At 55.7% G+C, this 57,671-nt stretch carries 44 protein-coding genes (1 of these 44 running past the window's edge); 39 read left to right on the top strand and 5 right to left on the bottom strand.

Annotated features, from left to right (window positions below):
- The 10 genes from KXG62_RS20095 to holA form a co-directional block, all read left to right on the top strand.
- Positions 1 to 4: the 3' portion of an ABC transporter substrate-binding protein gene (locus tag KXG62_RS20095; protein WP_218093796.1), read on the top strand. It extends 1,301 nt beyond the left edge of the window; only the last 4 of its 1,305 coding nucleotides appear in the window; the start codon falls outside the window, past its left edge; the stop codon is at positions 2 to 4.
- 131 nt (positions 5 to 135) lie between these two features.
- Positions 136 to 1,548, top strand: coding sequence for an endonuclease/exonuclease/phosphatase family protein (locus KXG62_RS20090; protein WP_218093795.1), 1,413 nt, complete (start codon positions 136 to 138; stop codon positions 1,546 to 1,548).
- A 186-nt stretch (positions 1,549 to 1,734) separates the two neighbouring features.
- Positions 1,735 to 3,027 carry a homocysteine synthase gene (locus KXG62_RS20085; protein ID WP_218093794.1) on the top strand — a complete coding sequence of 431 codons (1,293 nt, stop codon included), beginning with the start codon at positions 1,735 to 1,737 and terminating at the stop codon, positions 3,025 to 3,027.
- Between the two features lie 14 nt (positions 3,028 to 3,041).
- On the top strand, positions 3,042 to 3,554 hold the full coding sequence (locus tag KXG62_RS20080; protein WP_218093793.1) for a deoxycytidylate deaminase: 513 nt from the start codon (positions 3,042 to 3,044) through the stop codon (positions 3,552 to 3,554).
- Positions 3,555 to 3,640: 86 nt separating this feature from the next.
- Positions 3,641 to 6,427 carry a DNA internalization-related competence protein ComEC/Rec2 gene (locus tag KXG62_RS20075; RefSeq protein WP_246627546.1) on the top strand — a complete coding sequence of 929 codons (2,787 nt, stop codon included), beginning with the start codon at positions 3,641 to 3,643 and terminating at the stop codon, positions 6,425 to 6,427.
- Between the two features lie 435 nt (positions 6,428 to 6,862).
- A complete protein-coding gene (locus tag KXG62_RS20070) occupies positions 6,863 to 7,261 on the top strand; it encodes a hypothetical protein (protein WP_246627545.1) in 399 nt (132 codons plus the stop codon).
- A gap of 208 nt (positions 7,262 to 7,469) precedes the next feature.
- Positions 7,470 to 8,375, top strand: coding sequence for an EamA family transporter (locus KXG62_RS20065; RefSeq protein WP_218093792.1), 906 nt, complete (start codon positions 7,470 to 7,472; stop codon positions 8,373 to 8,375).
- Between the two features lie 240 nt (positions 8,376 to 8,615).
- On the top strand, positions 8,616 to 9,173 hold the full coding sequence (locus KXG62_RS20060) for an RNA polymerase sigma factor (RefSeq protein ID WP_218093791.1): 558 nt from the start codon (positions 8,616 to 8,618) through the stop codon (positions 9,171 to 9,173).
- 93 nt (positions 9,174 to 9,266) lie between these two features.
- Positions 9,267 to 10,562, top strand: a complete 1,296-nt coding sequence (locus tag KXG62_RS20055) for a zf-HC2 domain-containing protein (RefSeq protein ID WP_218093790.1) — start codon at positions 9,267 to 9,269, stop codon at positions 10,560 to 10,562.
- A gap of 293 nt (positions 10,563 to 10,855) precedes the next feature.
- On the top strand, positions 10,856 to 11,875 hold the full coding sequence (gene holA, locus KXG62_RS20050; RefSeq protein ID WP_218093789.1) for a DNA polymerase III subunit delta: 1,020 nt from the start codon (positions 10,856 to 10,858) through the stop codon (positions 11,873 to 11,875).
- A gap of 112 nt (positions 11,876 to 11,987) precedes the next feature.
- Here holA and rpsT read toward each other — a convergent pair whose 3' ends face one another.
- Complete coding sequence (gene rpsT, locus KXG62_RS20045; RefSeq protein ID WP_218093788.1) at positions 11,988 to 12,260, bottom strand: 30S ribosomal protein S20; 273 nt, start codon at positions 12,258 to 12,260, stop codon at positions 11,988 to 11,990.
- 185 nt (positions 12,261 to 12,445) lie between these two features.
- Between rpsT and gpr the strand changes: the two genes are divergently transcribed.
- The 20 genes from gpr (at position 12,446) to KXG62_RS19945 (ending at position 33,269) form a co-directional block, all read left to right on the top strand.
- Complete coding sequence (gene gpr, locus KXG62_RS20040) at positions 12,446 to 13,444, top strand: GPR endopeptidase (RefSeq protein ID WP_218093787.1); 999 nt, start codon at positions 12,446 to 12,448, stop codon at positions 13,442 to 13,444.
- 278 nt (positions 13,445 to 13,722) lie between these two features.
- Positions 13,723 to 14,976 (top strand): stage II sporulation protein P, encoded by a 1,254-nt coding sequence (gene spoIIP, locus KXG62_RS20035; protein WP_218093786.1) that lies wholly within the window; start codon positions 13,723 to 13,725, stop codon positions 14,974 to 14,976.
- A 26-nt stretch (positions 14,977 to 15,002) separates the two neighbouring features.
- A complete protein-coding gene (locus tag KXG62_RS20030) occupies positions 15,003 to 15,359 on the top strand; it encodes a hypothetical protein (RefSeq protein ID WP_218093785.1) in 357 nt (118 codons plus the stop codon).
- 100 nt (positions 15,360 to 15,459) lie between these two features.
- Entirely contained in the window at positions 15,460 to 17,271 is a 1,812-nt protein-coding gene (lepA, locus tag KXG62_RS20025; RefSeq protein WP_218093784.1) for a translation elongation factor 4, read from the top strand.
- Positions 17,272 to 17,364: 93 nt separating this feature from the next.
- Positions 17,365 to 18,534, top strand: a complete 1,170-nt coding sequence (gene hemW, locus KXG62_RS20020; protein ID WP_218093783.1) for a radical SAM family heme chaperone HemW — start codon at positions 17,365 to 17,367, stop codon at positions 18,532 to 18,534.
- Positions 18,535 to 18,613: 79 nt separating this feature from the next.
- The gene (locus tag KXG62_RS20015) at positions 18,614 to 19,075 is read left to right on the top strand and encodes an N-acetyltransferase (protein WP_218093782.1); all 462 of its coding nucleotides are present in this window, start codon (positions 18,614 to 18,616) and stop codon (positions 19,073 to 19,075) included.
- An 87-nt stretch (positions 19,076 to 19,162) separates the two neighbouring features.
- A complete protein-coding gene (gene hrcA, locus KXG62_RS20010) occupies positions 19,163 to 20,194 on the top strand; it encodes a heat-inducible transcriptional repressor HrcA (RefSeq protein ID WP_218093781.1) in 1,032 nt (343 codons plus the stop codon).
- Positions 20,191 to 21,732 carry a TCP-1/cpn60 chaperonin family protein gene (locus KXG62_RS20005; protein WP_218093780.1) on the top strand — a complete coding sequence of 514 codons (1,542 nt, stop codon included), beginning with the start codon at positions 20,191 to 20,193 and terminating at the stop codon, positions 21,730 to 21,732. Before hrcA ends, KXG62_RS20005 begins: the two co-directional genes overlap by 4 nt.
- A 151-nt stretch (positions 21,733 to 21,883) precedes the next feature.
- The gene (gene grpE / locus KXG62_RS20000) at positions 21,884 to 22,507 is read left to right on the top strand and encodes a nucleotide exchange factor GrpE (RefSeq protein WP_218093779.1); all 624 of its coding nucleotides are present in this window, start codon (positions 21,884 to 21,886) and stop codon (positions 22,505 to 22,507) included.
- Positions 22,508 to 22,563: 56 nt separating this feature from the next.
- On the top strand, positions 22,564 to 24,399 hold the full coding sequence (gene dnaK, locus KXG62_RS19995) for a molecular chaperone DnaK (protein ID WP_218093778.1): 1,836 nt from the start codon (positions 22,564 to 22,566) through the stop codon (positions 24,397 to 24,399).
- Between the two features lie 105 nt (positions 24,400 to 24,504).
- The gene (gene dnaJ, locus KXG62_RS19990; RefSeq protein ID WP_218093777.1) at positions 24,505 to 25,620 is read left to right on the top strand and encodes a molecular chaperone DnaJ; all 1,116 of its coding nucleotides are present in this window, start codon (positions 24,505 to 24,507) and stop codon (positions 25,618 to 25,620) included.
- Between the two features lie 191 nt (positions 25,621 to 25,811).
- Positions 25,812 to 25,970 (top strand): YfhD family protein, encoded by a 159-nt coding sequence (locus KXG62_RS19985; RefSeq protein ID WP_425517363.1) that lies wholly within the window; start codon positions 25,812 to 25,814, stop codon positions 25,968 to 25,970.
- A 14-nt stretch (positions 25,971 to 25,984) separates the two neighbouring features.
- Positions 25,985 to 26,371 carry a hypothetical protein gene (locus KXG62_RS19980; RefSeq protein ID WP_218093776.1) on the top strand — a complete coding sequence of 129 codons (387 nt, stop codon included), beginning with the start codon at positions 25,985 to 25,987 and terminating at the stop codon, positions 26,369 to 26,371.
- Between the two features lie 287 nt (positions 26,372 to 26,658).
- Positions 26,659 to 27,636 carry a 50S ribosomal protein L11 methyltransferase gene (prmA, locus tag KXG62_RS19975; RefSeq protein ID WP_218093775.1) on the top strand — a complete coding sequence of 326 codons (978 nt, stop codon included), beginning with the start codon at positions 26,659 to 26,661 and terminating at the stop codon, positions 27,634 to 27,636.
- Between the two features lie 12 nt (positions 27,637 to 27,648).
- Positions 27,649 to 28,338 (top strand): site-2 protease family protein, encoded by a 690-nt coding sequence (locus KXG62_RS19970; protein ID WP_218093774.1) that lies wholly within the window; start codon positions 27,649 to 27,651, stop codon positions 28,336 to 28,338.
- A 139-nt stretch (positions 28,339 to 28,477) separates the two neighbouring features.
- Entirely contained in the window at positions 28,478 to 29,260 is a 783-nt protein-coding gene (locus KXG62_RS19965; RefSeq protein ID WP_218093773.1) for a 16S rRNA (uracil(1498)-N(3))-methyltransferase, read from the top strand.
- Positions 29,248 to 30,660 (top strand): tRNA (N(6)-L-threonylcarbamoyladenosine(37)-C(2))-methylthiotransferase MtaB, encoded by a 1,413-nt coding sequence (gene mtaB, locus KXG62_RS19960; RefSeq protein ID WP_218093772.1) that lies wholly within the window; start codon positions 29,248 to 29,250, stop codon positions 30,658 to 30,660. Before KXG62_RS19965 ends, mtaB begins: the two co-directional genes overlap by 13 nt.
- Before the next feature lie 102 nt (positions 30,661 to 30,762).
- The gene (locus KXG62_RS19955) at positions 30,763 to 31,197 is read left to right on the top strand and encodes an NUDIX hydrolase (protein WP_218093771.1); all 435 of its coding nucleotides are present in this window, start codon (positions 30,763 to 30,765) and stop codon (positions 31,195 to 31,197) included.
- Positions 31,190 to 31,873, top strand: coding sequence for a deoxyribose-phosphate aldolase (gene deoC / locus KXG62_RS19950; protein WP_218093770.1), 684 nt, complete (start codon positions 31,190 to 31,192; stop codon positions 31,871 to 31,873). The genes KXG62_RS19955 and deoC overlap by 8 nt, the downstream gene beginning before the upstream one ends.
- Before the next feature lie 25 nt (positions 31,874 to 31,898).
- Positions 31,899 to 33,269 (top strand): class I SAM-dependent rRNA methyltransferase, encoded by a 1,371-nt coding sequence (locus tag KXG62_RS19945; RefSeq protein ID WP_218093840.1) that lies wholly within the window; start codon positions 31,899 to 31,901, stop codon positions 33,267 to 33,269.
- Here the strand turns inward: KXG62_RS19945 and KXG62_RS34400 are convergent.
- The gene (locus KXG62_RS34400) at positions 33,227 to 33,355 is read right to left on the bottom strand and encodes a hypothetical protein (RefSeq protein WP_281426911.1); all 129 of its coding nucleotides are present in this window, start codon (positions 33,353 to 33,355) and stop codon (positions 33,227 to 33,229) included. The two genes, KXG62_RS19945 and KXG62_RS34400, sit on opposite strands and share 43 nt — an antisense overlap.
- A gap of 181 nt (positions 33,356 to 33,536) precedes the next feature.
- Between KXG62_RS34400 and KXG62_RS19940 the strand changes: the two genes are divergently transcribed.
- On the top strand, positions 33,537 to 34,880 hold the full coding sequence (locus KXG62_RS19940) for an ABC transporter substrate-binding protein (RefSeq protein ID WP_218093769.1): 1,344 nt from the start codon (positions 33,537 to 33,539) through the stop codon (positions 34,878 to 34,880).
- 236 nt (positions 34,881 to 35,116) lie between these two features.
- Here KXG62_RS19940 and KXG62_RS19935 read toward each other — a convergent pair whose 3' ends face one another.
- A complete protein-coding gene (locus KXG62_RS19935; RefSeq protein ID WP_218093768.1) occupies positions 35,117 to 36,004 on the bottom strand; it encodes an AraC family transcriptional regulator in 888 nt (295 codons plus the stop codon).
- A gap of 129 nt (positions 36,005 to 36,133) precedes the next feature.
- Between KXG62_RS19935 and KXG62_RS19930 the strand changes: the two genes are divergently transcribed.
- Positions 36,134 to 36,937 carry a protein phosphatase 2C domain-containing protein gene (locus KXG62_RS19930; RefSeq protein ID WP_218093767.1) on the top strand — a complete coding sequence of 268 codons (804 nt, stop codon included), beginning with the start codon at positions 36,134 to 36,136 and terminating at the stop codon, positions 36,935 to 36,937.
- 140 nt (positions 36,938 to 37,077) lie between these two features.
- On the top strand, positions 37,078 to 37,665 hold the full coding sequence (locus KXG62_RS19925) for a nitroreductase family protein (RefSeq protein ID WP_218093766.1): 588 nt from the start codon (positions 37,078 to 37,080) through the stop codon (positions 37,663 to 37,665).
- Here KXG62_RS19925 and KXG62_RS19920 read toward each other — a convergent pair.
- Positions 37,655 to 38,149: a hypothetical protein gene (locus tag KXG62_RS19920; protein WP_246627544.1), complete on the bottom strand. Its 495-nt coding sequence runs from the start codon at positions 38,147 to 38,149 to the stop codon at positions 37,655 to 37,657. The two genes, KXG62_RS19925 and KXG62_RS19920, sit on opposite strands and share 11 nt — an antisense overlap.
- Positions 38,146 to 39,003, bottom strand: coding sequence for a hypothetical protein (locus KXG62_RS19915; RefSeq protein WP_218093765.1), 858 nt, complete (start codon positions 39,001 to 39,003; stop codon positions 38,146 to 38,148). The genes KXG62_RS19920 and KXG62_RS19915 overlap by 4 nt, the downstream gene beginning before the upstream one ends.
- Positions 39,004 to 39,193: 190 nt before the next feature.
- Between KXG62_RS19915 and addB the strand changes: the two genes are divergently transcribed.
- The 6 genes from addB (at position 39,194) to KXG62_RS19885 (ending at position 56,296) form a co-directional block, all read left to right on the top strand.
- The gene (addB, locus tag KXG62_RS19910; protein WP_218093838.1) at positions 39,194 to 42,934 is read left to right on the top strand and encodes a helicase-exonuclease AddAB subunit AddB; all 3,741 of its coding nucleotides are present in this window, start codon (positions 39,194 to 39,196) and stop codon (positions 42,932 to 42,934) included.
- Positions 42,931 to 46,884: a helicase-exonuclease AddAB subunit AddA gene (gene addA / locus KXG62_RS19905; RefSeq protein WP_218093764.1), complete on the top strand. Its 3,954-nt coding sequence runs from the start codon at positions 42,931 to 42,933 to the stop codon at positions 46,882 to 46,884. The genes addB and addA overlap by 4 nt, the downstream gene beginning before the upstream one ends.
- Positions 46,885 to 46,913: 29 nt before the next feature.
- Positions 46,914 to 48,089 (top strand): exonuclease SbcCD subunit D, encoded by a 1,176-nt coding sequence (locus tag KXG62_RS19900; RefSeq protein ID WP_218093763.1) that lies wholly within the window; start codon positions 46,914 to 46,916, stop codon positions 48,087 to 48,089.
- Between the two features lie 278 nt (positions 48,090 to 48,367).
- Positions 48,368 to 51,862 (top strand): AAA family ATPase, encoded by a 3,495-nt coding sequence (locus KXG62_RS19895; protein ID WP_218093762.1) that lies wholly within the window; start codon positions 48,368 to 48,370, stop codon positions 51,860 to 51,862.
- A 377-nt stretch (positions 51,863 to 52,239) separates the two neighbouring features.
- On the top strand, positions 52,240 to 53,364 hold the full coding sequence (locus KXG62_RS19890) for a tyrosine-type recombinase/integrase (protein WP_218093761.1): 1,125 nt from the start codon (positions 52,240 to 52,242) through the stop codon (positions 53,362 to 53,364).
- A gap of 2,494 nt (positions 53,365 to 55,858) precedes the next feature.
- A complete protein-coding gene (locus KXG62_RS19885) occupies positions 55,859 to 56,296 on the top strand; it encodes a DUF2569 family protein (RefSeq protein ID WP_218093760.1) in 438 nt (145 codons plus the stop codon).
- Positions 56,297 to 57,671 lie beyond the last annotated feature (1,375 nt).

The raw sequence follows: 57,671 nt of genomic DNA, 5'->3' as shown, positions 1-57,671 counted from the left end.
GTAACCCGGCAGCGGACATTGGAGAGCGTCGGCACACTCTTTTGCCGCTAATGCGTCCTGCGGTTCGCCTGGCGATTTGACCGAGGAAACTTAGTGGCGCGGGCTGCCGGGCTTGTCATCCCAAGGAGGACGAATATGAACAGGAAACGCATGATAGGTTATATGGCTGCGGCAGTACCGCTTGCCGGCTTGCTGGCCATCCTGGGCCCCATGGCTGCAGGGAACCGAACGGAGACGATTGAGGGCGACCGCGTGACCTTTGCTGTTAGCTTGTCGGGGGAACCGGTTGCGCCGGGCTCCCGGCTTGCTATGGAACTGGTTTGCGGCGAGAAGGCGGCAGCCGTTGCGGCATTTTCCGGTCACGAGCCCGTTGCGGCAACCCGCGCGCACACAGCTGCCGGACAGCGCTGCCATATTAAGCTGAGCGGAGACGGTGCGGCGAGGCTGGGCGGAGAAGTTGTCATTACGGTTGCCCATCAAGGTAAAGTGCTGGCTCGCCGCGTCCTCTATCCCGAAGGGGATGCGGCTCTATCGCCCGATTTTATCGCGCCGTCCGGGGAGCTGAGCGTGTCCGCCTCGGTGGAAATGACGGATCGGCCGCTCGGGACCCGGCTCCGCGTAATGGAATGGAATATATGGCAGGGCGGGCGCGCTGCGGGCGGCGACGGCAATGTTTCCGATTTGATCGAGCTTATTCGCGCGCAGCATGCAGACATTTTGTTTATTTTGGAGACGTACGGATCCGGTCAAAGCATATTGGACGGTCTCAATAAAGGGCTGCCCGAGGAGCGCCGTTACAACGGCACGCGAATTACGAATCGCCCGGGACAGCCGGAAGACCGGGATAATCTATGGATTTTCAGCCGGTTTCCGCTGGTAAAACAATATGCCCCCATTAACGAAAAGGGGCTCGACAGCTTTAACTTCGGAGGTATCAAAGTACGGCTCCCGGACGGACAAGAGCTTCATCTGTTCAATATATGGCTGTGGCATGCGCCCCAAGCGTGGGGCTTTACGAACAAGACGGCGGCCGAGATCAAGGGCAAACGGCCGCGTACCTACACGGACCGCGACATCGTTGCGACTGATGAAGAAAGACGGCTGGCCATGGCGAAGATCGCGCTTCGCACCCGCCTCCCCGGCTTTGTGGGTGACGATCCGTCGCCGGTCATCATCGCAGGCGACCTGAACACGATGTCCTATCACGACTGGAGCGCCGAATTTGCCGATGCGCCGAATCACGAAGGGCTTGTGCTGCCATGGCCGGTGACGAGGCTGTTCGAGGAAGCGGGCTTCACCGACGCGTACCGCTGGGCGCATCCGGATGCCGGCCGGTTCCCCGGACCGACGTGGAGTCCCCAATACGGATACGGCCACGTTCCCGGGCGGATTGACTATATATGGACGCGCGGGAGCGGGGTACGGGTGCTCGACGCATACACCGTAGACCGGCGATTGCCCGGCCATGAGAACGCGCAGCATCCGTTTTATTCCGACCATGCCGCCGTGGTGACCGATCTGATGATTCGCAGCCGCGACGGCCAGTGAGATACAATACATGTTTTAGACATTTGTAGTGCTAAGCCGCTTTTTTAAGCGAAAAACCGCAGTCCTCAAGCCATGCTCTATCACTTTAAAGCTTTTCATAGACAACGCTTTCGTTTTTCTTCTAAATATGCGAGAATAGTAACAGATTTATTCCAATTCATGTTATTTTTCAAGGAGGCGCATTATATGTCAGAAGAACGCAAGCTTGCTCTCGAAACGTTGGCCGTCCATGCCGGCCAAGAAATTGATCCGACTACGATGTCCCGCGCAGTACCTTTATACCAGACGACCTCTTACGGGTTCCGCGATACGGATCATGCGGCCAACCTGTTTGCCCTGAAGGAGTTCGGCAATATTTACAGCCGCATCATGAACCCGACGACCGATGTGTTCGAGAAGCGCGTCGCAGCGCTGGAAGGCGGTCTGGCGGCGCTGGCTACCGCTTCCGGCCAAGCGGCGATTACGTATGCGATCCTGAACATCGCGGAAGCGGGCGACGAGATCGTGTCTTCCACCAATTTGTACGGCGGTACATACAACTTATTTGCCATTACGCTGCAGAAGCTCGGCATCAAGGTACATTTCGTCGATCCGAGCGATCCAGAGAACTTCCGTAAGGCAATTACGCCGAAGACCAAAGCGGTCTATGCGGAGACGATCGGCAACCCGCGCGGCGACATCCTCGATATCGAGGCGATTGCGGCGATCGCGCATGAGAATCAGGTTCCGTTCATCGTCGACAACACGTTCCCGAGCCCGTATTTGTGCCGTCCGATTGAACATGGCGCCGACATCGTCGTTCATTCCGCGACGAAATTCATCGGCGGTCACGGCACTTCCATCGGCGGCGTGATCGTGGACGGCGGACGCTTCGATTGGAAATCGACCGACAAATTCCCGGGCCTGACGACTCCGGACCCAAGCTATCACGGCGTGGTCTACTCGGATGCGGTCGGACCGGTCGCTTATATCATTAAAGCGCGCGTGCAGCTGCTCAGAGACATGGGGGCGTCGATTTCCCCATTCAATTCGTTCCTGCTGCTCCAAGGGCTGGAAACGCTGCATTTGCGGATGGAGCGCCACAGCTCCAACGCGCTTAAGGTTGCCCAGTTCCTTGAGAACAACGACGCGGTTGCTTGGGTCAACTATGCCGGTCTGCCGAGCCATTCCTCGTACGAACTGGCGCAAAAATATTTGCCGAAAGGCCAAGGCGCGATCTTGACGTTTGAAATTAAAGGCGGCGTGGAAGCGGGCCGCAAAGTGATCAATAACGTCCAGTTGTTCTCTCACCTGGCCAACGTCGGCGATTCGAAGTCGCTGATCATTCATCCGGCCAGCACGACACACCAGCAGCTTTCCGAGCAGGAACAAGCGAAGGCGGGCGTAACCCCGGGCATGATCCGGCTGTCCATCGGCACGGAGTCGATCGACGATATACTGCATGACTTGGGTCAAGCGATCCAGGCCAGCCAGCAGTAAGGAGCGCTTGTACGATGATCGCGCGCAAGGATTGGGACACTTACTTTATGGATATGGCATACATGGCATCGACCCGATCGCAATGCGGCCGTCGTCATGTGGGCGCCGTACTGGTGCAAGGGAAAAAGCTGCTTGGCACGGCGTACAACGGCGCGCCGATGGGCGTGCCCGATTGCTCGGAGGCGGGCTGCATGCTCGTGGAAGAGTTCGAAGTGGTCAGCGAAGTCGGGGCCGAACGGGTGATCAAGAAGCAGCGGTGCATCCGCACCATTCATGCGGAGCAAAACCTGCTGCTGTTCACCGACCGGGAAGACCGGGAAGGCTCGGTCGTCTACGTCACCGACGAGCCCTGCTGGACATGCGCGAACATGCTCGCGAACAGCGGCATCGTCGAGATCGTATTCCACCGCTCGTATCCGAAGGATAGCGAGAAGGTAAGCGCCCTGATGGAACAGCGGCATATCAAGTTCCGCAGCTTGATCGGCTACGAGCCGCCGCCCGGAACGATAACCGAAGTGCATAACTGAATCATTGTCACCTTGAGGAAGAACCTCTATTAGCCTGTTGGCGAGTAGAGGTTCTTTTTTGCATGCGGAAAGGAGGAACGGAAACGATGAACGAACGGCCGATCGTCGGCATTGCCGTCTGTTGGATTTTGGGCTATATGCTGGCCTTGGTATGGCAAACGGAGATGCTGAACGTTTATGTAAGCATGGGCGCGGGGATGCTGTGTTGTCTCGTTTTCATGTACAAGCTCCGGGGAACCTCCGCAATCGCAGCTTTGCTGATTATGGCCGCGGCGGCCGGAATATTCGGGGAGTACGACGGTCGCAACCGAACGGCGCTATCGCTGCCGGTCGATGCGGAAGCGGAGGTAAGCGTGCGCGGTATGATCGTCTCGACTGTGGAGGTGGATGGCGATCGCGTCAGCTTTCAGCTGGAGGCAGACTCGGTTGAACGGGGGCAGGGGATGGAAGCAACTGCAGATACGGATGCGGAGGCGGACAAGGAAACGGCCGATCAAGTCGACGCCGGGGAGCGGACGGAGACGACAGCATACGCGTCGGCGCGCGGCAAGGAACCGCTCCTTGATGCGGAAGCGGCCACTGCGGCCCGTTCTGCGGAAGCCGGCGCGCAGCAGGTGCTCCAGCTTTCCCGAAAGGAGCGGTTGATCGTGTCCGTTCGCCTGCTGAAAAAGCAGGAGCAGGATACAGCGAAAGGCTGGCAAAGAGGAGACCGGATCGAGCTGAGCGGGACGATCAAGCAGCCTTCCGGTGCGCGTAATTTTGACGGGTTCGATTACCGACGTTACTTGTATTACAAGCACATTCATTGGCAGCTGACGGTCAAAGGGCTCGGCGCGATTACGGTCACGCCGCCGGACAAGGCGGGAGTGTGGCTGCCGCTGCGCTGGAACGACCGGTTCCGCGGCTTGCTTGCAGACCAGGTGGAGCTGCTGTTTCCGCCGGAGCAGAGCGGATTTATGAAGGGAATGCTGATCGGGCTGACGGACGAGATCGATCCGCAGCAATTCGACCGTTTCTCCCGCCTCGGCTTGACGCATATTATTGCGATTTCGGGTCTCAATGTGGCCATATTTCTGGGATGCGTACTGTGGGTGCTGCGCAAGCTCGGGATGACGCGTGAATCCTATTTGCTGACCGCCATGGCACTAGTCCCGCTGTACATCATGGTGACGGGGGCGTCGCCTTCAATCGTGCGCGCGGGCATCATGGCGATGATCGCACTGTATGCCGCCTACCGCAACCGGATGAAGGACGGGATGAACATCGCTTTTATCGCGGGGCTCGGGATGCTGATCTGGGACCCGTATTACTTGGTGGATGTGAGTTTTCAGCTGTCTTATCTGGTGACGCTGGGCATTATGCTCGGCGTTCCGCATATGAACCGGCTGCTGCCTGTGTCGCACAAGAAGCTTAGGGACGCGCTGTCGATTACGGTGGTGGCGCAGCTCATCTCTTTTCCGATCTCCATCTACTACTTCAACCAGTTCTCGCTGCTGTCGCTGGCTGCCAACTTCATCATCGTTCCGGTGTTCAGCACGTTTGTGATGCCCGTCGGCACGGTGGCGATGCTCACTGCGCTGCTGCATGCTGCGGCAGGCGCATGGATCGGATGGACGGTCGTTAAAGTGAACGCGGCGCTGTTTGCCGTGGTTGAATGGTTCAGCCGGCTGGATGCGTTCCAAACGCTATGGCCGACGCCGAGCCCGATCTGGATTTTATCGTATTACGGCCTCCTGGCAGCGCTTGGCTGGTGTCTGCACTTCGCCCGGGAGCGTCACGCGGGAGAGGCGGCGGCGGATTCGGCTGCACCGATGCCGATGCTGTATACCGATAAGGAAGCGGTCTGGCAAGCGCGGTTGTCGGCGCTGAACCGAGGCTTGCTGCTGCCGGCGAGCGTCTGCGGCTTTATCGCTCTGCTGTGGTTCGCGTATTCGCTCGAATCGGGCAAAGCAGAAGGGCGTGTCCAGTTCCTCGACGTCGGGCAAGGTGACAGCATCCTGATTCGAACGCCAGGACGGGGGCATACGATCCTGGTGGACGGCGGCGGTACGGTTACGTTCCGGAAGCCTGGCGAAGAATGGAAGCAGAGGCAGGAGCCGTATGAGGTAGGAAAAAAACTGCTGGTGCCGCTGCTCAAAAAACGGGGCGTGCAAACCATCGACGAAATCGTGCTCACGCATCAAGATGCCGATCATTACGGCGGGCTGCAGGCGGTGCTGGAACAAATTCCCGTGCGGCGGTTGCTGTTCAACGGCACGCTTAATCCGGGAGAAGCGGTGGAAGCACTGTTTCAGACGGCGCTGAGCAAAGGCACCGAGCTGGTGAGGGTGAGCGCAGGCGATACGCTGCGGGCGGGCGGAGATACGACGCTCCATATTTTGTCGCCGCTGCCTTCAGTGGAAGAGAAGGGGATGGAGATCAAGCTGGAGAAAAAACAAAATCCGAGCTCTGTCGTATTTTTAATGGAAATGGCCGGTACGCGCTGGCTGTTTACCGGCGACATGGACACGGCGGCGGAGCGGAAAGTGATTGCGGCCTGGTCCGGCAAGGAGCGGCCGACCGCCGACGGTACGCACGGACGAGATGACACTGGCTTGACCGGCACCGGTCCGGTCGACGTGATCAAGATCGCGCATCACGGCTCGAAAACGTCGACCTCGCTCGAGTGGCTTGCCGCGTGGCAGCCGAAGCATGCCGTTATCTCGGCAGGCGTGAATAACATATACCGCCATCCGAGCCCGCAGGTAATCGACCGGCTGACCGCAAGCTCGATCAGCATTCACCGGACCGATCGTCACGGTGAAGTCCAGATGGCTGTGAAGGACGGCCAAATCCGCATGCGAACGAAGCTGCCCGGATCTGCGGAGAACTAAACGGGATGATGAAAGAAAGAGCCCCACAAGCCTGCGCGGCTGTGGGGCTAAAGAATTTATATATCAAAAAGGGGGTCGACTCTTAGTATAGGCGCTGAACATTAATGTAAGATGAAAATCACATTTCATTTATATTACAAATAAAGGAGGCCTACCCTCGCCCTAATTTCCCACCGACCGCAACATTAGCGGGAAATGTATCGTTGTTATTACATACATCCTCAATGTATAGGTGAAGCTGGAGGGGCTGCCGTCATGAGTTCAATTACAAAATTAATGCTGTTGACCGTGTTTCTTTCAATGATACTGTCCGGGTTTGTTCCTTCGGCTGTTTATGCGTGCTCCTGCGCCCGACCCCAGGAGGTCAATGAACAATTCAGCCGTTCGCAGCAGGTTTTCAGCGGCCGGGTACTTGATGTAAAGGAACAAAGACACATGAACGGAAGTCTCACGAAGGCTGCGCTATTTGAGGTAAGCCGGGTATGGAAAGGCTCTGAGGAATCGCAGATCATCATTCACACGGGAAGCGGCGGAGGGGATTGCGGATTTCATTTTGAAAAAAACAAGTCGTATTTGGTATACGCCCGCCCGTCTACCATGTACGGCGACAACGAGCTGTTGATCACCATCATTTGCGATCGAACGAGCGGATTAGAGCAGGCGCAGGCGGATCTGGCTGTATTGGGCGAAGGGAAGGCTCCCACGAAGCAGGTTCAGTTAGAAGGCCGATTTAACGGATTGTATTCCAATTTGTGGGTTGCGATGATCGGAATGGCCGCGGGAGCAGCGGTAATACTGTGGTATGTATGGCGAAGAGCAAGGAAAGTAAGATAGCGGCATAGCCCACATGCATCGTCCGCGTTTGCGGCACATGGACTGCGTCATGCCGCTTCCGCTGCTTGACCCTTCCGTCGCTTGCCAGTTGTCCGGAGCTCGATATTTTGTTATATTGACCTTTTGTGCGGGAGAAAACAGTCCGGATTTCCGGGTTGCGTTTCGTCTTAGCGGGTGGGTGAGGGATGCATAACAAGAGGTATGGTGTATGTTTCTGAAAGAACGAACGAAAGCGAGCTTGCTGCTGCTCGTCGGAGCGGCGTCCTACGGCGTGCTGTCCACTTTCGTGAAGCTCGGCTACAAGGACGGCTTCACACCGGGGGAAATTACGGGGAGTCAGGTCGCCTTCGGATTTATTGTCCTGTGGCTGCTCTGTATTCCGTTTTACCGTAAGCTGAAGCAAATGTCGTTCAAAGCGGTGCTGAAGCTGACGGGGAGCGGCGTGTTTACCGGCTTGACGGGTATTTTCTATTATTTCTCGCTGCAAAATCTCGACGCATCGTTTGCCATTCTGCTGCTGTTTCAGTTTACCTGGATGGGCATGCTGCTGGAATGGATGCTGCACGGCAAAAAGCCGGGGCGTCATCAAATTGTCGCGATCGTCATCATTCTCGCCGGAACGCTAATGGCGTCGGGCTTGAGCGGAGCTGCGCTCGAACGGCTCAGTTTCTCCGGGGTCGGACTTGGCATTCTTGCCGCCGCGAGCTATACGCTGAACATGTATGTTAGCGGAAGAGTGGCGACGGAGGTGCCGACCTTGTTCCGGAGCGCATGGATGGTGACCGGCGCGCTGCTGGTCGTACTGCTCGTGTATCCGCCGCAGTTTCTGTGGAACGGATCCATTGGCAGCGGGCTGTGGTTCTGGGCTTCAATCCTCGGCTTGTTCGGCATGATTATTCCGCCGTACTTGTTCGCCAAGGGGGCCCCGCGTTTGGACACGGGCATGGCTGCCATTCTTGGCGCCGTGGAGCTGCCTGTCGTGATCGTCATCTCCGGTTTGCTGCTCGGCGAGCGCACGGGCTTGCTGCAGTGGCTCGGCATCGCATTGATCTTCGCGGGCATCGTCGTCTCCGAGCGGAAAAATGCGAAGAACGCGGCGGCGAAGCCGGTATAATTATAGGTTGACACATACAGACCTTGATCCGACCGTTACGGTCAGGAAATCAAGGTCTGTTTTTTTTGCCGTGGAGGACAGAGCCGGCAGCGGCGCCGGGCCGCTAAAAATTGGGTATTGGCCCGCCGGCGGTTCCTATGTACCTGCCACCCAAAATTTGATATCCTGAATAGAGTTATAGTAGCTGCAACATTTTGAGGAAACGTTTCGTTTATAAGGTTGCAAGAGAGGGGGATCCCAGTGGTAGCGCCAGAATTAATCAAGGCTGCCCAGTCGGGCGATCGCGACGCTCTAATTACCCTACTGCGAGAAATCGAGAATCATGTCTATCGCACTGCTTATTACATTCTGGGCAATGAGCAGGACGCATTGGACGCCGCACAGGAAGCATTAATACGAATATATACCAAAATCAACTCCTACGAGGAAAAAGCTCAGTTCAAGACCTGGGTGCAGCGCATCGTGACGAATTTGTGCATCGATAAATTCCGGAGAACGAAGCCGACCGTCTCGATCGAACAGCATGATCTGAGCTTTACCGACCATACGACGGTGGAAGACGAAGTGATGTCTTCGTATATTGCCCAAGACATCCGTGATGCCATCGACAAGCTCCCGGAGCATCATCGTTCCGTGGTGGTGCTCAGGTATTTGCAGGATTTCTCGTATAACGAGATCGCGGAATCGCTGGATTTGCCCATCAATACGGTGAAATCGTATTTGTTCCGGGCGCGTCAGCAGTTGCAGTCGATCCTGCGCGAATATAAGAAGCCGAGCAGCGATGCGGTACGGGGATAGACGAACATAGAAGAGCATACGCGGTTGCTCGCCGGAAGCGGGAGCAGCGACAAGTGGGATATACGAATCGTTAAAGAAAGGTAGTGTACGGGGATGATGTGTCAAGAGGTGATCGAGCTGATGCAGAGATACCTTGATCGGGATCTCGAAGAGACGGAATACCGCCGGATGCTCCAGCATCTGCAGCAGTGCCCGGACTGCACGGAGCTGTTCGAGCGTCTTGTAAACTTATCGCATGAGCTGGAATCTTTGCCTAAAGTAACGCCTCCATTCAGTCTAGTCGACGCCATTATGCCAAAGCTGGAGCAGCTGGACGCTGCCGCCGGCGAAGTGCAGGACTTGCGCTTGACGCAGGCGGCCGAGGCGAAAGAAGATAGCCACGCGGCGGCAGCGGAACGGAACGACCCGCCTTCCGGCTGGCGCAAAAAAATAAAAGATTGGGTTTCGTTCCCGGTATTCGGCGGTGTGGTAGCTGCCGGACTGGTCGTCGGCTTCTTCCTGTTCGGCCAGCAGCCATCCTCCGAGAAGGATGCCGGCAAGCTGATGCTCTCGCTTTCGAACGAGAGCGCGGGGCAGCAAGCGGGAGGCGCGGCAAGTCAATCAACGCCGTATGCTCCGAAATCGGCGCCGCTGCAGGACCAGCCGGCGAACGGAGCGAAGCCGCCGGAAGCGGCCGCAGGGAGCGGAGCGGAGAAAAAGGATGTCGCGGTGGAGAAGTTTGCGCCGGCAGGGGACACCGTCCCGCCCGCAGCAGGCAATGCGGCTTCGCGGTCCAGTAGTCCGGCGCCGCAGCCGCCGAAGGCGGCCGAGCCGCAGCAGAAGGCGCCCGCAGTCAGCACGCCGCCGGCGCCGGAAGCCGGCACGAACGCGGAGCAGCCGGGCGCAACTGTCCTGCGGGAGCAGGCCGAGCCAGAGCAGCCGCAAGCGCAGCAGCCGAATGCGGATATCAAGCCGAACGAGGCGAAGTCGTTGACAATCGCTCCGAAGGCCGACGATTCGCAGAAGAGCGCGGCAGCTCCGGAGACCCACGGTACGGTTCAAGATCAGCGGGCGGCGGATGCAGCCGAGCCGAAGCAGCCTTCCGGGACATTGGGCACCGGAGCTTACGGCATTGCGGCCATCCCGTCCGCGCCTGCTCCAGTCACCGAAGTGTCGACCACAGACAACGCCTATAAGGCGACGGTCAAGGACGGACGCGTGGTCGTGTACGACAAGCAGGGCAAAGAGGCTTACGTGTCCAAGTATGAATGGAAAGACGGCGACTTCAAGATTGAGCTTGCCGATTGGTCCGCCGAATATAAACTGACGTACCGGGTGAAAGCTTCGGAGCAAGTCAAGACGTTTGTCATCTCCATGAAAGACTTGAAGGAGACGGAGAGCAAGCCTTGAAGCCGTCCGGCTCATTTCAAGCCCGGTCTTCACGGAAATTTCATAAAAAAACAGGCTTGAAATGACGCACACATAAGAAGCCGTTAACGTATATATAAGTATACGTACACGCGATTCACGTCGTATGACCACCTGAGCGGATCGTTTCTAGAGCGATCCCTCCGGTGTTTATATAGATGGGTTTCGGACGAAGGGATTACGTCAAAACGCCGTCCGGCGGCTTTGACGTAATCCCTTCGTTGTTGGTATGATGAAACGAGCAAAGGCGATAATGAAGACGGAGTTGAAGCACGATGGATGTCAAGACGGCGGTCAGGCAAATCAACAAGGGACAGCACAAGCCGGTATATGTATGCTACGGGCCGGAGACGTTCTTAATGCAGGAGGTAGTCGAACGGCTGACGGACAAGCTGGTGGAGCCGGGCCAACGGGAGTTCGCGATCAATAAATACGATATGGCCGAAACGCCGCTCGACGTTGTCATCGATGAAGCCGAGACGCTGCCGTTCATGGTGCCGCACAAGATTGTGATCGCTTCTAACGCCCTGTTCCTGACCGGAGCGAAGGAGAGCGCCAAGGTGGAGCATAAGCCGGAACGGCTGCTCAGTTATTTGAAGGCGCCTGCGGAATTCTCTATCATCGTGTTTACGGTGGACGCCGAGAAGCTGGATGAACGGAAGAAGCTGGTCAAGGCGTTGAAGGAGGCGGATGCGCTGGTTCCCTGCGCGGCTCTCTCGGACAGCGAGCTGACGCAGTGGGTTCAACGCGAGGCGGAGAAAGCTGGGCTGCAGTTTGCGCCGGGCGCCGCGGAGCAGCTCATTATGTATACGGGCACCAGCCTCCAGGCGCTCGTCAAGGAGATCGAGAAATGCGCGCTGTTCGTCGGAAAGGGCGGCACGCTGACCATTCCGGATCTCGAGCAGCTCGTTACCCGCAGCATCGAGCAAAATATTTTTCAACTGATCGAGTGTATCGTCCAGGTGCGGCTCGAACAAGCGTTCACGATGCTGGCCGAGCTGCTGCGCCGCAAAGAGGAGCCGATCAAAATTGTGGCGCTCATCGCCCGCCAAATTCGCATCATGTTTCAGGTCAAGGACTTGTCCCAGCAGGGGTACTCCCAGCAGCAGATGGCCAGCCAGCTCGGCATCCATCCGTACGCGGTGAAGATCGCCGCCGGCCAGGCGGAACGTTTCGAAGCGAAGCGGCTCGGGCAGCTGCTGCAGCAGTTGGCGGATCTTGACTATCAGATGAAGAGCGGCAAAATCGATAAAGTGCTCGGACTCGAAATGTTCCTGCTGAAGTTGGCGTCGTAGAGGCGCAGCCGAATAGGCAGGCAGCAAAAAAGACCATGTTCTCCGTTAAGGGGATCATGGTCTTTTTATAAGATCGGATGCAGTAAGCGGCTCCGATCTTCGCTTCTTGCTATTACGCTTGTGCGGACAGCTGGTTCAGCTTCTTCGCTAAGCGGGATTTTTTGCGGGCAGCGGCGTTTTTGTGGATCAAACCTTTGGTCGCTGCTTTGTCCAGCTTCTTGCTGGCTGCGATCAGTGCGGATTGAGCTGTTTCAACGTTGCTGCTTGCAGCAGCCGTTTCGAAAGCTTTCACAGCAGTACGAAGAGCGGATTTGTGGGATGCGTTGCGCATACGGCGCTTTTCGCTTACTTTCACGCGTTTGATAGCGGATTTAATGTTTGGCATGACGTTCACCTCCTACTACAACTTGCAATAAAACACAAATCATCAATTGTTGACAACTCTTGATATTCTAACATGACCCATATTAAAAAGCAATAGAGCAGCTTGGGCCTGCGGAATCTTTTGCATAAGGCCGCTTTCTTTGTCAAACAATATACGGCGAGAAAAGGATGAAGGGAGACGAGCAGATGGAAGCGGATTTGAGCGCATATTCCGTCAGGACGGACTTGGCGTTGGAGGCAAGAGACTTTGCGGCGGCGGCGCAGCCCACCATTCCCGGGGTTCTTTCTTCCGGTTACGAGAAGGAAGGCATCAAGGTGAGCGTGATCGATATTACGTCCGAGCAAGGCGCGCAAGCGCTGGGCAAGCTTCCGGGGCATTACATTACGCTGGAAGTACCGGCGCTGCGGCAAAAGGACAGCGACTTGCAGGACCGGGTCGCCACCGTATTCGCTCAGGAATTCGAGAAGTTTTTGCAAAAGCTGAGCATTCCGAGAAACGCCAGCGTGCTCGTAATCGGCCTCGGCAACTGGAACGTCACGCCGGATGCCTTGGGACCGTTGGTTGTGGAGAACATGACCGTGACGCGCCATTATTTTGAGCTGGTGCCCGATCAAGTCAGTCCCGGTTATCGCCCAGTTAGTGCCGTTGCTCCGGGCGTTCTTGGAACGACGGGTATCGAGACCGGCGAAATCGTGCAGGGCATCGTCGACCGGTCCAAGCCGGATCTGGTCATCGCTATCGATGCATTGGCATCCCGCTCGCTGGAGCGCGTGAATACGACGATTCAGATTGCGGATACCGGTATTCATCCGGGCTCCGGCATCGGCAACAAGCGCAAAGGATTGACGATCGATACGCTTGGCGTGCCGGTCATCGCCATCGGCGTGCCCACGGTCGTCTACGCTTCTACGATCGTGAATAACGCGTTCGACATGATGCATAACCACTTTCAAAGGCAGACGGCCAACACCGGCCAAATTCTCGGCCTGATGGACAACTTGCAGGAGAACGAACGGCTGCAGCTCGTGAAGGAAGTGCTCAATCCGCTAGGACATGATCTGCTCGTCACGCCGAAGGAAATCGACCAATTCATCGAGGACATCGCCAACATTGTGGCAAGCGGCTTGAACGCGGCGCTGCACGAAGCGGTCGATGTTGATAACGTCGCAGCATATACGCATTAAGGAATCGCAGCCAGTCGCATACGGAGCGGGTTCGTCCACGGGTAAGGACGGCCCGCTCTTTCATTTGGCCTGTAATCTAGCAACCGTCCTCTCTCTTTTTTTGGTCCGGCGGTTCTATCTTCTTCCGACGCCTCATAGATTGTTTACTAGAGTACGGGTAAGGACAGAAGGCTAGCGAACCATTCACGGATATGGCGCCTTCGACGGACGAATCGCGTTGTACGGCTTTCCTTGTGCCGCAGCGAACATCCAGGACGAAGATTGAGGAGGAATTGACTATGAAACGGCCGGCTGTGATGTTGAATTTGGAAAAATACACGAAATCGGGATCGATGATCGGCGTCTATACGCGAACGCTATCCTATTTGATAACCGGATGCCTTCTCTTTTTTATATTGCTTGGATTGCTCGGCTACATTCAGTCCAAAGTGACGGGAACGACGCCCTCATCCTCCATGAAAGGCCTGGCCTCGTCGGTATCGAGCCGATTTTTTATGGATATGATGGGAATGGAAGTGCCGCAGCTGAATACGGACCGGAAGGCGTTCACCTTCTCGCAGTCCAACGTATCCGGATTTTTATTCTCGCTTCTGACCGATCTGAATCCTAAAGATCCGCGAACGCTCATTGCTAGAGAAGTCCCGGGCATGGCACAGGACCGGACCGTGCTGCTCAGCCCGTCGGGGTTTGCGGCGGACTCACCGGAGGATTACACGCCCCGGGCCGATGTGTTCAATCCGCAAAATTTGGGAGAGGCCGGCTCTATTACTGCCAATCCGGGCGCACCTGCAAATGAGAAAGAAGGCGAGGTGCACGGACCGGTGATGCCGAATCCGGTCGCGGCGCCGCCGGTGACCGCGGGGAAAAACGTAGCGTTCATCTATCAGACGCATAATCAGGAATCGTATTTGCCGGAGCTGCCGGGCGTCAAGGACCCGGACAAAGCGTATGATCCGAAAAAAAACGTGACGCAGGTAGGCTTGCGGCTGGCGCAAATGCTGGAGAAAGAAGGCATCGGCGCGGTACATTCGGATAAAAACTACCCCGCGATCGAAAAAGGCTTCAACTACTATTATTCTTATAAATATTCTTTGAACACGCTGCAGGAAGCCAGCTCGGGACATCCCGACTTGAAGTATTATTTCGACATTCACCGCGATTCGCAGCGCCGCGACAAGACGACGGCGAGTATCCACGGCAAAGACTACGCACAAGTGTATTTTATTATCGGCGGCAAAAATCCGGACTGGAAGCAAAACTACGAATTCGCCGAGCAAATTCATCAAGTGCTGGAAACGAAATACCCCGGTCTGTCCAAAGGCATCCATGCCAAGTCGGGGGAAGGCAACGGCGTATACAATCAAAATTACTCGGAAAGCAGCGTGCTGATCGAGGTCGGCGGGGTCGACAACAGCCTTGAGGAATGCTACCGCACGGCCGATGCGCTCGCAGTCGCCATCTCGCAAGTGATCTTGAATGCGGAGAAAGTGGACGCGCCGGCACCTTCGCAGGAGCCGAAGAAGCAAAGCTGATACCGAACGGACGGGAGTGGGGAACGATGAGACGGAACAGGTGGATCCAAACGGGAGGCATCGCGCTGGCGATGGCGTTCTGCCTCTTCTTCGGCGTATCGCTGGCGGCGCAAGGAACGGAGCGGATCGGCGGACCGCTCGTGCGTCAGGAGGAACCGGCCAAGCCGCGCTCGTACAGCGCCGCTTCGGCGGGATCGACGGGAGCCGCGGCGTCCGTCAAGCCGAAGCCTCCGGCCAAGCCGGCGAGACCCGAGCCGGTCGAGCTGCAGGGCGGGGACACGGGCATTAACCGCGTAGGCAACAAGACGGGAGATTTGCTGCAAATTGCGGCGCATCACAGCATCCGTTTCATCGTCTCGCTGTTCGAGGCGCTGTTCAAATAACGAATTTTACCTGTATGCAAGCGTCCATTGCTGCGAACCTTCACAACTGCTATAATCAGAAGTATTGTAAATTTGCAGGTTAGTGAGGTTTTTGCCGACGATGGATATCCAAGCCAGACAAAAGAAAATCAGAAATTTTTGCATTATCGCCCATATCGACCACGGGAAATCGACGTTGGCGGATCGGATATTGGAGTTTACGGGCGCGCTTTCGTCGCGTGAGATGCAGGAACAGGTGCTCGACCAGATGGATCTGGAACGAGAACGCGGCATTACAATCAAGCTGCAAGCCGTTCGTTTGAACTACACTGCCGATGACGGCGAACAATATATATTGAATTTGATCGATACGCCCGGACACGTCGACTTTACGTATGAAGTATCCCGAAGCCTGGCCGCCTGTGAAGGCGCCCTGCTCGTCGTCGACGCGGCGCAAGGGATCGAGGCGCAGACGCTCGCGAATGTGTACCTGGCGCTCGATAACAATCTGGAAATATTGCCGGTCATCAACAAGATCGATCTGCCGAGCGCGGACCCGGAACGGGTGAAGCAGGAGGTCGAGGACGTTATCGGTTTGGACGCAAGCGAGGCGGTGCTTGCTTCGGCCAAGGCCGGAATCGGCATTAAGGAAATATTGGAGCAGGTGGTCCAAAAGGTTCCGGCTCCGACGGGAGATCCGGACAAGCCGCTGAAGGCGCTTATTTTCGACTCCCACTACGATCCGTACAAAGGCGTTATCGTCTACGTGCGGGTCATCGACGGCTCGATCCGCGCCGGTTCGAAAATCAAATTCATGGCAACGGACAAAACCTTCGAGGTGATCGAGGTCGGCGCGTTCAAACCGCGGATGGGCGCGGTCGATTCGCTGGAAGTCGGGGACGTCGGTTTTATCGTCGCCGGCATCAAGACCGTCGGCGATACGCGTGTCGGGGATACGGTCACCGATGCGAAAAACCCGACACCAGTGCCGCTGCCGGGTTATCGTAAAATCAACCCGATGGTATTCTGCGGCCTGTATCCGATCGAGACGAGCGATTACAATGATTTGCGCGAGGCGCTGGAGAAGCTGCAGCTCAACGACGCGTCGCTCAGCTTCGAGCCGGAGACGTCGACCGCGCTCGGCTTCGGGTTCCGCTGCGGATTTCTCGGTTTGCTCCACATGGACGTCATTCAGGAGCGGATCGAGCGGGAATTTAACATTCCGCTCATCACGACCGCGCCGAGCGTAGTGTTCCGCGTGACGCAGACGAACGGCACCGTGCTTACCATCGAGAACCCGTCGCTATTCCCGGAGACGGGAAAAATCGACTTCGTCGAAGAGCCTTACGTCAAGGCGAAGGTTATCGTCCCTAACGACTATGTGGGCGCGATCATGGAGCTTTGTCAAAACAAGCGCGGCGAGTTCATCAACATGGAGTATCTCGATACGACGCGCGTGACGCTGACCTACGAAATTCCGTTGTCGGAGATCGTATACGACTTTTTCGATCAGCTCAAGTCAAGCACGAAAGGCTACGCTTCGTTCGACTACGAGCTGTCCGGTTATAGACAATCCAATCTCGTCAAGATGGACATTTTGCTGAACGCCGAGCAGGTCGACGCGCTGTCGTTCATCGTGCACCGCGACCGGGCTTATAACCGGGGACGCATCATTTGCGAGAAGCTGCGGGAACTCATTCCGCGGCAAATGTTCGAGGTACCGATCCAAGCGTCGATCGGACAAAAGATCATCGCGAGAGAAACGGTCAAAGCGATGCGCAAAAACGTACTCGCCAAATGTTACGGCGGCGACATTTCCCGGAAACGGAAGCTGCTCGAGAAGCAGAAGGAAGGGAAAAAGCGCATGAAGCAGGTCGGCAGCGTCGAGGTGCCGCAGGAAGCGTTCATGGCCGTGCTTCGAATCGACGAATAAACGATAGCAACAATATAAACGAAACGATAACATGTGAGCAGGTGCTGCCGGCTGGACCGAGCGCCTGCTTTTCATATGGGAAAGGAGGCAGCCATGTTACAGCGAACACAGACGCCTAAGGCGGTTTACATTCATATCCCGTTTTGCACGAACAAATGCCATTATTGCGATTTTAACTCCTACGTGCTGAAAGGTCAGCCCGTCATGGACTATCTCGATGCGCTGGAGCGGGAGATGGAGCAGACCGCGGCGCAGGTGCCGCCGGGCGAGATCGAGACCGTCTTCGTAGGCGGAGGAACGCCGACAGTGCTGCTGCCGGATCAAATGGAGAGCTTCCTGAGCCGCGTACGTGCGTATTTTCCGAATTTGGCGCCGAATGCGGAATTTACGATGGAGGCGAATCCGGGAACGACGGATTTGGAGAAGCTGCAGGCGATGAAAGCCGGCGGGGTGAACCGGATCAGCTTCGGTGTGCAGTCGTTTAATAATGCGCTGCTCGAAGGAATCGGACGGATTCATAATACGGACGATGTGTACCGGAGTCTGGAGAACGCACGCGCGGCGGGCTTTACGAACATGTCGATCGACTTGATGTTCGGATTGCCCAAGCAGACGATTCAGATCATGAAGGATACGCTGCGGGAGGCGCTCGCGCTGAATTTGCCGCACTATTCGATCTACAGCCTCAAGGTAGAGGAGAACACGCTGTTCCATACGCTGTACCAGCGCGGACAGCTGCCGCTGCCGGAGGAGGACGAAGAGGTCGGCATGTTCGAGCTCATCATGGATACGCTGCGCGGCGCAGGGTATGGGCAGTATGAGATCAGCAATTTCGCGCGGCCGGGATTCGAGAGCCGCCACAATATGATGTACTGGCGCAATCAGAGCTATTACGGGCTTGGAGCGGGCGCTCACGGTTATGTGCACGGTCTCAGACATGTGAATATCAAGGGTGTCCAGCCGTATATTGACGCTACCCGGTCGGGGCTTCCGATACTGGAGAAGAACGAAGTGGACCGCGAGGAAGCGATGGAAGATTTCATGATGGTCGGTTTGCGTATGCGCAGAGGGGTGCGCCGCGCGGATTTCATGGAGCAGTTCGGCTGTGAGCCGGAATCGGTGTTCGGCGCCGTAATCGACAAATTTCTTCGGCTGGAGCTGCTGGAGCGCACGGAGGAAGGCTATAAGCTAAGCGATCGCGGTCTTCCGCTCGGCAATGAGGTGTTCGGCGAATTTCTCGGCGTGGCGGAAGCAAAAAAATGATTGATTGCTTATACGATTCGTTGTATATTTATTCATATGTTTGGACTTCGACTTAGACATACGAATGGTGGGATGGGCAATGGTCGTTACTTGCAGAAGAGCGACGGAACAGGACGTCGATTCATTATACGTTATTATTCAAGGCTATGCCGAGCAAGGGATCATGCTCCCGCGGTCAAAGGAAGTGCTTACTTCCCAGATCGATACGTTTGTCGTAGCGGAGGACGAAGAGCGGCTGATCGGATGCGGTTCATTGACGAGGCTCGGACAAGATCTGGTGGAGATTCGATCGCTTGGCGTCGTGGACGGCTATAAGGGAAAAGGCATCGGCAAGGCGATCGTAAACCGGCTCGTGCAGGAAGCCGGAGAGCAAGGCATTCCGAAGGTGATGGCGCTCACGTATGAGGTCAGCTTTTTCGAGAAAAACGGCTTTACCGTCGTACCGAAAGAAATTTTCCCCGAGAAAGTTTGGCGTGACTGCATTCATTGCAAAAAACAGCATTGCTGCGATGAAATCGCTGTGCTGAAAAGGCTCGATTGAACTTGACACGGACCCTTTGGGTCTGTTATTTTTGTATTAGCTTAGCACTCACCTGAATGGAGTGCTAACGATTCGGAGGTGAATGTTATGTTGACCGAACGCCAACGACATATATTAAGTGCCATCGTAGATGATTATATTCGTTCAGCAGAGCCGATTGGCTCCCGCAGCATTTCCAAACGCGGTAACGTCGGATTCAGCCCGGCCACCATTCGCAATGAAATGTCAGACCTGGAAGAGATGGGATTTTTGGAGCAGCCGCATACGTCGGCCGGACGCATTCCTTCTAATAAAGGCTATCGATATTATGTAGACCACCTGATCACGTACGGACAGCTCCCAACCAATGAGATCGACGTGCTGAAGCGGTTTTTTACCGGGAAAATGCAGGAGATGGAGAGCGTCGTTCAGCAGGCGGCGATGATCTTGTCGCAATTGACGCCGTACACTTCCATCGTGCTGAGTCCCGAGATGCACAGCACTACGCTGAAACATCTGCAGATCGTTCCGCTGAACGACCGGACGGCCGTTGCGATTATCGTTACGAATACGGGCCAGGTCGAGAACAAGACGGTTACGATTCCGGAAGGCATTCCGATGCAGGAGATCGAGAGATTCGTCAATTTGCTCAACGCGCGAATGAAGAACGTGCCGCTGCTTCACTTCAAGTCGAAGCTGTACACGGAAATCGCCGCCGAATTGAGCAGCTTTGCCGCGGGGTATGAAGAATTGCTCGGCATGCTCGATCAAGTGATCGACCAGGGCGAGGAAGAACGCATCTTCTTGGGCGGCACGACGAATATATTGACGCAGCCGGAATTCAAAGACGTCGACAAGGTGAAGAGCATTCTCGACCTGCTCTCGGAAACGCCGAAGCTGCTTCGGCTGTTCGACGACGCCGAAGCCGATGGAGGCATTCAGGTACGTATCGGCACCGAGAACAAGCTGGAAGCTTTCAACGATTGCAGTCTGATCACCGCAAGTTATTCCGTTGCCGGGCATCATCTTGGGACAATCGGCATTCTTGGGCCGACCCGGATGGATTATGCGAAAGTCATTAAACTGCTGGATCATTTGTCCAAAGATATGACCCATCTAATGGAGCGATGGTATCGATGAACCCAGTGAACAAAGTGGGGCAGGAAGGCGACGAAGCTTACGCCACGCTGCGCAACAACGCGGGCGCGATCCGGGCGATCTGCTCGGCCGTCGAAGGCACGTTAGGGCCGAAAGGGCTCGATACGATGCTGGTCGGCGCTCAAGGCGAAGTGATCATCACCAATGACGGCGTGACCATATTGGAGACGATGGACGTATCGCATCCGGCAGCCCGCCTGCTCATTCAAGTGGCGCGCTCGCAGCAGCAGGAGGTCGGCGACGGCACGACGACAGCCACAGTGCTCGCAGGTGCACTCGTAGCCGAAGGCGTCGCCCAGGTAACGCGCGGCGTGCCCGTGGCTAAAGTCGTCCGCGGCATCCAGGAGGGTGTCGCGGCAGCGCTGCAGTCGATTGCCGGCCGCGCTCGGCGCATCGAAGGGCTGGACGATCCGCGGCTGTATCGGATCGCGTATGTAGCCGGACGAGAGCATGCCGATCTGGCCGGTCTCATCATCGAGGGGGCGAAGCGGCTCGGCCTGCCGAAGCTGCGAGAAGCGAGCTTCCGCTTCTCCGATGTCGTGCTGTCGCATGGCAAGGCGCAGAACGAAGTATGGCCGGGCCTGCTCCTGCCGAAGAAGCCGGCGAATGCACAGCCGGACTTCCCGCCGTTTGCGGCGAACGTGCTGCTGTTCCAGGACGCGTTCGAGCCGGAATCGGTCGATGACGAAGCGCTCATGACCGAAGCGGGCTTCCAGCGGCAGATGCAGCTGCGCGACCAGTTTCGCCAGTCGCTGGCGAAGCTGGCCGAGCTGCGGGTCGGGCTGATCGCTTCCGAGCGCGGCGTCGACGCCGAAGCGGAGCAGTTTTGCACGGACCACGGCATCATGGTCCTGCAGCGGCTGCCGCGTGCGGAATTGCGCCGCGTCGCGGATTATACCGGCGCGCGGCCGATTCGCCGCAGCGGGCTGCTGAAGCCTGCCGCCGAGCTGGCCGGCTGTCTCGGCTTCGCCGGGCACGCCGCCTACGACGAGCGGCTCGAATGCGTGCGCCTGGCCGAAGGCAAAGGCCGCCCGCAAGTGTCGATCGTCGTAGGCGCCAGCACGAGCGAGGTTGTCGGCGAGCGGCTGCGCATCGCCCGCGACGCGGCTTCGAGCGTGCAGGCCGCGCTGCGCTCCGGGTATTTGCCCGGCGGCGGGGCCGCCGAAATGGCCGCGGCGCACGAGCTCGAGCGGTACCGCGAGACCGTGCAGGGCATGGAGGGCTTCGGCATCGCCGCTGTTGCGCAGGCGCTGCGCAAGCCGCTGGCGCAGATCGTCGTCAACGCGGGGTACAACCCGTTGGAGAAGGTCGAGCAGGTGCGGGCTGCGCAAATTGCAGCGCGAAGCGACAGCATCGGCATCGATTGCGATACCGGTGCGACGACGGATATGCTCGAGCTCGGTATCGTCGATCCCTCCGAGGTGAAGCTGCACGCGCTTCAAGCGGCAGGCGAGGTCGCCTGCGCCGTGCTGCGCATTCATACCGTCATCAAGATGCGCCAGCCTCACGCCGAAGAATAGCGTTTGTCGTCTTCGAAGCGGCTGTCGCGTCCATCGGGCAGCACTCATTGCGGTATCCAATAACGAAACAGGACAGGATGTTCCCGCGTATCGTTCGATCGCGCAAATATAACGGGCCACGGACCGGAATCGGTTAAGGAGGTGACACACATTGAATACGGAACAACAACAAAAAGCTTCCCAAGCGGAAGAAGTAAACGAACGCGAAGGGCAAGCTACATATGAGGCGAACGCGCCGGAACCGCCGGACGCGTCGAATCAGGCTGCCGAGGCCGGAGACGAACAGGCGCAGGCAGCGGAAACTTCCGCGCAAGAAGGTGCTGTCAAGCAAGAGCTGGAGCAGCTGAAGATGCAGGCGGAAGAAAACCAGCAACGTTACTTGCGGGCGCAAGCCGACTTTGACAATTTCAGACGGCGCACGATCAAGGAGAAAGAAGATTTCGCCAAGTATGCGTCCTTGAAATTGATCGAGCAGTTGCTGCCGGTCGTTGACAATTTCGAACGCGCGCTGGCTGCGAGTAAGGACAACAAGGATCACGAGGCTTTGTCCAAAGGCGTCGACATGATTTTCCGCCAGCTCGATCAAGTGCTGGCCGGCGAAGGCTTGCAGGCGATGTCGACGGTAGGCACTCCGTTCAATCCCGAATTTCACCAGGCGATCATGCAGGTGGAGTCCGAGGAATACGAGGAGGGCATCGTTGTGGAAGAGGTGCAGAAGGGCTATATGCTGAAAGATAAAGTTCTGCGTCCCGCCATGGTCAAAGTGAGCTCATAAAATAAATACGTACTACAAAAATATTAGTGCCACAAGCGATAAGGAGGATTCCTCTAATGAGTAAAGTTATCGGGATTGACTTAGGTACGACGAACTCTTGCGTAGCCGTGATGGAAGGCGGCGAAGCGGTCGTTATCCCTAATGCGGAAGGTAACCGCACAACCCCTTCGGTTGTCGGTTTCAAGAAAGACGGCGAGCGTGTCGTCGGCGAAACGGCGAAGCGTCAAGCTATTACGAATCCGGATCGTACCGTCATTTCCATCAAGCGTCATATGGGTACGAATCATAAAGAAAAAATCGATGATAAAGATTATTCCCCGCAAGAAATTTCGGCGATGATTTTGCAAAAGCTGAAAGCTGACGCGGAAGCGTATCTCGGCCAGCCGGTAACGCAGGCGGTTATTACAGTTCCCGCTTATTTCAACGACAGCCAGCGTCAAGCGACGAAGGATGCCGGCAAAATCGCAGGTCTGGAAGTGCTGCGGATCGTGAACGAGCCGACGGCGGCCGCACTGGCGTACGGTCTGGAGAAAACGGAAGACCAAACGATCCTCGTCTACGACCTTGGCGGCGGTACGTTCGACGTATCAATCCTTGAGCTCGGCGACGGTTTCTTCGAAGTAAAAGCGACGAGCGGCGACAACCGTCTCGGCGGCGACGACTTCGACCAAGTGATTATCGATTACCTCGCAGCCGAGTTCAAGAAAGAGCACGGCATCGACCTTAGCAAAGACAAAGCAGCCGTTCAACGGTTGAAAGACGCTGCGGAAAAAGCGAAAAAAGAGCTGTCCGGCGTGTTGACGACGACGATCTCGCTGCCGTTCATTACGGTTGTAGACGGCGTACCGCAGCACTTGGAGGTCAACTTGACCCGTGCGAAATTCGAAGAAATTTCCGCGCAACTCGTAGAAAGAACGATGGGCCCGACGCGCCAGGCGCTGAACGACTCCGGCCTGTCGCCGGATCAAATCAACAAAATCGTGCTCGTTGGCGGCTCTACGCGGATTCCTGCCGTACAGGAAGCGGTCAAACGCTTGACCGGCAAAGAGCCTCATAAAGGCGTGAACCCGGACGAAGTGGTTGCACTCGGCGCGGCTGTCCAAGCCGGCGTGTTGACTGGCGACGTGAAGGACGTCGTATTGCTCGACGTTACTCCGCTGTCCCTCGGGATCGAGACGGCAGGCGGCGTGTCCACGAAAATGATCGACCGCAACACGACCATCCCGACGACCAAATCGCAAGTGTTCACGACTTACGCGGACAGCCAGCCGAGCGTGGAAATTCACGTGCTGCAAGGCGAGCGCGCAATGGCGGCGGACAACAAGACGCTTGGCCGCTTCATTCTGGGCGACATCCCGCCGGCACCGCGCGGCATACCGCAAATCGAAGTAACGTTCGATATCGACGCCAACGGCATCGTGAACGTGTCGGCGCTCGATAAAGGCACCGGCAAGAGCCAGAAGATTACGATCACGTCCTCGAGCGGTTTGTCCGATGAGGAAATCGACCGTATGATGAAGGACGCCGAGTCCCACGCGGAAGAAGACCGCAAGCGCAAGGAACTCGTAGAAGCCCGCAACGAGGCCGATCAGCTCGTCTATTCCGTAGACAAGACGATCAAAGACCTCGGCGATAAAGTGGATCAAGGCGAGATCGACAAAGCGAACGCGGCGAAAGAGAAAGTGAAAAAAGCGCTTGAAGGCGACAACCTTGACGAGATCAAGGCTTCGACTGAAGAGCTGACGCAAATCGTGCAGCAGCTTTCCGTGAAATTGTACGAACAAGCGCAGCAGGCGCAAGCCGGCGGCGAAGCGGCGGAAGGCCAAGGCGCTTCCAAGGGCAAGGACAATGTCGTCGACGCGGATTACGAAGTAGTTGACGACAAGAAGTAAGACAAGATATGATGAAATTACGCGCGAAAGTCAAAGCCGGTCTGTTGGCTTTGACTTTCCGTGTGTTTATCCGGTATGTGAGCGCAAGGAATGGGAGTGTAAGCGATGAGTAAACGCGATTATTACGAGGTGCTGGGTGTCGATAAATCCGCCTCGCCGGAAGATATCAAGAAAGCTTACCGCAAGCTTGCCCGCCAGTATCACCCGGACGTTAACAAGGCGGCCGACGCGGAATCGAAATTTAAAGAAGCGAAGGAAGCGTACGACATCCTGAGCGACGATCAGAAGAAAGCGCAGTATGACCGTTTTGGCCACGTGGATCCGAACCAGGGGATGGGCGGCGGCGGCGCGCAAGATTTCGGCGGCTTCGGCGATTTGTTCGATATGTTTTTCGGCGGCGGGGGTCAACGCAGAAATCCGAATGCGCCTCAGCGGGGGAACGATCTGCAATATACGATGACGATCGAATTCAAGGAAGCGGTATTCGGCAAGAAGACCGAAATCAATATTCCGCGCACGGAGACATGCGATACGTGTCAAGGCAGCGGAGCAAAACCGGGCACGAAGCCGGAAACATGCGGCGTCTGCCATGGGTCCGGCCAGCAGGAAGTGGTGCAGAATACGGCGTTCGGACGCATCGTGAACCGCCGCGTATGTTCCGCTTGCCAAGGCCAGGGCAAAATCATCAAAGACAAGTGCGGCACATGCCATGGCGCGGGGAAAGTGAAAAAGCAGCGGACGATTTCGCTCAACATCCCGGCCGGCGTCGACGACGGAGCGCAGCTGCGCGTCAGCGGTGAAGGAGAGTCGGGTACGCGCGGCGGCCCTCCGGGGGATCTGTACGTTGTTATCCGGGTGAAGCCGCATGACTTTTTCGAACGCGAAGGCGATGATATTTATTGCGAAGTGCCGCTGACGTTTGCGCAGGCAGCGCTTGGCGACGAGATCGAAATTCCGACGCTGACGGAGAAGGTGAAGCTCAAAATACCGGCAGGTACGCAGACCGACACCTATTTCCGGTTGAAGGGCAAAGGGGTGCCTCGTTTGCGCGGCCACGGCCAAGGGGACCAGCACGTGAAGGTCGTCGTCGTGACCCCGACGAGCTTGAACGACGAGCAAAGGGAGCTGCTTCGCGAATTTTCCCGCTTGAGCGGCGAGCAAACACATGAGCAGCAGCAGTCGATTTTCGAGCGGATGAAAAAAGCGTTTTTAGGCGAATAACGACAGTGCATACGAGTATGAAACGGACACGGCCGGCCCTTGTGGCGCGGCGGTGTCTTTTTGCATATTCGAGGCGAATTTGCGGACAATAGAAGCAGGTTTGGAATTGAAAAACCTGCCGCGATCATTGCTAAATGCATGAGGCTCGAAGATCATCCGGTAACGGAATTGCAAAAGGGAGGACATCCGACATGGAGATGAACTGGAATGAAGAGGCACAGAGCGGAGCCCATAAGCTGCCGATAGCCAAGCAGGAGGATGTGGAGTTTTCCGCCGATTTGGCGGATCAGGACGATCGGGAAGCCCAAGAACGGGCCGAACAGGCCGATGCAAGGCAAGAGCAGCAGTAGAAAGGATGAGGAAGATGGCGGAAAGAGGCATCCTGGCCTACTTTCACTCTCCGCAGGAAGCGCAGGGCTGCATATCGAAGCTGCAGGCGCTGCGCGCGATTGACGTGCAAATCGATAAAGTCGGGCAATACCCCGGACAAGGTAACGATGAGACGTTTAACCCGCTTAGCAATAGCGATTTTGACGGCTTGTCCCACTTGACACTGGGGGCGGCGCCTTCCAGCCAGGATGCGCGCATCCTGATGGCGGCCAGCCCCGATGCCAGCGGGATGAGCGATGGCGGGCATGATTTTTACACCGACGACATGACGCGTCGGGATACGCTGTTGACGGTTGTCGTAAATGAAGCGGCGTATGACCAGGCCGTACGCGTCATCGAAGAGGCCGGAGGGCGAATCTAGTAGAACGAGCGGCTCGGCTTGCAGCCAGCCGGCTTTCAGACGATAGCTCAATATGCCATTTTAAGAAACGACATCAGACGGTTTTCCGCAAGAAACACAGAGCGGAAAGCCGTTTTTTCATTGCCACGAAGAGCAACGCAGGGATAACGGAAGCATATGGGCGAAGATTTTTCCCGCTGATGCGGCGAAACTTGCGGTATTCGGCGTTTAAGCTGTTTTACCAGCGTAAATAATTGTTGTATACTATGGTTTATGGCTTGTTGAGAATGAATGGGGGTTACTACCGCGTGCGTTGGCATGAAATTACGGTTCATACGACCGAAGAAGCAATCGAAATGATTTCGAATTTTATACATGAGCTGGGAGCGGGAGGCGTCTCGATTGAGGAATCGGGCACGCTGAACAAACCGCGGGATACGTCGCTCGGACAATGGTACGAGACGCCGCTCAACGATATTCCGGAGGGCCGTGCTGTCATTAAGGGGTATTTTTCCGAAGGTACGGATATGGACCGGATCCTTAACGATTTGAAGGCGTCGGTGAACCAGCTGGCCGAGTACGACATCGATACGGGGAATCCTGCGTATGAATTGAAAGACGTGGATGACGAAGATTGGGCAAACGCCTGGAAGCAGTACTTCAAGCCGCTGCGCATCACGGACAAGCTGACGATTAAGCCGACATGGGAGGATTATACTCCGGGACCGGAAGAAGTCATCATTGAGCTCGATCCGGGCATGGCTTTCGGCACGGGGACGCATGCGACAACGTCGCTGTGCTTGAGAACGCTTCAGGAGGAGATCAAGGGCGGAGAAGAGGTTATCGACGTAGGCACTGGTTCCGGCGTGCTGGCGATTGCCGCGGCGAAGCTCGGCGCGAAGCATGTGCTTGCGCTGGATCTTGATCCGGTAGCGGTGTCGAGCGCAACGGAGAATGTGCAGCTGAACGGGATGGAGGAGCAGATCACGGTCAAGCTGAGCGACCTGCTTCAAGTGCTCGGCGAGAACGAAACCGAAGCAGGGGCGAGCGCTCTTGGCGTGAAGCTCCCGGTGAAGGTGGTCGTAGCTAACATTTTGGCAGAAATCATCCTGCTGTTCGTCAAAGACGTGTATGACGTACTGGCTCCAGGCGGCACGTATATCGTGTCCGGCGTCATCAAAGCGAAGCAGGAGCAGGTGGAACAAGGACTGACCTCTGCCGGTTTCACCATATCCCGAGTGAACGAGGACCAAGATTGGGTCGTCATCGTTGCTCAAAAAGGATAGGCGGTGTAAAGGTTGGATTGGAACAGTTTCCTCCCTTTTCCGATAGAGCAGCTGCCTTTTGTATTTCTGGTGCTGCTCATCGGATTTTCCGTGCATGAATTTTCACATGCGTATGTCGCCGACCGGTTCGGCGATCCGACTCCCCGTTCGATGGGGCGGTTAACATTAAACCCTCGCGTCCATCTGGATGTGCTCGGGATGATTTTTTTTCTGCTGATCGGAATCGGCTGGGCGAAGCCCGTGCTGATCAATCGCAGCAAATTCAAAAGACCGCGTCTGATGGGAATCGCCGTTTCGTTTGCGGGACCGTTCAGCAATCTGGTGTTGGCCTTTATTTCGATGCTCATTTTATTCGCGCTGTATCAGTTCAAGCTGCTGGATAGCCTGTCCGATGGCGTCAATATGGCGATCAAGCTGTTTTTCTCCCTGATGGTCACGCAGAACATCTTTTTGTTCATTTTGAATCTGATTCCGTTCCCTCCGCTGGACGGCTACCGGATCGTGGAGGACTTGCTGCCCCGAAGCTGGATGGCGAGAGTGAAGCAGTACGAGCAGTGGCTGTTTTACGCGATATTGCTCATGTTCTTCATCCCTCCGATCCGGGCGGTGACGCTCGGTCCGATTTTCGCTCAGCAGGACTCGATCATTCATCTGTTTTCGACCGCGGCGGAGCATATTTTTGGCTTTGCCGTAAGACTTTGACGACTGGTATTTTACGAGAAAAAGTTGTAAGATGGAGGATGACCGTTTGGCGTGTATGCTGCCGAAACGGTCAGACCCATTATAGGGATCTTTGAGCCAAGCTCAACGTCTCTCATTCATTCGGATTGAAGGGTACCTCATGCAAAGATATTTCATTACGCCGGCGCAATGGGCCGGCGATACTGTCGTGATACAGGGCGATGACGCTCATCACATCATAAGGGTTATGCGTGCCAAGCCGGGAGACGCGTTTATTGTCAGCGACGGCGAGAGCCGGGAAGCGATCGTGAAGGTGCGCACCGTCGGCAAGGACGAAGTGACTGCCGATCCGGTCGAGTGGCTGGCAATGGAGAACGAGCCTTCGGTCGACGTATGGATTGCGCAGAGCTTGCCGAAAGGCGACAAGATGGAGCTCGTTATTCAAAAAGGAACGGAAATCGGAGCTGCGCGGTTTCTGCCGTTCGTATCCGAACGTACCGTTGTCCAGCTCGACGGCAAAAAAGAAGGCAAGCGCGTCGAGCGGTGGCAGAAGATCGCGAAAGAAGCGGCCGAGCAGGCTCATCGCAACAAGGTGCCTGCCGTGGATTCGCCGCTTGCGTGGAAAGCGCTGCTTCAGCGCGCATCGGAAGCGGACTGCGCCTGGATCTGCTACGAGAAGGAGAGCGCGCAGGAGCTGCGCACGGAGATCCGGCGGGCGCTTGCGCCGAAGGAAGGCGATACGGCAAGACGGACGCTGCTTCTGATCGTCGGACCGGAGGGCGGGTTCACGGAGCAGGAAGTAGCTGCGGCCGAAGCGGCCGGCTGCCGCTCGGTCGGCTTGGGCAAACGCATATTGCGAACGGAAACGGCCGCCATGGTCGGCCTTACATGTATTTTATATGAAGCCGGAGAGATGGGAGGAGCGCCAGCATGGCAACAGTAGCGTTTCATACGCTTGGATGCAAAGTGAATTTTTACGATACGGAAGCGATTTGGCAGCTGTTCAAGCGGGAAGGCTATGAGCAGGTAGATTTTGAGTCGACGGCCGATGTATATGTCATCAACACGTGTACGGTTACGAATACGGGCGACAAGAAGAGCCGGCAAATGATTCGCCGCGCCGTTCGCCGCAATCCGGAGGCGGTTATCGCTGTCACGGGCTGCTACGCGCAGACGTCCCCCGCCGAAATTATGGCGATTCCGGGCGTGGATCTGGTCATCGGTACGCAGGACCGGGACAAGTTCATGACTTATGTCAATCAATTGAATCAGGAGCGCCAGCCGATTAACGCGGTGCGCAACATTATGAAAACCCGTTCGTTCGAGGAACTCGACGTTCCGGATTTTGCGGATCGGACGCGGGCATTTCTGAAAATCCAAGAAGGCTGCAACAATTTCTGTACCTTCTGTATTATTCCGTGGTCGCGCGGACTGATGCGCAGCCGCGAGCCGGAGAGCGTCGTCAAGCAGGCGCGCATGCTTGTGGAGGCCGGTTATCAGGAGATTGTACTGACCGGGATTCACACCGGCGGTTACGGCGAGGATATGGAGGATTACAGTCTAGCGAAGCTGCTGTGGGATCTGGATCAAGTCGAAGGGCTGAAACGGATCCGGATCAGCTCGATCGAGGCGAGCCAAATTACCGACGAAGTGCTGGAAGTGCTGCAAAAGTCGGACAAAATGTGCCGCCATCTGCATATTCCGCTTCAAGCGGGAGACGATGATGTGCTGAAACGGATGCGCCGTAAATATACGACGGAAGAATTCGCGGCGAAGATCGAGCATATCCACCGGATTATGCCGGGGGTGGCGATTACGACCGACGTCATTGTCGGGTTTCCCGGGGAGACGGAGGAGATGTTCCGCGACGGGTACCGCTTCATGGAGCGGATGGGCTTCTCCGAAATGCACGTGTTCCCTTATTCGAAGCGGACCGGCACGCCGGCGGCGCGAATGGAAGATCAGGTGGATGAGGAAGTGAAAAACGCCCGCGTGCACGAGCTGATCGATTTGTCGGAACGGATGCAGCTTGCTTATGCGCAGCGGTTCGTCGGCACTGAACTGGAAGTCATTCCGGAGCGCGATTACAAGGGGCAGCCGGGAGCCGGGCTCTTGATGGGGTACACGGACAACTACATTCAGCTTGTATTCGAAGGCAAGGAAGAATGGATCGGGCAAGTGTGCCGCGTGAGGGTGACCGAAGCCGGCGTCAACGAATGCCGGGGCGTGCTCGTGGAGCAGCCGGCCGTCGCCTTGACAGCCTCCGTCGTGAAAGCCCGCCAAAGCACGGTAGGCGATGCGTCGGAGACGATTCCGGGGCAAGCGGCGAAAGCGATCGTATAATGCGTTGCTTCTATTCAAGCATATAAAGGATTTCGCCTTATTGCGGCTGGCCGGCCCTTAAGGTGAAGTCCTTTCATTTACACTAACGAAAGGGTGATGTCGATGAAGGAGATTTCAGCGGGAGGCGTCGTATTTCGCAAAGTCGGAAATGATTTGCAGGTGCAAATGATTCAGGACCGTTACGGCAAAATTACGCTGCCGAAAGGAAAGATGGAATCGGGCGAGACGGTTGAGCAAACCGCACTGCGAGAAATTCGTGAAGAAACGGGCATCGAGGGTGCCATTCTGCAGCCGCTGGAGACGATCACGTATCAGTTTAACTTGGCTGGTGTAGGGCTTGTCGATAAAGAAGTGCATTATTATTTGGTGGAAGCGACGGGGGGCACGCTCCAGGCGCAGGTGGAGGAAATCCGCGGCGTGGAATGGCTGCATCCGCTCGAAGCGTGGTACCAGCAAACGCATGCCGGTTACGGCAATAACGATTCCGTGTTAAAAAAAGCGCTGCATGCGCTGGGCTATGAGGTGAACAATGACTAATTTCGATAAGAAACAAATCGCCTCGTATATCGACCATACGCTGCTGAAGGCCGAAGCCGACGAAAGCGCCATTCGCAAACTGTGCGAAGAAGCGAAGCAGCACGGATTTTACAGCGTTTGCGTGAACGGAACATGGGTGCCTTTGTGCCGTGAGCTGTTGCAAGGAACCGGCGTCAAAATCGCGGTTGTATGCGGATTCCCGCTCGGGGCAAACGATAGCTCCGTAAAAGCGTATGAAGCGGCCAAGGCGGCCGAGCAGGGTGCAGAAGAGATCGATATGGTACTGCAAATCGGCCTCCTCAAGCAAGGAGACTTCAATGCCGTGCGCGAGGACATTCGCGCGGTCGTCCAGGCGGTACAAGGAAAGGCGATCGTCAAAGTGATTTTCGAAACCGGCCAACTGACCGACGAGCAGAAAATTGCGGCCTGTCGGCTGTCCGAAGAGGCGGGAGCGCATTTCGTGAAAACGTCAACGGGCTTCGGGCAAGGAGGAGCGACGGAGGACGATATTCGTTTGATGCGTGCGAACGTGTCCGCAGCGATCGGAGTGAAAGCGTCCGGAGGCGTACGCGACTTCGAAACGGCGGTCAAAATGATCGAAGCTGGGGCTACAAGACTCGGAACGAGCTCCGGGGTAGCGATTATTACCGGACTCCAGAGCAGCTCGTCTTATTAATTTCGAAGTTGGAGGCCTATAGTTGATGGCAGCAGTCTATTTGCAGAAAAAACGGAAAAAACGGCTGGAGGAAGGACATCCGTGGGTGTTCCAGTCGGAAATCGAACGGACGGAAGGCGACACCGCCCCCGGCCGGATCGTATCCATACATAATCATGTAGGACAATATTTGGCGTCGGGCTACTATAACCAGGCATCGCAAATCGCCGTTCGGGTCGTGTCGCACGAACCGCTGGAGGCGATGGATTTTGACTTTTTCGCGCAAAAATTCGAACGGTGCAAGGCGCATCGCGAGAGGTTCGTGCCGGATGCCCGCGCCTATCGTCTTGTATATGGAGAAGCGGACTTTTTACCCGGGCTTATCGTCGACAAGTTCGAGGACGTGCTGGTCGTGCAAATATTGACGCTGGGCATGGAGTACGCGAAGGAGCAGCTGCTTGAGGCGCTCATTCACGTCATGAAGCCTACGGGCGTCTATGAACGCAGCGATGTTTCCGTTCGCGAGCTTGAGGGGCTAGAGCAGCGCACGGGAAGCTTGTACGGCGATTGTCCCCGTTACGTCACGATTCGCGAGAACGGGCTGCTGATCGAGGTCGATATCGAGCAGGGTCAGAAGACGGGGTACTTTTTCGACCAGCGGGAAAACCGCGCTGCGCTCGCGCCGCTTATGCAAGGGTGGGGTAGCCGCAGCGGCATCGAGCTGATGGACCGGCTGCAGGATGACGGCTCGACGAAGCGGGTGCCGGTGAATGCGAACGGCAAAGAGGTGACGTTCCCTTACTGGGACGGCGCCACGGTGCTGGAATGCTTCTCGCATACGGGGAGCTTTACGCTTCACGCGTGCCGGTACGGGGCCAAAAAAGTAACCTGCCTCGATATTTCCGAGCATGCGGTGGAAACGGCCCGGCATAACGTTGAGCTGAATGGCTATACCGACCGGGTGGAGTTCGTCGTTGCCGATGCGTTCGATTATTTGCGCGAGCAGGTCAAAGGATTGGATCAGCGGACGGAGCGGGCCCAGGCCGACGTACGAAAGGTCGATACGTCGCAGCCGCTGACGGGCAAAGGGCGTACGTGGGACGTGGTCATTCTCGATCCGCCGGCTTTTGCCAAGTCGCGCGGAGCGGTGGAAGGCGCGTGCCGCGGATACAAAGATATTAACCTGCACGGCATGAAGCTGGTCAACGAGGGCGGCTATCTGGTCACGGCCAGCTGCTCTTATCATATGAAGCCGGAGCTGTTTCTCGAGACGGTTCATGCGGCGGCGACCGATGCAGGTAAACTATTGCGGCTTGTCGAGTTTCGCGCAGCGGGCAAAGATCATCCGCGGATTCTCGGCGTCGATGAAGGGAATTATTTGAAATTCGCGATTTTCGAAGTGCGCAGCAAGCGGTAGTGCGTCACGTCCTGCCGCTGCGTTAGCGAACGATACGGCCACCGGTTGCTGTCAGGCAGCAGACCGGTCTTATCCAAACGGTACATGCGGCGTTATCCCGAGAGTGCAGGGGGCGCCGCGGTGTGCCGTTTTTTTGTGATGCTCCAAAATGACCTTCCAGTATCGCAATTTGGCATACAGGCGATGCGATTTTTCGGTACGATGAATGCAAATGCAGCAAACAGCCATCTGACCGATTGACAAGCGATCTCAAGGAGGGTACTTCTCATGAAACACCGTGCCAACAAGTTCGGATTTACTCGCGGGTTGTGGATTGCAGTCGCGATTGCCGCCATGACCGGCTGCGCGAAGGAGGCCGGTACGCCGGCTCAAGGGACGGATAGCAAGACCGGAACGCTTCAAGCGGAGCCGTTCACGACAGAACCGGTGACGGTCACACTGTTCTCCAATTCGGCGGGCATTAATACAGAGAAAGATTTGGAAATACTCGCCGCGCCGGTGCGCCAAAAATATCCGAACATTAAGATCGAGCAAATCAAGGGAGCGAAAATCAACGAGCTGATCACTGCCGGGGAAATTCCCGACCTGATCGCAACGACCCATTCCGGCATGATGAATATGCTGCAGCTTGGTCTGGGCAGCGATCTGAATCCAATGGTGAAGGCGAAAAACATGGATTTGAACCGATTTGAGCCGGAAATCGTGAAAGCGATCAAGCAATACGGCAAAGACGGCGAGCTGTACGGCATCCCGTATGCGATGAACTATGGCGTACTTGTGTATAACAAAGACATTTTCAATAAATTCGGCGTGCCTTATCCGAAGGACGGCATGACATGGAATGAACTGCTGGATGTGGCCAGAAAAGTGACGCGCTCCGACAACGGCGTGCAATACATCGGCTGGGACGGCGGCATGGAAGTTTATACCCGTGCGCATTCGATCCCGCTGATTGACGATAAGCAGGAGAAGCCGCTCCTTAGCTCCGCGCCGCTCCAGAACGTATTTACGTATTTGCGAAGCTTGTACAATATCCCGGGCATTGTTGATGACAAAGGGAAATATTCGTACGGCGGCGTCAACTATTTTATTAAGGATCAAAAGCTGGCCATGTATCCGTTCTGGATTACGGGCTTGACGAGCCGCGTGCAAGCATTGGCGGACGGGGGAGATAACTTTGATTGGGATTTGGCCGCATTCCCAAGCGCCGAAGACCGGAAAGGCGTCGGCCGGGAAGTAGAGTTCCAATCGCTGATGGTGACGCCGATGAGCAAAAACAAGGAAGCGGCGTACCGGGTCATGGAAGTGTTGACGAGCGACGAGGTGCAGACGGCGTTGAACCGCGATTACAGCTTGACGGTGCTCAACAATCTGGCGCTGCGGAAGCAGTTTGCCAAAGGGCTTAAGGTGTACGAAGGGAAAAACATGGAAGGCATTTTCTCGGTCAAACCGGCTCCGTCCACTCCAGTCACGCCGTACGATTCGAAGCTGACTTCTTTCTTATCGGAAGCGGTCAAGCGGATGGTGCAGGAGCATCAGGACGTCAATACGGTATTGAGGGAAGCGAACGAGAAGGCCGAGAAATACATTCAGGAAGAGAAAACGCGCTAGAGCAGCGGCTGGGGGCATAGGCTTAGCGCTAAGCGAATCCCAAGCGCGCCTGTCGACGCTGAGCAGCGGGCGAGTGGACTCCATACGGATCAGAGCGGGAGTACCATTTGTAGAGTCGCGGCGGTTACTCCCTTAGAAACGAACAGCGGGCTTGCCGTACGGCCGTTCCGAGTGAGAGTGCCGGCGTGCTCCTGTGCGACGAAGGTTAAGCGCGCCAAGCGAACAATAGAACGCATTCAATTCGTTGCTTTCGAATAAGAAGCGCGGTATTCGCTAGGCGTCATGCCGGTCATTTCCTTAAATATGCGCGAGAACGTTCGGTACGATTCGAAGCCAACCTCGACGGCGACGTCATGGATGCCCATTTTCGTTGCGATCAACAGCCCGGACGCTCTGCGTAATCGAAGGGTGTGCATATAGTGCAGAAAGCCTTGTCCCAAATGCTTTTTGAAGGAGCGGTGAACCCAGGAAGTGCTGACGCCGAAGTGTTCGGATAACATCGCGGAGTCGAGATCGTCCGCATAGTGATTATGAACGTACTGGAGCATCTCCCAGAACAGATCTTTGGGAGGCGGCTGAAGCGATTTTCCACCGGGAGCCGGGAAAAAGGGGCGGGAACGCATGTACAGTACGATCGCTTCCGTTAATTTCGCACGAATCAGCGCGTCTCTTCCCGGCAAAGAGCCGGAATATTCATGGAACAGTTCGAAATAGATGCGTTTCATCTTCTCGAACGCTTCGCCGGACAAATCGACATACGCCGGAAGCTCCTCGACGGAACTCATGAATCGGCGGCTCAGTTCCGGGTCCGCTTGCGGTCCGACGGCCAGACTGATGTCGAACAAGCAGTTGTACACCTGCAGCGGGGGACCGGTTTCCGTTGTGTGAAGCTCATGGACATGGTGCGGAAGCAAAAAGGTGACTGTGCCCGGGCGCAGCTCATGAGGCTTGCCGTTGATCAATTCCGTTCCGTATCCTTCCACGATTAACGCGAGCTCGGCAAAATCATGGTGATGCAGTCGTTTTTTCTTATATACCGTCACGTGACGCATGAAAAAAGGAAGCTGTTCTTTGCTCAAATTCGCGATGGATACGACGTCTTGATAAACCGGGAAAATGGACATAAACAACCTCCTTTACAAGGATTATGGAAAGTTTTGCTTAAATTATACGATAAGGCGGGATTTTGATCTACAGTTGATTGTTTTATTTACAATCGCTTTAACATATTGACTAGGAAAGGATGAGTAATCGTGAAATGGCAGGCAGCAACGAGGAAAAGCTTTCAAAAACGGGAAGCCGAGGACGCTTACGTCGTGAATGAGCGGGCCGGCGTGTTCGGCGTATTCGATGGCGTTACCCCGATGGACGATTATCAAGACGCCTACGGTCATAACGGAGCATTCATCGCCTCCAACTTGTTCAGGGAACACTTTGCGCGCTTGTCCGCTCCATGCGATGCGACAGAAGCGCTCGTGCAGGCTAATCAGCGATTAAGGGAACGCATGCTACGCTCGCCTATCGATATGACGCAGCGTCACCTGCTGTGGTCGACCTGCGCCGTTGTGGTTGTCGTGCATGACGGCAAGGCGTCCTATGCGCATGTTGGCGACTGCATGATCATCGCGCTCGACAAAGAAGGTCATACGACCGTCTTGACCAAGGACTACGTAGACGGCGTGTCCGCCAGAGCGGAAGCCAAGAGAGCCTTAGACCGCAAGCAGGGCGTATTCGTGCCGGAGGAAGATTACTTTCGGGAGCCGGTCCATCAGCAAGCCTATCAGCGATGGATGGCCAACACGCCGGAAGGCTATTCGGTTGCGAACGGAATGGAGGAAATGGGAGCGTACATTCAAACCGGCATCGTGGATACGACGCAGTTGCAGGCGCTGCTCCTCATATCCGATGGTATGGTGTATCCGGGCGGCCGTCATGAAAATGTAATCCATGCCATTCGTGAGATCGGCATAGAAACGTACATGCTGGAGATGGAAGACTGGGAACGAAACAACCGCGTCAGGCCGGACGATAAAACGGCGATATTGCTCCAATTCTGAACGGGGAGCAAGGACATAGCCGAACCGCCCGTTAGGAAGCAAGACCGTTCGAAGAACCTTACCGCGAATTGACGCTCCGAAGGCGCGAATGTATCATAAGCTTAATGATCTTATCATGCATGCCTTTGGAGGATGGAGAAATGAATCAAGCGATGACGCTGTACGAGGCAATCCGAGAACGGCGCAGCATTGGACGCGTGAAGAGCGACCCGGTGGAACGCGGCCAAATCGAACAAATACTGGAAGCAGGGAACTGGGCGCCCAGCCATATGCACACGGAACCGTGGCGGTTCTATGTGATGACGGGAGCGGGACGGCAAGTATTGGCCGATGCCTATGCCGATATCGCGGCTGAGAACGCAGGCTCCTTGTCGAGCGAGCAACTGGAGGAACTCAGGAGCAAGCAGGGGACCAAAGCGTTCCGCGCTCCGCTGGTCATTGCCGTCGCGGTATCGCCTTCTGCAGCTCCAGGAGTGATTCGAATCGAGGAATTCGCCGCGGCCCACTCGGCAGTGCAAAATATGCTGTTAACCGTACACGCGCTGGGACTGGGGGCGATTTGGCGCAGCGGCGAGCCGATGTATCATCCGCGGATGAAGCGGACGTTCGGGCTGCAGGACGGCGAGGAGCTTGTTGCCCTGCTTTATATCGGGTATCCCGATATGACACTCCCCGCTGCGAATAGAAAGACGCCGGTACATCATAAAACCGTCTGGATTACCGAGTAACGGAAGGACGCGCGAGCCGGAGGCTGAGTAAACAGCCTGCATAAAGGCTTAGGGCCGATACGAGCGTGCCGATCCCGATGTACTTCCCTACATACGGCGTGCAGTAGAACGGAAACTCCTCGCATAACACGCCGAATCCGGCGCCAGGAAACGCATGTCCGTACCACGATGCGGGATAGCCCGACGCAAGCAAGGTGGCAAGGAAGACGATCAAGCCCTTTTCGACGAGAAAAGCTACCGCCAAAGCATGCACGACGTAGCGCAGCAAGTACCCGGCCGGAGCGAACAACCCGAGTCCGGCAAACGGGATGACGGTAAAGAATGCGCCATAGTAGATGGCCGAAATATGGCGTGATTGATCGGCCGGCACATCGCTGAACAATGAATACGTCATCCCGGCGAGCAAGTACATCAGGCAAAAGCAGACACCGTAGACGAATGCGATAACAACCGTTGTGGACAGCCAGCGGTACCGCATCTTCATTGGACCGCTTGCAGCAGCTCCGCCGCTTCTTTCTTATGGATTCGTTTGCTTAATTGCAGCAAGGCGCTGACGGCCGCTTTCTGGACGGCGGCGGATTCGTCGCGCAGCAGGATGCGCAGCGCAGGGCTGAGCCGGTGAACGTGCGGCGCCGCTTCCGGAGCCGAGAATAACCTGGCGGCATGTCGTCTCACCTGGCGGGCTTCGTCCACCGCCCATTGCATCAGCCGCGCTTCCACTTCATCGGCGTAATAGCGCAGCAGTCCGCTCCACGTGCGCGGCGCGAATTCTTTTCTGACAACCGGATCGTTATCCCGCAGAAGTGGCTCCAGCAAATCCAGCAGGAGCGGGCCCCATGCGGGATTTTTTGCGTTTGAGGCAAGCTGGACGGCAGCAACGACCGACCGCCTCACATACGGGGTGTCATGGCGAGTCCACGTCTCCAGCACGGGGTAAAACAGTGCAAAATGCTTCGCAAGCACGGCACCGCATGCTTTGGCCGCCCAATCGCGAACCGCGGCGTGGCCGCTGGATGCGAGGCGCTGGAGCAAATCTGCCGCACGATCGGCATCCCCGCCGTAATGAACGGACAGGATGAACACGGCCAGCTCCTCGCCGAGCTCTTGTCCTGCGGCAGACAGTGATTCCGCGAGAATCACCAGCCTGTCGCTGTCGTAATCCAGTGCCGTTTCGATATATTGAACGGCATGATGCTGAAGCGCCTGCCGCGGGGTTCCTTCGAGTTCCGCAAGCTCGTTTCCGATCTGGGCGAGCAGGTCTTGGATGGAACCGTTCTTCGCAGCGGAGGCAATCTCCTCCTCCCAATCCGGCTTATGTGTTATCGTATTCGGCCGCATCCGAGTCACTTCCTTTGTTTGGAATCTTAGCACCATTGTATAAGAAAATGGGGTAAAGAACAAGTGTTCTTATTCGTTCGATGTGATATAATGATGAGTGCAGCCAAAACCTACCTTTTCCCTAAACCGGTTCATTTTTGGTAGAATAGGAGAGTCATTGGCAAACGATTCGGATATTGAGGTGACGATCATGGCATTTCGGTTTGTACTCGGCCGGGCGGGCAGCGGCAAGACGGAGTATTGTTTACAGGACATCCAGCGCAAGCTGATCGAGGCGCCGAACGGGCGGCCATTGATTTGGCTCGTGCCGGAGCAGGCGACGTTTCAGGCGGAGTATGCGCTGATCTCAACGCCTGAGCTGGGAGGTACGCTTCGCGCGCAGGTGCTCAGCTTCCGAAGGCTCGCGTGGAGGGTCATGCAGGAGGTCGGAGGGACGGCTAGGCTGCCGATCGACGAGACCGGCAAAAAGCTGCTGCTTCACCGTATTTTGCATAAACATAAAGGCCGGCTGCGACGATTTCAGGCTTCGGCGGACCAGACCGGATTTCTGGATAATTTGAATCAACTGTTCAGCGAATTCAAGCGATACTGCATCACGGGCGAAGGGCTCAGACACTGGTACGAGAACAGGGCCGGGGCGGGAAGCCGGGGCGAAACCGGAGCGGCGCTCGAAGACAAAATTCACGATCTCCAGTTCGTCTATTCGGAGTTCGAAGCCGAACTTTCGCGCCTGTATTTGGACGGAGAGGACTATCTGACTTTACTGGCGCAGCAGCTGCAGCAGTCATCCTATATTCGGGGAGCCGAATGCTGGGTTGACGGCTTCCACGGGTTCACCCCCCAGGAATTCGCGGTGCTCGAGCAGCTCGCGCGATGCAGCGACAACGTTACGCTCACCTTATGCCTGAACAAAGATTACATAACGCATGAGCGTCCGCAGGAGCTCGACTTGTTCCATCCGACAGCCCGGACATTGATACAACTGCGCGAGCGTCTGCCGCAGGCGGGCGTGCAGATCGGCGAAACGGTGATGCTGAACGGCGATTCGCCGGTTCGGTTCGAGCATAATCCGATGCTCGCGTATTTGGAGCATCATTTCGAAGATCGGGTCAAGCGGCCGTACAAGCCTGCCGTCCCGACGATCGGGAAATCCTCCTTACGGCTATCGGCAGCGGTGAATCGGAGGGCGGAGGTGGAAGCGGCGGCTCGCGACATCGTCGCTCTGGTTCGCGACGAAGGATTGCGGTGGCGGGATATTTCCGTTTCCGTGCGCAACATAGAGGCTTACGGAGACTTGGTGGCCGGCACGTTCAAGGATTACGGCATCCCGCACTTTTTCGATCAGAAGCGGTCGGTGATGCATCATCCGCTTGTCGAGCTGATCCGCTCGTCGCTCGAAGCGATCCGCAGCGGCTGGAAGTACGATGCGGTATTCCGCTGTGTGAAGACGGATTTCTTCTTGCCGATCGGATCAAGCGGCGCGGATCATCAAGGGGCCGTGCGGATCGACAGGCACTTGATGGATCAATTGGAAAATTACGTGCTGGCCTTTGGTATTCGAGGTACCAAATGGACCGATTCGCGCGACTGGACTTACTCGTACCGCACGACTTTGGACGATACGGAAGGCGAACGGAACGCGGCCGATGAACGTTTTTTGCACGCGATCAATGTTTGCCGCAGGCGCATTGCCGAGCCGCTCGCGCAACTGCATCAGTCGATGGGGAAGCGGTCTAACGTTCGCGACCGGGTAGCTGCACTGTACGAGCTGCTCGTCGGTTTGCATGTTCCTGAGAGGCTCGAGATGTGGAGCCAAAGCGCGCTGCGCGAGGGCAGACCGGAGAAAGCAAGAGAGCATTCGCAAGTATGGGACCGCGTGATGGATGTGCTCGATCAGTTGGTGGAGCTGATGGGAGAGGAGCCGACGTCTCTGGAGCTGTTTGCGGAGCTGGTCGAGACCGGACTGGAAAGCATCAAGCTCGGACTGGTGCCGCCGACGCTGGATCAGGTGCTGATCGGAAGCATGGACCGGACACGTTCCGGCGAGGTAAAGCACATGTTCGTGCTCGGCGTGAACGAAGGCGTTATGCCGGCCAAAATTACGGAAAGCGGCGTGCTGACCGAAATGGAACGGGAGCAGTTGGCAGGAGCGGGATTGTCCATGGCGGAAGGCAGCCGCAGACGGCTGCTTGACGAGCCCTTTCTTATGTACTGCGCTTTCTGCACACCGTCCGGCGGAATATGGCTTAGCTACCCGCTTGCGGATGAGGAAGGAAAATCGCTGCTGCCGTCCGATATCATTCGTCAGATGAAGCGGATGTTCCCGCAAGTAAGCGAGCGGCTGCTGATGACCGATCCGGCTCCGGGAACGCCGCTGAGCGAGCAGATGGAATATGCCGTAAGCCCGGATAAGGCGCTCTCGCATCTGATCGTACAGCTGAAGCTGTGGATGCAAGGGAAGCCGGTGGGCAGCGTCTGGTGGTCGGTATATAACTGGTTCGCCCGTCAGCCGGAATACGGCGCCAAGCTGTCGCGGCTGCTGGAGTCTTTGCTCTATACGAATCAGGAAGCGTACTTAAGCGCGGAAACGAGCCGCTTGCTATACGGCAGCCGTATCGAGACTAGCGTGTCGAGAATGGAGCGTTTCGTCTCCTGTCCGTTCTCGCAGTTCGCTTCGCACGGCTTGCGGTTGAAGGAACGGCGCATTTTCCGGCTGGACGCGCCCGATGTCGGGCAGCTGTTCCATTCGGCGCTGAGCTTGTTTGCGGAGCAAACGATGCAAGAAGGCGTAGACTGGGGCGCGCTTACTCCGGTCGAATGCGAACGGCGGGCGGCGGTTGTCGTCGATATGCTCGCGCCGAGGCTGCAAGGGGAAATATTGCTGAGCTCCAAACGATACCTGTACATCGCGCGTAAGCTGAAACAGGTGATCAGCCGGGCGGCAGTCATGCTGGGCGAGCATGCGAAGCGCGGGCAATTCCGGCCCGTCGGGCTCGAAATCGGCTTCGGAAGCGGCGAGTCGATCCCGCCGATGCAGTACAAATTGGACAACGGAGTCCAAATGGAGCTTCGCGGCAGAATCGACCGGATCGACCGGGCGGACACCGATAAAGGGACGCTCCTCCGGGTCGTCGATTACAAATCGAGCGGCAAAGCGCTGCAGATGTTCGAAGTGTATTACGGGCTTTCGCTGCAAATGCTTGCTTACCTTGACGTCATCTTGACGCATTCCCCGATCTGGCTCGGGAAAGAAGCGAAGCCGGCCGGTGTGCTATATTTCCACGTACATAATCCGGTGTTGAACGCCAAGAACGGATTAAGCGGCGAAGCCATACAGGCGGAGCTGCTCAAGAAATTTAAGACCAAAGGCATGCTGACTGCCGATCCGGACGTGATCCGGCTGATGGATAGCGGCTTAATCGGCTCGAGCGGATATTCCGACCTGCTTCCGGCTGCGCTCAAGACGGACGGCAGCTTTTATAAGACGTCCTCCGTAGCGACGGAGCAGCAGTGGGATACGGTACGCAAATACGTGAAGCGGACGATCAAGAGCATCGGCGAGTCGATGACGGACGGCTGCATCGATATTACCCCATACCGGTCCGGGGCGATCTCCGCCTGCGGGCAATGCGCATACAGGTCTGTGTGCCATTTTGACCAGCAATTCGAGGGGAACGACTACAAGACGCTGACGCCCATAGGAAGAGACCTGGTGTGGGAGCTGATGGAGCAGTCCAATACGAGCGGACGCGACACGGGACTGCGCAGCAAGGAACAATCGAGACCGGTGAGAAATGGCGCCCATCCGTTCCGCCCGGCGGCGGGCAAAGCGCTGTCCATTGCCCAAATGGAGGCGGCGGCCTCGAAACAGGACGACGATCAGGAAACGACGGATGAACGAAGTGAGAGCGACGGAGGAGAAACGCCATGATCGAACACATTCCGAAACCGGAAGGCAGCACCTGGACCGACGATCAGTGGGATGCCATTGCCATACGAGGCCATTCGATGCTGGTGGCGGCGGCGGCCGGCTCAGGAAAAACGGCGGTGCTGGTCGAGCGGATCATCCGGCGCATAGCCGATGAGCGGAACCCGCTCGACGTAGACCGGCTGCTCGTCGCGACATTCACGAAGGCGGCAGCTTCCGAGATGCGCCACCGGATCAGCGACGCGTTGGAAAAGGCGCTTGCGGCCAATCCGGGATCGGATCATTTGCAGCGCCAGCTGGCGCTCATCCAGCGGGCTTCCATCACGACGCTTCACTCCTTTTGCATGGAAGTCATTCAGCGCCATTACCAGCTCGTTGGACTCGATCCGGGATTCCGCATCGCCAACGAAACGGAAAGCGCCTTGATGCGCCAGGATTTGCTCGAGGAGCAGTTGGAGGAGCGGTACGGCGCCGCCGAGGAAGGGGACGCCTTCTGGCGGCTTGCCGATACGTTCAGCGGCGATAAAAGCGACGACGCATTGTTCGGACTTATTCAGCGCTTGTACGACGATTCCCGCAGCCATCCGTGGCCCGACCATTGGCTGCGCCAAAGCGCAGCGATGTTCGAACGCGGCGAGGTGATGGGCGACAACCCATGGGTGCCGAGCCTGATGACTTCCGCCAGACTGGAGCTGCTGGGAGCGGCTGCGCTGCTGGGCGAAGCGCTGGCGATTGCCGGACAGCCGGGAGGGCCTGTTCCGTACGAAGCCACCTTGCGGGACGATTGGACTGTCGTAGAACATTTGCTGGAAGTATTGAATGCCGGCGGTTGGGAGCCGTTATACGACGCGTTTCAGGGGGCCGCTTTCGGCAAACTGAAGCCTTGCAAGGGAGACCAGTACGACAAGGCGCTTCAAGAGCAGGTGAAGGAGCTCCGCAACGAGGCGAAGGAGCGGGTAGCGGCGATGCGGGAAGAGCTGTTCGGGCGGACGCCGCAGCAATTCCAAGCAGAGCTGAAGGCGATGGCTCCTTTAATGCAGGCGCTCAGCGAGCTGGTGATCGAATTCGGAGAGCGGTACCGGCAGGCCAAGATGGCCAAGCGGCTCGTCGATTTTGCCGATCTGGAGCATTACTGCCTGCACATATTATGCGCTAAGGAAGCCGGACCGGAGCAGCTTATCCCGTCGCCTGCCGCAATGGAATACCGGGAGCAATTCGCCGAAGTGCTGCTGGACGAATACCAGGACACGAACCGGGTTCAGGAAGCCATCGTGGAGCTGATCTCGGCGCCCGCGCCGGGCAACCGTTTCATGGTCGGAGACGTCAAGCAGAGCATTTATCGGTTCCGATTGGCGGAGCCGGGATTGTTCCAAGAGAAATACAAAAGCTACCGGACGGACGGTACCGAGCCGGGACAGCGTATCGATTTGGCGCGCAATTTCCGCAGCAGGCGCCAGGTCGTCGACGGCACGAATTATATTTTCCGGCAAATCATGCAGGAGACCGTCGGCGAGATCGCCTATGATGACAGGGCAAAGCTCGTATACGGCGCCGGGTATCCCGAGCCGGAGCACGACGCCGCAGCGGAGCTTGTGCTCATTGACCGTGCGGCCGATACTTCATCGGACGGCCGCGACGCGGAGTTCGAGGACGCCGGCTCGGCCGGTTCGAACGAAGAAGGCGCAGGCGCAGACGAGTCGGCTGCCGATGCGCGCGAGCTTCAGACGGTTCAGTTGGAAGCCCGCTATATCGCTCAGCAAATCCGTACCATGACAGGCATGGACGGCGGGCGTCCAATGCAGGTTTTCGATAAAGCGGCCGGCGGCCTGCGCGATGCCACGTATCGGGACATCGTGATCCTGCTGCGTGCGACGCAGCAATGGGCGCCGGTGCTGATCGAGGAGCTGCAGCTGCAAGGGATTCCGGCTTATGCGGAGCTGAACAGCGGCTATTTTACGGCGACCGAGGTCCAGGTGCTGTTATCGCTGCTCAAGGTGATCGATAATCCATATCAGGATATTCCGCTCGTATCGGTGCTCCGTTCGCCGATCGTCGGTTTGCAGGCCGAGGAGCTTGCTCAAATCCGCATAAACAGCAAGCATGGAGCGTATTACGACGCAGTCCGCGCTTATGCGAAGGATGCGGGCGGCGAGCAAAGACAAGCGCTTGGTATCGAGGAGAAAACTGATGGCTTAGGGGCGGAACAGCTTCCTAAACATCCGGATCTGCAAGCGAAGCTGAATCTTTTTTTGGCGCAGCTCAAGGCGTGGCGGCGTGAGGCGCAGCAAATGTCGCTGGCGGATTTGATCTGGGACATTTACCGGGTAACCGGTTATTTCGATTATGTCGGCGGTCTTGCCGGCGGCCAGCAGCGTCAGGCGAACCTGAGGGCGCTCTACGATCGGGCCAAACAGTATGAAGCGACATCGTTCCGCGGACTGTTCCGGTTTCTGCGGTTTGTCGCCCGTATGCAGGACAGCGGGGGAGACCTTGGCACCGCAAGGGCGCTCGGCGAGCAGGAAGACGTCGTTCGCATCATGACGATTCACAAGAGCAAAGGGCTGGAATTCCCGGTCGTTTTCGTGGCGGGGATGGCCAAGCAGTTCAATCGGCGCGACCTTGCGGACGCGTTCATGCTGCATAAGGAACTCGGCTTCGGCCCGAAATATATGGAACTGGACACGCGAGTCAGCTACCCGACGCTGCCTTGGCTTGCGATCAAGCGCAAAATTCAGCTGGAAATGCTTGCGGAAGAAATGCGGGTGCTTTATGTAGCGCTGACGCGCGCGCGGGAAAAGCTGGTGCTGGTCGCAACGGTCAAAGGCGCGGATAAGCTTGCGGCGTCGTGGTCGCGATTTCTTTCCCGTGAGAACGAGGCACTGCCCGATGATGCCGTGGCCAAGGCGCGCTGTTATCTTGACTGGGTCGGGCCTGCATTGATCCGGCATCCGGACGGTCAACCGCTGCGCGAAGCCGGCGGGCTAGAATACCGCAGTCAGCCGTTCTTGTTCGGCGAGACGTCGGAATGGCGCGTTCGTGTGGTTCAACCGGATCTATTCGCCGGTGTAACGCAAGCGGCCGTATCGTTTGCGCCGCTCGACGGGGATCGGTGGTCAGCGCTCCTGCGGCTGGAGCCGGTTGACGGCTCCGTTCAGACGGAGCACGAAGTATGGCGGCGGCTGTCCTGGAACTATGCGCATCCCGATGCGACGAAGGTGCTGTCCAAGACATCGGTAACGGAGCTGAAACGGCTGTCCGAGCACCACCGGTTGATGGATATGTTGTCGGATGAACCGGCGCCGCTGCTTCTGCCGGGAATTCGAGGCGCGGACGAGCTGGAAGCGGTCGCCTCTGCGGTGGAAAAGCATCCGCAGCAGGGCGGGTTTCGGCCCGTGATCGTGAGGAGGCCGCGGTTTCTGGAACAGCGGGAAATGAACGCTGCCGAACGGGGATCGGTCTTTCACTCGGTGATGCAGCATATTCCCTTGGACGGCGAGCCGGGAGAGAATGAAATTCGCCATACGCTTGTATCGATGGTAGAACGGGAGCTGCTGACGGAAGCACAGAGCGCGCTAGTCGATCCGAAAGGCATCGCCGCGTTTTTCCAAAGCGCGCTCGGACAGCGGATGCTGCGGGCGAAGCAGGTACACCGCGAAGTGCCGTTCAGCTTCGGACTGCCGGCACGCGACGTTTATGGAGCGGACCAAGGCGGATTATCTGATGAAGCGGTCATGCTGCAAGGGGTTATCGACTGCCTGATCGAAGAGGAAGAGGGGCTTGTGCTTCTTGATTATAAAACCGACCGGCTGAAAGGCGGTTCTCCCGCGAAAATAGCGGAAGGCTACCGGCTGCAGCTGGATTTGTACGGCAAAGCGGTGGAACGGATTTGGAAACGTCCTGTTACGCAAAAGTATATCTTTTTATTCGATGGGGCGCATGTTGTCGAACTATAAGACGTGCGAAGTGAGAGAGGAGATCAAGTATGCGGATACTGCATACGGCGGACTGGCATCTCGGCCGTTCGCTGGAAGGAAGGAGCCGGCTGGCGGAGCAGGAAGCTTTTATCGATGAGCTGGCGGATATCGTGAACTCGCAGCAGATCGATTTGGTGCTGCTGGCCGGGGACGTATACGATACGGTCAATCCTCCCGCTGCGGCAGAGCAGCTGTTTTACGACGCGCTGGCGCGGCTGTCGGATCAGGGACGAAGGCCGGTCTATGTGATCGCAGGCAACCATGATCATCCGGACCGGCTGGCCGCCGCCGCGCCGCTCGCAAGCAGACTCGGCGTTACGCTCGTCGGATTGCCGGAGGCGCGCGTGTATGAGACTTGCGTTGCACGAACGGGAGAGCAGGCCGTGCTGTTCGCGCTTCCTTATCCTTCCGAGTCGAGACTGCGTGAGCTGCTGTCGGATGACATTCAGGAGGAATTGCTGCGTGCGGCCTACTCCGAGCGGGTTGGCCATCTGGTCCGTGCGCAAGCGCGTCACTACCGTAAGGATACCGTCAATTTGCTCATGAGCCACTTGTACGTGCTCGGCGGCAAAGAAACGGAATCGGAACGTCCGATTCAGGTCGGCGGAGCCTACACGGTCGATACGGCGGCCCTTGCGGCTGGCGCTCAATATGTGGCGCTCGGCCATCTGCATCGTCCGCAATATATCAAGTCGGAGACGATGATGCGCTACTGCGGCTCGCCGCTCGCTTACAGCTTCTCCGAGGCCGGATACGCCAAATCGGTCACCGTGCTGGAGATGAAGCCGGGTTACGCACCGCAAGTAGAGGAGATTTATTTGTCCTGCGGCCGGCCGCTCGTCGAGTGGAAAGCCAAAGGAGGACTTGCGGAGGTGCACCGCTGGCTGGATGAGGGGAAGGACGCCCAGGCATGGATCGATCTGGAGGTGCATTTGAACGAGACGATGTCGCTCGAGCAAATCCATAAGCTCCGGCAAGCTCGTGAGGGACTGATTCACATACGTCCGATTTACCCGGAGCTGGAGCAAGCCGCGAAGGAAGCCGTATCGGCAGCGAAAATGCCGATGGACGAGTTGTTCCGCCGCTTTTACGAGCGGCAAACTGGGGGCGCTCAGCCGGAACCGGAGCTTGTCCGGTTGTTTCTGGAGCTGCTGACCGCCGATGAGGAAGAAGTCGAAGCGTAAGCGGCTTTCGAATCTATCGGGAAACGATGGTCGGGGCTTGCGGCGCTGAACGGTTGCCTGCATGCATGCGGCCGTTCCGTCGAGCCGCGGAGCCGTTGAGCTGATCAAGAGCCGTCAGCTTCGTTTCTCGGTATTGCTGTGCGAGGGCAGGGAAAACGTGCTGTGCTTTCGCTCCGGCATCGTGGACATCTGCACCATCCGCCAGTCCGTTCCCACGTACTTACGATCATCGTTCTATATACTACTTTAGATCCATCTATGGAAAAGGAGGGCTGCGCATGCGGCCGATTCATTTGCAGCTATCCGGCCTGCAAAGCTATCGCGAGGTTCAGGAGATCGATTTTACGGCGCTGACGGAAGCCGGCGTGTTCGGGATATTCGGACCGACCGGAAGCGGCAAGTCAACGATTCTCGATGCGATTACGCTGGCGCTGTTCGGCAAAGTCGAACGGGCCTCCGGCGGGACGCAGGCGATTATGAACCAGTCGGAGTCGACGCTATCCGTCTCGTTCACGTTCGAGCTCGGTTCCGCCGAAGGGGTGCACCGCTACCGGGTCGACCGTCAGTTTAAACGTAGCGGCGATGTGTCGGTGCAGGGCAGCTTGAGCCGACTGATACAACTGATTGACGGAGAGACGCTGGTGCTTGCGGATAAAGCCGGCGATGTGAACCAGCAGGTTCAAGCGATTCTCGGTTTATCGATGGCCGATTTCACAAGAGCGGTCGTGCTGCCGCAAGGAAAATTTGCCGAGTTTTTGACGTTGACCGGAAAGGACCGCCGTGCGATGCTGCAGCGGCTGTTTCATCTGGAGCCGTACGGCGACCGTCTGAGCGCGAAAACCGCATCGCGTTACAAGGAAACGGATGTAGCGATCAAAGAACTGCAGGCCGAGCAGCAAGGCCTTGGTGACGCTTCGGCGGAGGCGCTTGCCCGTGCCGAGACGCGGCTGCGCGAAGCGCGCGAGGCCGCTCGCGTGCTCCGCGAGCGGCTCGCTGCCTGCGAGCGCCGCGCCACGGAGCTGCGCACCGTTCGCGAGCTGCAGCGGGAGCTCGCCGCCGTCGCTGCGCGTGAAGCGGCGCTGGCCGCGCAGGCGCCGCACGTGGCGGCGCTTGAGGCGAGGCTCGCTCGTGCTGCGCAGGCCGAGCGGCTGCGCCCGCTCGTGAGGCGGCTCGGCACCGCTGCCGAGCAGCTCGTGCGGGAGCGCGAAGCCGCCGGCGCTGCCGCAGCAGCGCTCGCCGCAGCGCAAGGCGCGCTGGCGCAGGCGCAAGCGGCGCATGCCGCCGCGCGCGAGGCGCTCGCCGCGCAGGAGGCGCCGCTCGTGCTGCGCCTCGAGCAGCTGCGCCAGGCGGCGGCGCTGGCCGCCGAGCTCGCGGGCGACCGCGAGCGGCTGGCCGCGCTGGCCGCGGAGGCGGCGCAGCTCGAGGCGCGGCTCGCCGCCGGCCGTGCGGAGCAGGCGCGCGAGCGCGAGCTGCGGGAGAAGGCGCTGCAGCGCCAGGCGCAGCTGCAGGCGGAGCTGAAGCGCGCCGAGGTGCCGAGCGCGTACCGTCGTCGGCTGCAGGAGGCGCTGCAGGAGAAGCGTGAATGGGAGCGCCTGGAGAAGCAGGCATCCGAGCTCGACGTGGAGCTGCACAAGCAGCAAGCGGAGCTTGGGCGATTGGGAGAGGCGAGGTCGGGGCTACAGCAGTCGGGTGCTGACTGGATGGCCAAAGGGACAATATGGCTGCAGCAAGCTGCCGATATACATAATGAATTGAATCGCATGGAACATGCGTTAACAAGCGGACTCTCCGCCATCCCGCAGCGAGTCGCGGAGCTTCGGGCGATGGAGAAGGCAGCGGAGCTGGAGAAGCTGGCGGAACGGCTTGCCGCGCATTTGCACGAAGGCGAAGCTTGCCCGGTTTGCGGGGCGATGGAGCATCCTCATCCGGCAGGATCGGAGGGGCAGCTGAATGTACGAACTGGCGCTTCCCCGGAGAACGAAATCGCTCAGCTGGAACAGATTCAACAGCAAGCCAGAGAGCAGCAGCTTTCTTGCCGGCAGCAGCAGCATACGTTACAAGCACTCGAGGGGCAGCTTCTTCAGACGGGACATCATCTGCTATCAGCGGGTGCTGCCGGTGCTCGAGATGAAGACCGCAAGGAAGCGGATTCCGGTTGGCTGGAAGCGGCTGCGGCGGCGGCCGTCGATGTACCCGTAGAGACCAACGCCGAAGGCGCGGCGACGGGGCTTTCATCGGAGCGGATTTTGCAATCCGTCAAAGAAACGGCAGCTGCTTTAACTGGCGCAGGGCGCCACATTCAAGAGCTGCAGACGTCGCTGCAGCGCCTGATGCAGGAGAAACGCCAAGCCGACCAGCGTGAGCAGGAGCTTCTCGCGCGGGAACAGGCGATGCAAAGCCTCCTCTCCTCTCAAAGTCAAAAGCATTCGGAGCTTAAGCAGACGATTCAGCGCTTGCAGGAGAATTGGCCGGACAACTATTCGGAATTCGATCCAAACCGCATCGCCGAAGAAGCGGATAGCCTGCAGCAGAGGGACCGACAGGCAGAAGATTTGCGCGAACGGCTGGAGAAGAGCGTCTCGTTCCTTACGGAAAAGCAGGGAAATCTTGAACGGTTGCAATTGGAGCTGGGCGAGATGGAGAAATTGTGCATCCAACGCGGCGCTGAACGCCAAAGCTTGGAACTGTTCATTTCGCAAAAAGGGGAACAGTTGAAGGCGTGGGTTGGCGAGCAGGACGCAGCTGTGCTTGCTTCGGAAACGCAAGCGAAGCTGACAGCCCTTCGCGGACAGGCTTCCGCTGCTGCGGAAGGACTGGAGAGCGCTCAAGCTTCGATGCAGCAATGTGTCCAGCAGGATGCGGCGGCCAAACAAGCGGCTCAATCGGCCGAGCAACTGGATGCGGAGCTGCGAGCCGAGTGGGCGCAGCAAGCGAACGCCGAACGGTTTGCCTCGGTCGACGAAGTGAACCAGTCGCTGCTTTCTTCGGAGCAGCAGACGGCTTGGCAAGCTGAAACGGAGGCGCATCGCAAGCTTGAGCACCAGCTTACCGCCAGACGCCATGAGCTTGAACGTGAGCTGGGCGGCCGGGAAGTGTCGGAAGACACGTGGTCGGAGCTTGAAGCGGAGCTCCAGGAGTGCAAGGAACAGGATGAAGCAGCATTACAAACGACCGCCAAAGCGGAGCGCGACTGGGAGGAGCTCCAGGCGAAGCATCAGCGATGGTCGGAGCTCGAGGCACAGCGTTCCTCGCGTCAGCAAGAACTGTCGCTGCTAGTGAAACTGCAAGCCGCGCTTCGCGGTAATGCTTTTGTCGAGTTTTTGGCCGAGGAGCAGCTGCTGCATGTCAGCCGCAGCGCTTCCGAACGATTGGGCCAGCTCACAAGGCAAAAATACGCCATCGAAGTCGATTCGGGCGGGGGCTTTATTATTCGCGATGATGCCAACGGAGGCGTACGACGGCCGGTGACGACGCTATCCGGAGGCGAGACATTCCTAACTTCGCTGTCGCTCGCTTTGGCGCTTTCCGCGCAAATCCAGCTGAAGGGTCAATACCCGCTTGAATTTTTCTTCCTTGATGAAGGATTCGGCACACTGGATCCGGAGCTGCTCGAAGCCGTAATCAGTGCGCTGGAGAAGCTGCACATGGACAAACTCACAGTCGGAGTAATCAGTCATGTGCCGGAGCTTCGCGCCCGGTTGCCGCGCCGTCTTGTCGTGCAGCCGTCCCAGCCGGGAGGAAAAGGCAGCAGTATTTCATTGGAGACAATGTAATCGATAGGCGACTTCAGTGGACAGCATGATTAACCCGTGAGGGTCGAAAGACTGCCTCGCAGCGCGGAAACGAGCGCCTGGGCTTCTGCGGTTCAGGTTCTTCAAGACGGTCATTGCCTCAGCGAATGTCAACTGAATATGCGTCGATCCCCGAAAGCATCGGAGGTTTCCTGGGTCTGTAACAGACAGACTAGACTGGGAGACCTCTTTTTTTATGGTATTAGGGCTCAGTAGGGGGCGAGGCGGCGAATGAATACTGTCCATACTCCATATCACTACGGCTGGATAACAGTCAGTTGCTACGGCAATCCACCCGTAAATTGAGTTATATTACCATTTATTTGTAGTTTTGATATACTAATCGGGAAGGTGAACGTATGAAGGTATTCCTTTCAAAACGAAACGAGGAAACTTTGGCTGTCAAGCTGCAGTATTTTAACCAGAACGATGTTGCAAAGATCAGGCAGGTACCCGGGCGAAAGTGGATCCCGGAGGAAGCTGTCTGGACTGTTCCTTATACGCTTGGAGTGATCGAACACTGCTTAGACCTTTTTCAGGGCTACTGCATGGAGGTGGAGCCCGCATTAGCGGAGGAATGCGATATGCTCCAATTCAGACGGGATGATCTGGAATCGACTCGAGCGTCTCTGGCGACGCCTTCTTTATTTGATTGGCACGATGAGCGGAAGACGCAATTAAAGAATGAGTTGGTGATGAGAGGTTACAGTTCAAAAACGGTTAAAGCTTATTGCGGGCAGCTTGAACGTTTTTATGGATATATTCGATCGACCCTGGAGCCGTGGAGCGACCGGACCGCACAACGCTACTCCCTTTATTTGCTGGAGCGCCAGTGCTCCCACGCTTACGTCAATCAAGCGATCAGCGCCATTAAATTCTATATGCGTCATGTATTGAATCAGAAGGAGTCTGCTCCCTATGTTCGTCCCAAAAAAGAGAAGAAGCTCCCACCTGTGCTATCTCAGCATGAAGTCAAGCGGCTGCTCGAATCCGTTCATAATCTCAAACATAAAGCGATTCTGTATTTGACTTATTCTTCCGGGTTACGGGTTGGCGAGGTTGTACGTTTGCGTAAGCAGGATTTGGATCATGAGCGTAAAACGTTGTGGGTCCGGCAAGGGAAAGGGAGAAAAGACCGGCTCACGCTACTATCCGAAGCCGCTTATGAGGTCGTAAGGGCTTACTGTGACCATGAAAAGCCGGAGGAATGGCTGTTTCCCGGACAGATGGATCGGCGACATCTCACGGAGCGATCTGCACAGAAAGTCTTTGAGCATGCGCTAGCCTCCGCCGGTCTCACGAAAAAGGTCAGCATACATGCTCTCAGGCATTCGTTCGCCACACATTTGCTAGAGGGCGGTATCGATATACGTTACATCCAGGAGCTTCTTGGCCATCAAAGCAGCCGTACCACAGAGCGTTATACCCACGTCGCGGTAAAGGATGTGCGGCGAATCCAAAGTCCGCTAGATCAGATTTATTGAGCAGAAGGAGCTTTACGCGAATCACGTGTAAAACAGACTTTTTTGCGAAATACGCAGATAATGGGTGGAGGGTAGGGTTTGCGAAGTTCGTGAAAAAGACGTTATACGACATTGCCTAAACCTAAAGTAGAAGCCCGTCAGGAATCTAAAATCATGAAAAACTATTATTCTAGAAGTTAATTCGTAGAAGCAATATGAATCAAAGGCCCCGCCTGGGGAAGATGTTTGAGCTGGGAGCTCAGCCGGCGGAACCTTGATTCATGGGATGCAGAATATATAGTTTTCATGATCTAAAGGATTCCTGCCCGAAATCGTCTTTTGTCTTTACCCATTATTATTTTCAATATTCTATATAAGGGTTAAGTAAGGATTCATCCGATATTAAAGGCATAGGGGCTAAAAAAATGAAATGCGATTGAATGAAGGGAAGAAGTTAGCTCCTCCCTTGATTCAATCGACATTTCCGCCCCTAGCCGTCACCCTGGTTAGACAGAGAAGAATCGGATGAACCCTATAAGCCCTATAAGAGAATATTGAAAAGATTATAAAACACTATGGGTAAAGACTATAAAAGACGATTTCTTGGGTTAACTCGAAGGAGAGGCAACATCGTATAACACCGTATTCACGCTGCGTCGCTTACGCTCCTTGGTCTGCCCGAAGATAATTCGGAGAAGCGGACTCAGGCAGACAACCCTGCGAGCCTAAGTCCTGACGGACCCGGCGCTACGCGCCTTAAGGCTCTCGGGTTCGTGAATACAAGAACGTTAAGTGAAATTACCGCAATTATTTTAAACATACTTTGAATGCAAGCCGAAGAAGCAGTATTTGAAAACACTATTTTGAATGCGAGCCAAAGAAGCAGTATTTAAAACATTATGTTTGAATGCGAGCTGAAGGAGCGGATTTGAAAACACTATTTTGAATGCGAGCCGAAGAAGCAGTTTGAAAACACTATTTTGAATGCGAGCCGAAGGAGCAGTATTTGAAAACACTATTTTGAATGCGAGCCAAAGGAGCAGTATTTGAAAACACTATTTTGAATGCGAGCCAAAGGAGCAGTATTTGAAAACACTATTTTGAATGCGAGCCGAAGAAGCGGTATTTGAAAACACTATTTCGAATGCGAGTCGAAGAAGCGGTATTTGAAAACACTATTTCGAATGCGAGCCGAAGAAGCAGTATTTGAAACAATATTTTTTGAATGCAAGTCGAAGAAGTTGTATTTGTAATACTATTTTTGAAAGGCAAGTCGAAGAAGGCGGTAACATCACTTAACACCGTATTCACGCTGCGGCTCCTAACGGAGCCTTGATCAGCCCGAGGTTTCTCGAGGAAGTGGATTCAGGCAGACAACCCTGCGAGGCTAAGTCTTCGACCCAGTCGCTACGCTCCTTTAAGCCTCTCGGGTTCGTGAATACAAGAACGTTATGCGCAACTTCCTAAACAGTAAAAAACTATAGGGGATGAAGACTCAAAGAGGCTGTAACGAAAGGAACTCAAGAATAGGAAGAGCATGCCGGGACGTGAACTCGAGGATGCTACAGCCAACGGCATTCAAGAAATAGGAAGAGCATGCCGGGGCGAGAACTCGAGGATGCTACAGCCAACGGCTTCAAGAATAGGAAGAGCATGCCGGGACGAGAACTCGAAGATGCTACAGCCAACGGCACTTTTTTTGTAGGCGATACAGGGATGCCGGAAGCAACGCATAACACCGTATTCGCGCTTCGTCGCTACGCTCCTTGGTCTGCCCGAGGTTTTTCGAAGAAGTGAATCAGGCAGACAACCCTGCATCGCCTAAGTCCGTCGGACCCGGCAGCTACGCTGCCTTAAGGCGATGAGGGTTCGTGAATACAAGAACGTTATCTGAAACATCTGCAAACCTTATATTTAAAGACTATAAAGATTCTAAATTTTGTCTCATAAGTACGAGAATTATATGGTGAATATCAACAATAAATTATCTGTATGATATTAATTAAATAGCTGAAAACGTATTGAATTAGGAACGTTTTCAATAACTATAAAAACTCAGCTATTTATAAAACAAGGAGTACATGAATTGTTTGATTACTTTTTAGTATTTGCCATTATATTTTATTCAGCACTAATAATTCCTTTGTTACTACTAATCATTTATGTTCCATATGTAGTAAATAGAGATTTTGGGAAGAAGATCGGTAATGTAATAATTATAATAATTACAGTGCTAATACTGATTATATATTTTTTAATAAGGGCTCTTTGAAAGCTATTCGAGAAGGCAGATGCATCAGATAACACCGTATTCACGCCGCGGCCGGCTACGCCGACCTTGGTCTACCAGGAGATAATTCAGAGAAGTTGATCAGGCAGACAACCCTGCGAGGCTAAGTGGCGAAGCCACCCGGTCTCTACGCGACCTTAAGCCTCTCGGGTTCGTGAATACAAGAACGTTATAAGAAATTGCTGCAAAACTATATAAAGATCTTTAACGGGGAGAGTTTCAACGATGCTAAATAATGAAGCTGAAGAGTTATACCCTAGACCAATTGGAGGATGGTTGCTTGTTTATTTAATAATTTTAGTTATAAGTGAAGTAATGTATATTGCCGGAGTTATAAGAATAGTACCTAACTTTATTAACCTCATTGAGGAAAGTACTTGGATACAGAATGTAATAATAATAGGAACTTTAATAAAGACGGTAATTGCAGGTCTAATTCTAATGCTCTTTATTAGTAAGAAGAATTATGCACTAAGACTAATTATGATTTTTGAAGTGTCTTGTATTCTAATTAGAATATTAACTTATATAGACTATTACAGTAGGGAGCAGATAATCCCTAAATCTTATCATGTATCAATACTCTTTGGGGTAATAAGTGCTTTTTGGATATTATATTTTATAAAGTCGAATAGAGCAAAGGAAACATTTATAAATAGTTGATGAAGTGTCTGTATTTCAATGATGGCAGCAACTTCTTATAACACCATATTCACGCTTCGGTCGCTACGCTCCCTTGGTCTGCCCGGGGCTTTTCGTAGATGTAATATCAGGCAGACAATCCTGCGAGCCTAAGTCCTGACGGACCCGGCGCTATCGCGCCTTAAGGCTCTCGGATTCGTGAATACAAGAACGTTAGACGAAACCAACGCAGAGCTTTTATATAATAATCTAATCTGATTCGCATCGAGCTCACCCGATAAATTGGCAGGAAATGAATGGTAAACTGTCGAATGTTAGGATGAATTTTTTATATTGACGGACTTATAATTTGATAAGACCCTTTTTAATAATGATTTAAAGACCGTATTAAAGACCGTATTAAAGACCGTATTAAAGACCGTATTAAAGACCGTATTAAAGACCGTATTAAAGACCGTATTAACCGTATTAAAGACTCTAAAGACTACAAAGGACCGATAATGAATATTGTGAGCTGATCGAAGAGGGCCGTTGGCATCGTCTAACACCGTATTCACGCTGCGTCGCTTACACTCCTTGGTCTGCCCGATGATAATTCGGAGAAGAGGAATCAGGCAGACAATCCTGCGAGCCTAAGTCCTGACGGACCCGGCGCTGCCGCGCCTTAAGGCTCTCGGATTCGTGAATACAAGAACGTTATAAGTAATCCCAGCTAATGACTATATAAAGAATTTTTATTGTAGGAACTCCGGAAGTATCGACTTGTATTGAAGGTAGTTCGGGGAAGCGTCGTATTAAAGACTTGTATTGAAGGCAGTTCGGGGAAGCGTCGTATTAAAGACTTGTATTGAAGGTAGTTCAGGAAGCGTCGTATTAAAGACTTGTATTGAAGGCAGTTCGGGGAAGTGTCGTATTAAAGACTTGTATTGAAGGTAGTTCGCGGAAGCGTCGTATTAAACTTGTATTGGAGGCAGTTCGTGTCGTATTAAAGACTGTATTGAAGGTAGTCCGGTGAAGCGTCGTATTAAAGGCTTGTATTGAAGTCAGTCAGGGGAAGTTTCATATTTGTAAGTGAATTCGAAGAGGGCTGGGACTACATATAACACCGTATTCACGCTGCGGTCGCTACGCTCCCTTGGTCTGCCAGAGGTTTTTCGAAGAAGCGGGATCAGGCAGACAACCCTGCGAGCCTAAGTCCTGACGGACCCGGCGCTGCCGCGCCTTAAGGCTCTCGGGTTCGTGAATACAAGAACGTTAGGTGAAAGTTCTGAATGATTATATAAAACACCAAAATTCAATATTTTATTCTTAGATACTCATAGTCGGAGGACAAAAAGTGACTGTATTATTAAGAGTCATACCATCTGTAATACATCTACTGTTAACAATATTTTAT

The sequence above is a fragment of the Paenibacillus solanacearum genome (genome assembly GCF_910593845.1).
Lineage (GTDB): Bacteria > Bacillota > Bacilli > Paenibacillales > NBRC-103111 > Paenibacillus_G > Paenibacillus_G solanacearum.
This window is presented reverse-complemented; position numbering and strand designations above follow the sequence as displayed.

Bases quoted from the DNA above. Each gene is read 5' to 3' on its own strand.
- deoC (WP_218093770.1), top strand. From the start codon at position 31,190: ATGACTAATTTCGATAAGAAACAAATCGCCTCGTATATCGACCATACG.
- KXG62_RS20070 (WP_246627545.1), top strand. From the start codon at position 6,863: ATGAACGGAAGTCTCACGAAGGCTGCGCTATTTGAGGTAAGCCGGGTA.
- hrcA (WP_218093781.1), top strand. From the start codon at position 19,163: ATGTTGACCGAACGCCAACGACATATATTAAGTGCCATCGTAGATGAT.
- rpsT (WP_218093788.1), bottom strand. From the start codon at position 12,260: ATGCCAAACATTAAATCCGCTATCAAACGCGTGAAAGTAAGCGAAAAG.
- KXG62_RS19965 (WP_218093773.1), top strand. From the start codon at position 28,478: ATGCAAAGATATTTCATTACGCCGGCGCAATGGGCCGGCGATACTGTC.
- addB (WP_218093838.1), top strand. From the start codon at position 39,194: ATGGCATTTCGGTTTGTACTCGGCCGGGCGGGCAGCGGCAAGACGGAG.
- KXG62_RS20080 (WP_218093793.1), top strand. From the start codon at position 3,042: ATGATCGCGCGCAAGGATTGGGACACTTACTTTATGGATATGGCATAC.
- KXG62_RS19920 (WP_246627544.1), bottom strand. From the start codon at position 38,149: ATGAAGATGCGGTACCGCTGGCTGTCCACAACGGTTGTTATCGCATTC.
- KXG62_RS34400 (WP_281426911.1), bottom strand. From the start codon at position 33,355: ATGTACCGTTTGGATAAGACCGGTCTGCTGCCTGACAGCAACCGGTGG.
- KXG62_RS19980 (WP_218093776.1), top strand. From the start codon at position 25,985: ATGGCGGAAAGAGGCATCCTGGCCTACTTTCACTCTCCGCAGGAAGCG.
- KXG62_RS20015 (WP_218093782.1), top strand. From the start codon at position 18,614: ATGGTCGTTACTTGCAGAAGAGCGACGGAACAGGACGTCGATTCATTA.
- lepA (WP_218093784.1), top strand. From the start codon at position 15,460: ATGGATATCCAAGCCAGACAAAAGAAAATCAGAAATTTTTGCATTATC.
- hemW (WP_218093783.1), top strand. From the start codon at position 17,365: ATGTTACAGCGAACACAGACGCCTAAGGCGGTTTACATTCATATCCCG.
- KXG62_RS20085 (WP_218093794.1), top strand. From the start codon at position 1,735: ATGTCAGAAGAACGCAAGCTTGCTCTCGAAACGTTGGCCGTCCATGCC.
- spoIIP (WP_218093786.1), top strand. From the start codon at position 13,723: ATGAAACGGCCGGCTGTGATGTTGAATTTGGAAAAATACACGAAATCG.
- KXG62_RS20065 (WP_218093792.1), top strand. From the start codon at position 7,470: ATGTTTCTGAAAGAACGAACGAAAGCGAGCTTGCTGCTGCTCGTCGGA.
- KXG62_RS19945 (WP_218093840.1), top strand. From the start codon at position 31,899: ATGGCAGCAGTCTATTTGCAGAAAAAACGGAAAAAACGGCTGGAGGAA.
- KXG62_RS19955 (WP_218093771.1), top strand. From the start codon at position 30,763: ATGAAGGAGATTTCAGCGGGAGGCGTCGTATTTCGCAAAGTCGGAAAT.
- KXG62_RS20005 (WP_218093780.1), top strand. From the start codon at position 20,191: ATGAACCCAGTGAACAAAGTGGGGCAGGAAGGCGACGAAGCTTACGCC.
- KXG62_RS20055 (WP_218093790.1), top strand. From the start codon at position 9,267: ATGATGTGTCAAGAGGTGATCGAGCTGATGCAGAGATACCTTGATCGG.
- KXG62_RS19935 (WP_218093768.1), bottom strand. From the start codon at position 36,004: ATGTCCATTTTCCCGGTTTATCAAGACGTCGTATCCATCGCGAATTTG.
- mtaB (WP_218093772.1), top strand. From the start codon at position 29,248: ATGGCAACAGTAGCGTTTCATACGCTTGGATGCAAAGTGAATTTTTAC.
- dnaK (WP_218093778.1), top strand. From the start codon at position 22,564: ATGAGTAAAGTTATCGGGATTGACTTAGGTACGACGAACTCTTGCGTA.
- KXG62_RS19925 (WP_218093766.1), top strand. From the start codon at position 37,078: ATGAATCAAGCGATGACGCTGTACGAGGCAATCCGAGAACGGCGCAGC.
- KXG62_RS20030 (WP_218093785.1), top strand. From the start codon at position 15,003: ATGAGACGGAACAGGTGGATCCAAACGGGAGGCATCGCGCTGGCGATG.
- holA (WP_218093789.1), top strand. From the start codon at position 10,856: ATGGATGTCAAGACGGCGGTCAGGCAAATCAACAAGGGACAGCACAAG.
- KXG62_RS19915 (WP_218093765.1), bottom strand. From the start codon at position 39,003: ATGCGGCCGAATACGATAACACATAAGCCGGATTGGGAGGAGGAGATT.
- addA (WP_218093764.1), top strand. From the start codon at position 42,931: ATGATCGAACACATTCCGAAACCGGAAGGCAGCACCTGGACCGACGAT.
- KXG62_RS19940 (WP_218093769.1), top strand. From the start codon at position 33,537: ATGAAACACCGTGCCAACAAGTTCGGATTTACTCGCGGGTTGTGGATT.
- KXG62_RS19985 (WP_425517363.1), top strand. From the start codon at position 25,812: ATGGAGATGAACTGGAATGAAGAGGCACAGAGCGGAGCCCATAAGCTG.
- KXG62_RS20075 (WP_246627546.1), top strand. From the start codon at position 3,641: ATGAACGAACGGCCGATCGTCGGCATTGCCGTCTGTTGGATTTTGGGC.
- KXG62_RS19895 (WP_218093762.1), top strand. From the start codon at position 48,368: ATGCGGCCGATTCATTTGCAGCTATCCGGCCTGCAAAGCTATCGCGAG.
- KXG62_RS19890 (WP_218093761.1), top strand. From the start codon at position 52,240: ATGAAGGTATTCCTTTCAAAACGAAACGAGGAAACTTTGGCTGTCAAG.
- dnaJ (WP_218093777.1), top strand. From the start codon at position 24,505: ATGAGTAAACGCGATTATTACGAGGTGCTGGGTGTCGATAAATCCGCC.
- KXG62_RS20090 (WP_218093795.1), top strand. From the start codon at position 136: ATGAACAGGAAACGCATGATAGGTTATATGGCTGCGGCAGTACCGCTT.
- gpr (WP_218093787.1), top strand. From the start codon at position 12,446: ATGGAAGCGGATTTGAGCGCATATTCCGTCAGGACGGACTTGGCGTTG.
- KXG62_RS19885 (WP_218093760.1), top strand. From the start codon at position 55,859: ATGCTAAATAATGAAGCTGAAGAGTTATACCCTAGACCAATTGGAGGA.
- KXG62_RS19900 (WP_218093763.1), top strand. From the start codon at position 46,914: ATGCGGATACTGCATACGGCGGACTGGCATCTCGGCCGTTCGCTGGAA.